The organism is Uliginosibacterium flavum, assembly GCF_040566545.1.
GTDB lineage: Bacteria > Pseudomonadota > Gammaproteobacteria > Burkholderiales > Rhodocyclaceae > Uliginosibacterium > Uliginosibacterium flavum.
Genome location: NZ_JBEWZI010000011.1, coordinates 1 through 56762, shown reverse-complemented (window position 1 = coordinate 56762; position 56762 = coordinate 1). Strand labels below are relative to the sequence as shown.

The window sequence follows — 56762 nt, the reverse complement described above, 5'->3', positions numbered from 1 at the left end:
TACTTCCGCCGAGTCCAGATGTCGGTCTGCTTGCCATCCTTGTTGCTGTACTCGTCGCGAATCTTGTCTGCGTCGATCAGCGTCAACCGGCTTTGCGTGCGCCACTGGGTCGAGGGCATCAGGAAGCTGGCAGAAAGAATCTGGCCATCCCATTTCACGCTACTGATATCAAACCACTCATCGCCCTGCGCGTCGCGTGCGTACAGGCAGATCTGCTTGCCCTTGCCCACGATCGTGTAGCGCACCTTCCATTCGGCGATTTCCCAATTGCCGATAAAACGATTATTGAATTTTTTGGTCGGCGTAAAACAAGTCGGTGCCGGCGCCGCCATGCCCGGCCCGGCCTGCACAGCCAGCACCGCCAAAGCAGCCAGAATCATCTTGCGAATCATGCGTTTCCCCTCGGTCGAAACGGGATCAACTCACCCGGACGGGGCGATATTACCGCGGAATTCCGCCATCCTGCGCTGCACAGAACAGCGCCAGCCACACGGTGCGCGGCGCTGTGTAGGCCACGCGATGGCGGCAGCCAGCCGGGATCAGCAACGAATCGCCCGGCGTCAGTTCCAAGCGCGTGCCGTCGCCATATTCCAGCGCCGCGGCGCCGGCCAGCAGCAGCACCCATTCATCCTCAGCCTGCACGTACCAGAAGCCCGGCGGGCTGACCTGGCCGTCCGACACGATGCGCTCCAAACGCACGCCGGGCCGACTCAGCAGGGTCTGAAAGTGTTCATTCACGGCCGCCTCAGGAAGGGGGTGCTGGAGATTCAAGATGGGAGCTGGTTTCATGGCAGAGTGGCTGTAGAGTAAGACTGGGAGCGGCTTTCAAGCATGATCAATCACAGCCGCCGATATCCTGGCAGCCAGCGGAGACCTCGACCGAGACCTCTTCCAGCGCACACTTGCCTGCCTTGCTGTCACAGCGCAGCGCAAAAACCGTGTCGAACTTGCGCACCCAATCGCCGACATCACAGTGGTGTTCCTTGCCATCATCGAAGCCTTCCTCACGATGGGTCGTGAAGCGCAGGGTTTCCGGGCCTTCCTGGTCCGGCTCGCCCGTACTCACGATTCCGTCAGCCAGGTGCGTACGGAAGATCGGACGCGCGGCACGCAGGTCATAAACTTCCAGCTCGCCGCTTGGCACCAGCCCTAAACAATCATTACGTGCCGGCAGCGACAGGCGCAAGGCCGGATTGCCGAAAGCATGAACTGGCCCGGGCAGATCAGCCAGCGGCTGCAGGGTCGCCTTGTCCAGAATGATGCTGCGGTAGCTATCCACCCCGCCATCGATGCCGTAACGCGCGGTATGCGCCTGCTCCACCCGCATGATCTGCAGCACGAAATACGGACCTGTCGTGTCCAGCGTCAGTGTCTCGTGCTCCTCGGCAGCATCGGCGTAATCGGCCCCGTCGATCAGCACCGGCGGATGCAGCGCATCCTGGCGCACCTGAAAAGCAGCGACCAATTCCAGCAGACGCGCTTCGGCAACCGGCTGAGGCAGACCTGCGAGGGCGGCGATGAAGCTGTCAGCATCCGCGAGCGCCTCGGGCGGCAACTCAGCCTGCGCCGCGACTGCCTGCGACTGATCGAGAACGCCTCGCCAATACCAGCCCGCCGCACCCGAAAGCCCGATCAGGCACAAGGCGATAGCCATCAGAAGCGCGCGTTTCGAGCGACTCACCAGCGCATCCCCGCCATCGCGCACATTGCCGAGCCGTAGAACATCAGCGCGCCAAAACCCAGCGCGAAGGGCAGACTGGCCAGACTGCCGAACAACCAGTTGCGACGAAAACCGGCCTGCTGCCGCTCCACCCGGCGCAAAGCTGGCAGTGGCAGAAGAGCCACGCTCAGAGGAACCAGCAGCACGCCCCACATCAGCCAGTCCGGCGCCCGGCAATGCGCCAGCAGCGCCGCCAACCCGATCAGCGTGAACACACCCACCAGCTGAAGCAGGACGAAGCGCAGGCGCGGCCATGGGCACTTCACGCTCAGCCACAGCGCGTACAGCGGCCAGGTGATCGCCCCGGACATAAGCGCCAGATTGTTCTGCGCCAAGGGCGTGACTCTGACCAGGTCATACACCAGGGGTGGGATGATCAGCACCGCGAGAAAGATCACCAGATGCTTCAGCACCCGGACGGCAAGCCGAAAGCCTCGCCGGGCGTGGCTTTCCGGCATGGCAGGCTGGAGATCCTTGCTGGGTGAGGGGTTCATTGATGGATGGAGGGAGAGTGTTTGTGGATGCGGCTATGCGAGACGTTTACTCAGAGACACTGCCTTGAAACTCTGCTTGTAACCCACCGCCTCATAAAAGCCGCGTGCGGGAGCGGTTTCACCCGTATGCAGATACACGCTGCTGAAGCCCTGCTCTTGCAAGCGGCGTTCAAACTCACTCATCAATACCTTGCCCAAACCACTGCGCTGCCGATCACCCGCCACGCAGAATTCCTGAATATGGAAGATCCATGACTTGACCCAGCGCTCGCCCCAACCCAACACCAGCGCAGCTGGTTCGCCGTCGATCAGCAACCCCAGTCCGTCGAAAGTGGGAAAACGAGCGAATGACTGGAGGCGCTCCAGCGCCACACCTTCCGTCCAGCCATCATTCCACGGCGGGGCGTTAAAAACGGAGACATACAGCGGTACGAAGCGCGCGATGTTGTCTGCAGTGAGTGGAATGAACTCGGAACTCATTTCAGCCTTTCATGCCGACGTTTGCCCCGGCCCAAACGATTAATCTCAAGCCAATCGCCCTGCATCAGCGCTTCCTTCTTCTTGCGACTCCAACCTTTGATCTGCAATTCAGCAGATAGCGCCTCTTCGCGAGTGACGCACTCCTGTGACCAGCACAACTCGACCGGCAAACGCTTGGAGGTATAGCCACCACATACACCTGTGTGATGCTGACCGATGCGCAGCTCCAGATTGTCGGTGTGGCCGGTGTAGTAGCTATCGTCGCCACATTTCAGGATGTAAACCCAGAACACCAAACCTCCCATGCAACGCACAAGATTTTTGCAGAACGCCCACCCCCAACACCGTTCGTGCTGAGCGTAAGAAGCGCAGCGGATGGAGTCGAAGCACAGTTTCAGGGGGCACGCTAACCTTCGACTTCGCTTTGCTACGCTCAGGGCGAACGGGCTTTATCGAGCGATCACAAGCACTCAGGCACTCAGCTTCGCAATCAAGCCATCCAGCTGATCCAGACTGGCAAACTCGATCGTCAGCGCACCCGCGCCCTTCTTGTTGGCCTTGATCGCCACCACCGCACCGAGCTTGTCCGCCAGTTCGTCCTGCAAGCGGGTCACGTCGCGGTCGGCGGCGGGTTTAGCCTTGAGGCTGGCTTCCTTGGGCTTGAGCTGGCTGCTGACGAGCTTTTCGGTGTCGCGCACCGACAGACGTTTGGCGACAACCTGGTTGGCGGCGAGGATCTGATCGGCGGGCTGCAGCGCGAGCAGGCTGCGGGCGTGGCCCATTTCGATGTCACCGGCCATCAGCAGTTCCTGCACCGCGGCGGGCAGATGCAGCAAGCGCAGCAGGTTGGACGTAGCCGGGCGCGAGCGGCCGACAGCGTCCGCCGCCTGCTGGTGAGTCATGCCGAATTCGTCGATCAGGCGCTGGATGCCGGTGGCTTCTTCGAGCGGGTTGAGGTCTTCGCGCTGGATGTTTTCGATCAGCGACATGGCCAGCGCGGCTTCATCCGGAATCTCGCGGATGATGACCGGCACTTCGGTCAGTTCGGCGATCTGCGCAGCACGCCAGCGGCGCTCACCAGCGATGATTTCGTGACGACCACCGGCGATGGGGCGCACGGTGATCGGCTGCATCATGCCCTGAGCGCGGATCGAGGCGGCCAGCTCTTCCAGAGAGCCGGCATCCATGCGCGTGCGCGGCTGGTACTTGCCGGGCTGCAGGTCTTCGACGCGCAAGGTGGTGAGGTTGCCTGTGTCGGAGGGCAGCGCGTCGCCGCCCAACAGGGCTTCGAGACCGCGACCGAGGCCTTTCATCTTGGGTTTCATGGGATCAGTCCGGTTAAATTGTCTTGATCCGCTCGATCATCTCGGCGGCGAATTGCAGATAGGCTTGCGAGCCTTTGGCGGCTTTGTCGAAGACCACGCCGGGCAGACCATGGCTGGGCGCTTCGGCCAGACGCACGTTGCGCGGGATGATGGCCTTGAAGACCTTGTCACCGAAGTGCGCCTCAAGTTGGGCCGAAACCTGCAGCGACAGGGTGCTGCGCGGGTCGAACATGACGCGCAGCAGGCCGATGATCTTCAGATCGCGGTTGAGCTTGGCATGCACCTGCTTGATGGTATTCACGAGGTCGGAAAGGCCTTCCAGCGCGTAGTACTCGCACTGCATCGGGATGATCACGCCGTGGGCACCACAGAGGCCATTCAGGGTCAGCATGGAAAGGCTGGGCGGGCAGTCGATGAGGATGAAGTCGTACTCGCCATCCACGGGCGCCAGCGCGTCCTTGAGGCGCTTCTCGCGATTGTCGATCTGCACGAGATCGATCTCGGCACCGGCCAGTTCGCGGTTGGCCGCGAGCACGTCGTAGCCACCCGCTTCGGAGCGCGCACGCGCCTCGGCGACGCTGATCTGGCCAATCAATACCTGATACACCGTCGCTGGCACCGCGCGCTTGTCGACGCCGGAACCCATGGTGGCATTGCCCTGCGGGTCGAGATCGACCAGCAGCACACGCTGGCCGTGCGCGGCGAGCGCGGCGGACAGATTGACGGTGGTGGTGGTCTTGCCAACGCCACCCTTCTGGTTTGCAACGGCAAAGATGCGGGCCATGGGTCAGTTCCGGGAAATGAACAAAAGGTGTCGTTCTGCGGCCACGCCGGGCACTTCAAGGCGGCGCGATTCACGCAGCGTGATGCCAGCGGGCAAGGCGTCAATTTCGTCTTGAGGATACACGCCCTTCATGGCAATCCATTGACCGCCGGGGGCCAGCAGATGCTCGGTAAGCGTGACGAAATCGTAGAGACTGGCGAAGGCGCGCGAACTGACCGCGGGATACAGCACGGCCGGTTTGAGATTCTCGACGCGGGTGTTGTGTACGCTCAGATTAGTGAGGCCCAGCTCAGCCTTGGCCTGGGTCAGGAAGCTGGTTTTCTTGCCCACGGTTTCGACCAGCGCGACTTCGCAATCCGGCCGGCAGATAGCCAGCGGGATGCCGGGCAGGCCGCCACCGCTGCCGATATCGGCGACGCGCGTGACCTGCGCCAGATGCGGCAGGATCGCCAGCGAATCGAGCAGATGCAGATCGATCATCGAGGCCTCATCGCGAATCGCGGTGAGGTTATAGACCTTGTTCCACTTCATCAGCAGCGCGCCATAGGCGAGCAGGCGCTGCTGGGTAATATCGTCAAGATCTAGGCCCAGCGCGGCGATGCCGGCAGCCAGACGTTGCGCGGCGCTCATAGAATCGCCCCTTTGGCAGCCCGCGCCATCAGTTCGCGTTTCTTCAGATACACGGTCAGCAAGGTGATCGTGGCCGGCGTGATGCCCTGAATCCGCGAGGCTTGACCGAGGGTTTGCGGGGTTTGCTGGGTAAGCTTTTGCTGCGCCTCTTTGGACAGGCCACTGACCTGTGCGTAGTCCAGATCGGCGGGCAAGACGGTATTTTCCTGTTTCGAGGCACGCTGAACCTCATCGAGCTGACGCTCGATGTAGCCCTGATACTTGGCGGAGATCTCGATCTGCTCCAGCACCTGAGGATCGGTTTCGGGGTCTGGCGGCGCGGTCGACAGACTCATCAGCGCCGCATAGCTCATACCGGGACGACGCAAGAGATCGAAGAAACGGTATTCGCGTTCCAGTTCCTGACCGAAGATGGCCTGCGCCTCGCCGGCAGCCAGCTTGTGCGGCACCGCCCAGCTTGAATGCAGACGGGCGCTTTCGCGCTCGATCGCCTCGCGCTTGTTGCAAAAGGCCGCCCAGCGCTGATCGTCGATCAGGCCCAAAGCCCTGCCCTGCTCGGTCAGGCGTAGATCCGCATTGTCTTCACGCAAGCTCAGGCGGTACTCGGCACGCGAGGTAAACATCCGATACGGTTCGGCAACGCCCTGCGTGATCAGGTCATCAACCAGCACGCCTAAATAAGCCTCGTCACGGCGCGGACACCAGGCTTCCTTGCCTTGCACCTGCAAGGCCGCGTTAACACCCGCCAGCAGGCCCTGAGCGGCCGCCTCTTCGTAGCCCGTGGTGCCATTGATCTGGCCGGCAAAGAACAAGCCGCCGATGCTCTTGGTTTCAAAACTGTTCTTGAGGTTACGCGGGTCGAAATAATCGTATTCGATGGCGTAGCCGGGGCGCAGGATGTGCGCCTTTTCCAGGCCTTCAATGCTTTGCACCACGGCCAGCTGCACATCGAAGGGCAAGGACGTGGAGATTCCGTTCGGATAGATCTCGTGCGTCGTCAGGCCTTCCGGCTCAAGGAAAATGTTGTGACCATCCTTGTCGGCGAAGCGGTGCACCTTGTCCTCGATGGACGGGCAATAACGCGGCCCAACGCCTTCGATCACGCCTGCGTACATGGGCGAGCGATCCAGATTGGCCAGAATGATTTCGTGCGTACGCGGATTGGTGCGTGTCACCCAGCACGGCAGCTGACGCGGATGCTGAGCCGCATTGCCCATAAAGGAGAACACCGGGCGGGGGGTATCGCTGTGCTGCTCCTGCATGACTGAGAAATTGATGGTCTTGCCATCCAGGCGCGGCGGCGTCCCGGTTTTCAAGCGGCCGACCGGCAAGGCCAGTTCACGCAAACGGTGCGACAAGGAAATCGCGGGCGGATCGCCGGCCCGCCCACCCGAATAACTCTGCATGCCAACGTGAATTAACCCGTTGAGGAAAGTACCGGCGGTCAGCACCACCGTGGGCGCCTCGAAACGCAGACCAATCTGCGTCACGACACCGGTAACCCGATCACCCACGACGGTGATGTCATCCACAGCCTGCTGAAACAGCGTCAGATTCGGCTGATTTTCCAGACGTCGCCGGATCGCAGCTTTGTACAGAACACGGTCTGCCTGAGCGCGCGTGGCACGAACCGCCGGGCCTTTTGACGCATTCAGGGTACGGAACTGGATGCCGGCCTCGTCCGTCGCAGACGCCATGGCGCCACCCAAGGCATCTACTTCCCTGACCAGATGGCCCTTGCCAATTCCACCAATCGACGGATTGCAGCTCATCTGGCCCAGCGTCTCGATGTTGTGACTTAGCAATAAAGTCTTGCAGCCTGCGCGCGCAGCCGCCAATGCGGCCTCAGTACCGGCATGGCCACCACCAACAACAATCACATCGAAGCGTTCAGGATGCAGCATCAGGAATAAACATGGATAAATGGGCTCGCAATGATACGCCGGGCACGGCATGCGGCCTAGTGGATAGGTCTGTGGAAAAGCTGTGAATCAAACTGTATAAGTGGTCGTACAGGCCAGATGTTCCACGTGGAACATCCACTAGAGAGAAAACAAATCCCAACTCAGTTTCAGGATCAGCACAGATACCACGAACAACAGAAGTTGGCGCACGAACGCATTGCCGTGACGAACCGCCAGCCGCGCCCCGACTTGTGCGCCCATCACATTGGCACATGCCATCGCCAAACCAACCTTCCACAAAACGCCATCGTGGAGAAGAAAGAATCCCAAAGCGGCAAAATTTGTCGCCAGATTGACCAGCTTGGCACTAGCTGAGGCGCGCAGCATATCCATACCAAAAATCCGGACAAAAGCAAAAATCAGAAAGCTACCGGTGCCCGGCCCGAAAAATCCATCATAGAAACCCAAACCAAAACCAATCGCGCAGGCAATCAAGCGCGGCCAACGAATATCACCTTTAGAAACAGAGTCGGTACCAAAATTCGGTTTGAACCAGGTATACGCCGCAACACTCAGTAGCAGAACCAAAACCATCGGTTTGAGCACTTGGGTGGATAAGAACGAAACCGCTGCGGCACCCATCGCTGCGCCAAGCAGTGCTGCTGCGCTGGCATGCAGGACAATCCGGAGCGGGATAGAGACAGTTCGCGAATACTGCACAACGGCACTGGCCGTACCAGCAATGCTCGACAATTTATTGGTGCCAAACAGGACGGGAATTGAAACCGACGGAAAGACTGCCAGCAACAAAGGCAGTTGGATCAGGCCGCCGCCGCCGACAACCGCATCAATCAATCCGGCGAGAAAGGCTCCGCCAATGAGGAGTAGCCATTCCACAATCAGTTAATGTTCCACGTGAAACATTTCATTGCGGCGAGCCTGAGCCTTTCTCGGTCCACAAGGCCTTGGCCAGCGCCTTCCAGATTTCACTACCATGAACATGCTCGCCCAGCTCGGCTCCCTCTTCCATGGTGCGCAGCATCAGGGCCGTGAGCCCAAAGAGCTTCTGCTTCGCACGGCCCTCAATATCTTCTGGTTCAAGATGCTGCGTTGAATCACTACCTTGATACGCCAGAGCTTCGCGCGCGATGGCACGCATCTGGGATTCATCCGTCCAGTCCACACCCAAGGCAACCAGCATGCGTGCGACTTCGGTAGAAATCAGCAATGCCTCACCTCGTTGATTCTCAAGCTCAGACATACAGATCTCCTACTTGCCAATACAAAAGCGGGAAAAAATCACGCCCAGCAAATCATCCGCACCGAACTCGCCGGTAATCAGATTCACAGCCTCCTGCGCAAGACGTAATTCTTCGGCTAGAAGATCCAGTTGCGCGGCAAATTGCAGAGCCAAGGCCATGTGTTCGTCAGCCTCACGCAAAGCGACGAGATGCCGTTCGCGTGCCAGAAACACGTCTTCATCGTGAGATTCCCAACCCGCGATTCCCAATAAAGCCGTGCGCAGAAGATCGACTCCGATGCCTGTTTGCGCGGACAGCCACACACCAAAACCACCTGTAAGTTCTTCCCGCCTAGGCAGTTCACCCTGTAAATCTATTTTATTGAAGACCCAGATCACGGGTACGCCAACGGGCAAACGCGCATCAATTTCGTGATCCGCCGCAGTGATGCCTGTCGCTGCATCGACCATGCGCACGACAACATCTGCTTTTTCGATCTCACCCCAGGTGCGCGCAATACCCAGTCGCTCCACCAGATCATCGGTTTCGCGCAGACCTGCCGTGTCGATAATGTGCAATGGAATGCCTTCGATCTGGATGGCTTCCTTGAGCACATCCCGGGTGGTGCCCGCCACCTCGGTCACGATGGCCCGATCTTCACCTGAGAGCTGATTCAGCAAACTGGATTTACCCACATTCGGCTGTCCCGCCAACACCACCTGCAATCCACGCCGCAGCAGACTCCCCTGCTTGGCGCGTCGCAAAATCTGTTGCAGATCCGTGCGCAAAGCCTCCAGCCGAGGAATCGCACGTGCTGCCTGCAAGAAGTCGATTTCTTCCTCGGGGAAATCCAGTGTGGCTTCAACCAGCATACGCAGATCCACCAGCCGATCACGCCAGGCGTGAATCTGTTCTGAAAACCGGCCGGACAAGGAGCGCAAAGCTGAACGCGCTGCGGCACTGGTAGAGGCGTCAATCAGATCGGCAACACCTTCGGCCTGAGCCAGATCGAGCCGATCGTTGAGAAAAGCCCGCCGCGTAAATTCGCCAGGCTCCGCCAGCCGCGCCCCCAATTCCAGGCAACGCGCCAGCAACATCTGCATAACAACGGGTCCGCCATGGCCTTGCAACTCGATGACGTCTTCGCCGGTGTAGGAATGCGGAGCAGGAAAATACAGGAGCAGACCCTGATCAATGGGTAGCTGCTGTTCATCGAGAAAATCTGCCAGAGAGGCGAGGCGAGGCTTGGGAGGACGTCCGGTGATAAGTTCAGCAAAGCTCGCGAGATTCTGGCCGGACACCCGAATCACACCAATCCCGCCGCGACCGGGAGCGGTCGCGACGGCGGCAATTACATCACTTTGCAGGCTTGGCTTCACCACTCTCGATCATCCGGGTGATTTTCCATTGCTGCGCAATCGATAACACATTATTCAGAACCCAGTACAGCACCAGACCCGACGGGAACCACAGGAACATGAAGGTAAACATGATCGGCATCACCATCATTACCTTGGCCTGGATCGGATCAGCCGGCGCGGGATTCAGCTTGGTCTGAATCAGCATGGTGATACCCATGATGATCGGCAAAACGAAGTAAGGATCCTTGGCAGACAAGTCTACGATCCAGCCCAGCCACGGCGCCTGACGCATTTCGACCACGCTCTGCAACACATAATAGAGCGCCATGAAGACCGGCATCTGCACCAGAATCGGCAGGCAACCCCCCATGGGATTGACCTTCTCGGTCTTGTACATCTCCATCATGGCCTGGTTGAGCTTCATCTTGTCGTCTTTATAACGCTCCTGAAGCTGCTTCATGCGCGGCATCAGCACCTTCATCTTGGCCATCGACTTATAGCTGGCAGCCGACAAAGGGAAGAAGGCCAGTTTGATCAGAAGCGTGACAAGCAGGATCGACCAGCCCCAGTTACCCACCACGCCATGAATCGTGGACAGGAACCAGAACAAGGGCACCGCAATGATCGTAACCCAACCGTAATCCACCACCAGATTGAAGCCTGGTGCCAATGCTTCAAGCTTCTTCTGTTCCTGTGGGCCGACATACAAGCGGGTTTCGCTGACTGCTTTTTGACCAGCTGCGACGCTCAGCGGCAGGATAACGCCTGCCCCATAAACACCTTCCGCAATTTTCTGGGTAAAGAAGTTGCGCTCTTCACCGGACTTGGGCAAATAGGCGCTCACGAAATAGTGCTGCACCATCGCGACCCAACCATCCTTGGCTTTGTCTACATGCTTGGCTTCGTTTTTCTCGATCTTCTTGAAGTCGATTTTCTCAAACTTACCCTGTTCGGTATAAATCGCAGGGCCCGTAAAGGCGTTCGTCCCACCAAACATCCCACCATCACTACCTTCGGTAGGCTTGTTGTCACGAACAAACTTGAAATAAGACGTCGTGTTCAAAGCACTTGAACCCGCGTTATTCACCTCGAAGCTCACATCAATTACGTACGAATCGCGGTGAAAAGTCAGCACTTTACTAACCGAGACTCCATTCACAGCAGGTGCATTCATGCGCAAGACAAAAACATCCTTGCCTTCCGGAATGACGTATTCACCCGCCTTGAGATCAAAAACCGTGTCCTGATCAGGCAACCCGCCCGTCAAACCACTTTTTGCTACATAGAAGTGTTCACCCTCTTCCTGTAGCACCACGAAATTCTTGGCGGGCTCTTCGCTTTCCTTGCTTGACGAAAAGATAGAACGCAACAAACTCAACCAACTACGATGATCGGCACTCTTCTTATGTTGAGTGAGTTCAACCCGGATGATGTCGCCACCTTGCGCTGAAACTGTCGCAATCATGGTGTCAGTCTTGATGACCGCCTTTGCAGCCGCCGCATAAATCGATGCAGATTTGGCTGCAGTCACATCCCCGGCAGCTACGCTCGCAACGGGCGCAGAACCGGAAGTCATCGGCACTGGAGCCTCACGACCCGATTGAGCTTCCGAAGATTGTGTCGCAACAGCTACTTGTTTAGGGGCGTTATAAACCGTCCACTTTTCCCAAAGCATGATTACCGCAAAGGCAAACACGACCATTAGAAGAAGACGCTTGAAATCCATCTGCATGATGAGAGCTCGAAAAAAGAAGGGGGTGAACTTCAGGGAACCGGATCGTGACCACCGTCGCACCAAGGGTGGCAACGCAGTACACGCCAACTGGCTAGTCTAAAGCCTTTCAACAAGCCATGCTTGTGAAGGGCTTCGATTGCATAGGCCGAACAACTTGGAAAAAAACGACAGCGACTGCCAAGCCATGGACTGATGGCATAACGGTAAGCGTGCAAAAGCCAGACCAACAAGGTTTTCATCGTGGCAAACGGCGCAATACGTGCTGCATGTCACTGCGCAAATCAGCGCGACTGGCCGGTTTGGGAGAGGAGTGAAGACGCAAGATCAGATCATGGCAGGGCAGTGTTGCTCGTTGGTGACGAAACAACTCCCGGGCCATACGTTTGATGAAATTGCGTTGCACGGCTTGGCGTGCCAACTTTTTGGCGATCACGACCCCAAGACGAGCCGTTGAATCGCCAGAAGGGCGATAGTGCAGGACAAAGAAACGTCCCTTTACCGCCTTCCTGAAAGCAAAAACGGATGAGTATTCATCCGTTTTGCGCAAGCGATACGCAGGTCGAAATGACCGCGAGGTGTCAGGCGAATCTACTTTGTCCGGCGCGGAAAGCACCGCAAAAGAACCCGCTACAACCGCGTTCAGACGGCCAAGCGATGGCGGCCTTTGGCACGGCGCGCGTTAATCACCCTGCGACCACCTTTGGTAGCCATGCGAACCAGAAAGCCGTGGGTACGCTTGCGACGAACTACGGAAGGTTGATACGTGCGTTTCATGATCTTATCCTAGAGCAACTGATGCGAAGAACTCGCGATTAGATCCGATTTAAACTTTCTTGTCAATAAAAACCGAGGCTTAAAGCTTCTCCAGCCTGTGGATAAATAGCTGCTGAAAAGGTAGAATCCAGCCAACAGACTGACTCCTTCCAAGCTCGACACGAGACGGATAGGTCAAAAACCCCAGACACCACCGATCCGTAAGCTCTATACAACAGAGCTCACGGCGATAGCTTGTTAACCCGGCATAGGCTTTCGCCTTTGCAGCAACAACGATTAAGCACAACGTGAGTTACGCCTTCTGGACTGCATGCTTGGCCCGACTGGAAAGTGAACTGCCATCACAGCAGTTCAACACCTGGATACGTGCGCTCGAAGTTAGCGAAGCCGTCAGTGGTGAAGGTATAAAAATCCTGGCGCCTAACCGCTTTGTCCTGCAATGGGTGCGCGAACGCTATCAACGTCGCCTCGAAGAGCTTGCGGAAGAATTCTTCGGCATGGTTACCCCACTGAGTCTGGAATTGGGCACGCCATCCAAGAAGCCGGCTACCGGCCTTGCAACACGCAATGCCACCCCCACTCAAGCGCAGGCAGTAGCACCAGTACAAGCGGTAAGTCAGCCTGAATCCGTTACGACCAATAACAACAAGTCCAGTTACGAAAAAACCCGGCTTAACCCGGCGCTGACTTTTGACACGCTTGTTACAGGCCGCGCCAATGATCTCGCTCGGGCAGCAGCCATCTCGGTTGCCAACAATCCAGGCTCATCCTATAACCCGCTCTTTGTATACGGCGGCGTTGGCCTCGGCAAAACCCACCTGATTCACGCGATTGGTAATGAAGTCCTGCGCCACAACCCAAAAATGGTTGTGCGCTACATCCATGTTGAAGACTACTTCGCTGATGTACTGCGTGCTTACCAACAGAAAAGTTTCGACCAGTTCCAGCGCTACTACCGCTCGCTGGATCTTCTACTGATCGACGACATCCAGTTTCTGGGCGTCGGGAACAAGGAACGAACGCGTGACGAGTTCTTTCACGCCTTCAATGCCCTTACCGAAGCCAAAAAGCAGATCGTGATCACCTGTGATACTTATCCAAAGGATATTCAGGGTCTCGAGGATCGACTGATCTCCCGCTTTGACTGGGGGCTTACCGTACAGATCGAACCACCTGAGCTTGAGATGCGCATGGCCATCCTCAAGAAGAAAGCAGAGTTCGACAATGTGCCCTTGCCTGACGACGTTACCTTTCTGATTGCCAAGAACTTGCGCTCCAACGTACGCGAGCTCGAAGGTGCGCTCAAGAAGGTAGTCGCCTATGCACGCTTCCATGGCCGCGAAGTCACCCTGGAAGTAGCCCGTGATGCCTTGCGTGACCTGCTGGCTGCCCATAACCGCCAGATCACCTTTGAACTGATCCAGAAGACCGTCGCCGACTTCTACAAAATCAAGCTTGCCGAACTGCTGTCAAAGAAGCGCACCCGCAACATCGCCCGCCCACGTCAGGCAGCCATGTACCTGGCCAAGGAACTGACACCCTCGTCCTTGCCTGCTATCGGTGATGCTTTCGGTGGACGCGACCACACAACGGTGCTGCACGCTTGCCGAACGATCGCTGAATTGCGTCTGTCAGACCAGCAACTCAACCACGATCTGCACGTATTGACCCAGACATTGCGAGGCTGAAAACCTGAAAAAAGGCTGTGGATAAACCCGGTATCAAGGCTTGAGCAAATGTGAACAAGTCAGCTCAAGCCTCTGGAGTCCAAAACTACCCACAATTGCTCACAAACTTATCAGGGTGCTTTCCAACAGCTTCATCAACATGGATAAGTAACTGTTTTGTAACAAAAAAAACAACTTATCCACAGAAAAGTGCTTCCTATATTAATAGTATTAGTTATATATAAAAATACTTGTTAACAACAAAGACTCAAACCCGAAATCAGGACAAACCACAAAAATCAACCTGAAGAAGAAACAGGTCATTTGATCAAACGCAGCAAGAAACTTTGGAAAAAACAAAGACACTCAAGATCTTGTACCTGAAGACAGGAATGGCTCCTTTCTCCAAAAAATGTAGATAGACTGCCGAAATCTGGCACTTTGAATTACGAACAGATGTTCCGGGACATCTGCTCAAAACTTGCTCCATACGCTTTTGACTACCAAAGCAATATGAAGATAAGTAAATGAATTTTATATAAAATTTTAAAATATCAATCGTAGGGGGTTCGTCTAAATGCTTCTGTTAACAACAACACGCGATGCTTTGTTGGCACCTCTGCAGTCGGTTTCCGGCATTGTCGAGAAGCGCCACACACTACCGATCCTGTCCAATGTCCTGATCGAGAAGCATGGCGACGCATTGACACTGATCGCGACGGATATCGAAATCCAGATCACGACACATCAGATCGCCCAAGGTGGTGGAGAAGCGTCCATCACGATCGGTGCGCGCAAGCTGCAGGACATCCTGCGCGCCTTACCAGACGGTGAAGTCAGCCTGGTGCTGGACGACAAACGCGTCACCCTCAAGTCCGGCAAGAGCCGCTATGCGCTGCAGACATTGCCAGCAACAGACTATCCCCGCATGCAACTGAACAGCGGCGAGAGCCTGACGGTTCGTTTGCCGCAAAAGGATTTCCGTCGGCAATTGGCTCAGGTTGCCTATGCCATGGCCGCTCAGGACATCCGCTACTACCTTAACGGTCTACTGATGCAGGTGATGGGTAACGAACTGCGCATGGTGGCCACTGACGGCCATCGGCTGGCCTTGTCGTCGAATACGCTGGAAGAAGAGTTCGCCAAAACTGAAGTCATCCTGCCCCGCAAGACCGTGCTCGAATTGACGCGTCAGCTGGGTGATACCGAAGATCCGGTCGAAATCGTCATTACCGGCAATCAAGCTTGTTTCCGCTTTGGCCCGATTGAACTGATCACCAAACTGATTGACGGCAAATTCCCGGATTACGATCGGGTGATTCCTCAAGGTAACCCGAAGCTGATCACGCTTCACCGGGCCAGCTTCCTGTCAGCCCTGCAACGCGCTGCGATTCTGACCAATGAGAAATTCCGGGGTCTGCGTGTTGTGCTGGAACCGGGCAGCCTGAAGATCATCAGCTCCAATTCCGAACAGGAAGAAGCGCTGGAAGAACTGGAAATCAACTATGCCGGTGAAAACCTTGAACTGGGCTTCAACGTCACTTACCTGCTGGATGTTCTCAACAACGTCAGCACCGATACGATAGAGATCCACCTGAACGAACCCATGTCCTCGGCGTTGTTTACCTTGCCGGGCAATGAACAGTTCAAAGCCGTTGTAATGCCGATGCGGATCTAAGGCCTGTCTGGCCTTGGTCAGGGGCAGTAAAAACGCCATAAACAAATGTGATCCTGCCCGCATCAGCCAACCCGTATAACGCTTGATTCAATAAAGTCGACCTCCATGTCCGATCAGCAAAACCCGCAAGAGCCCACCTACGACGAAGACAGTATCCAGCAGCTGGAAGGTCTGGAGGCCGTACGTAAACGTCCCGGTATGTACATCGGCGACACTTCGGATGGCACAGGTCTGCATCACATGGTGTTCGAAGTCGTGGATAACGCGATTGACGAAGCCTTGGCCGGACATTGCGACGACATCGTCGTCACGATTCATACCGATAACGCCATTTCCGTAACCGACAACGGTCGTGGCATTCCGGTTGGCGTCAAACTCGACGACAAACACGAACCCAAGCGTTCAGCGGCCGAAATCGTCATGTGTGTGCTCCACGCTGGCGGCAAGTTCAATCAGAACAGCTACAAGGTCTCTGGTGGCCTCCACGGGGTAGGCGTGAGCTGTGTGAACGCCCTCTCCAAGGTTTTGCGTCTCACCGTACGTCGTGATGGCAAAAAACACTTCATCGAGTTCTGTCGCGGCAAGGCGGTTGATCGTCTGGTCGAAGTTCACAACGGCATCGAAATTTCGCCGCTAAAAGTTCTTGGAACGACAGAAAAGCGCGGTACGGAAGTGTATTTTCTGGCTGACGAAGAAATTTTCGGTACCGTCGAATGGCACTATGAAATAATCGCCAAACGCTTGCGCGAGTTGTCTTTTCTTAATAATGGCGTGCGTATCCGCCTGATCGATCAGCGCAACAACAAGGAAGAAGATTTCGCTTTCGCAGGTGGCGTGAAGGGTTTTGTTGATTACATCAATCGTGCCAAAACCACGCTTCACCCGAACGTTTTTTACGCCAGTGGTACTACCAAGGTCACTACGGGCCAAGTTCATGATGTTGAACTCACCGTTGAAGTCGCCATGCAATGGAACGACTCCTATCAGGAACAGGTGCTGTGTTTTACCAACAACATCCCGCAAGCGGATGGTGGCACTCACTTGACTGGTTTGCGTGCGGCCATGACGCGCGTGATCAACAAGTACATCGATGAAAACGAAATTGCCAAGAAAGCCAAGGTCGACATCAGTGGCGATGACATGCGCGAAGGTCTTGCCTGCGTCCTGTCCGTCAAGATGCCCGACCCGAAGTTTGCTTCGCAAACCAAGATGAAGCTGGTCTCGGGCGAAGCGCGACCGGCTGTTGAAGAAGTCGTCGCCGCCAAGCTTGCCGAGTTTCTGATGGAGCGTCCGATTGACGCCAAAACCATCTGCGGCAAGATCGTCGAAGCCTCACGCGCCCGTGAAGCCGCCCGTAAGGCACGTGAAATGACGCGTCGCAAAGGTCTGCTTGATGGCGTTGGCCTGCCCGGCAAGCTCGCCGATTGTCAGGAAAAAGATCCCGCCTTGTGCGAAATCTACATCGTCGAGGGTGACTCCGCCGGTGGTTCTGCCAAGCAGGGCCGTGATCGTAAATTCCAGGCCATCCTGCCGCTGCGCGGCAAGGTGCTTAACGTTGAACGCGCCCGTTTCGACAAACTCATCAGCTCCGAGCAAATCGTCACCCTGATCACTGCACTCGGTACCGGCATCGGCAAGGACGACTACAAGCCCGAGAAACTGCGCTACCACCGCATCATCATCATGACCGATGCGGACGTCGACGGCGCCCACATCCGCACCCTGCTCCTTACCTTCTTCTACCGCCAGATGCCCGAGCTGGTCGAAGGCGGCCACATCTACATCGCCCAGCCGCCGCTGTACAAGATCAAACACGGCCGCAACGAGATGTACATCAAGGACGACACCGAGCTTTCCGCTCACATTCTCAAGCTCTCGCTTGACGGAGCCGCGCTGATCCCGCGTGAAGGTGCCAGTCCGATTGAAGGCAGCGCGCTTGAAGAAATGGCACGTGGCTACCTGCTCGCCGAAACCGTCATCAATCGCCTCACCAGCTGGATTGACCCGGATGTTTTGCAAGCCGCCATGGCGCACGACATCGAATTCAAACTCGATGACGAAGCCAGTACTCAGGCGTCCGCCGCACGCTTGCAAGTCGTCGTGCCTGCTGCCATCGAAGTCAAAGCCTATTTCGACAGCATCACCGAGGCCTGGCAACTGGTTCTGGAGCGCAAACACCACGGCAACATCAAGCGCACCGTGATCGACCCAGAATTCCTGATCTCAGGCGATTACAGCGTGATCCGCCGTGCCAGCCAGCTCATCAGCGGTCTCATCGGTGAAGGCGCCAGCATGGGCCGTAACGACAAAACGACGCCGATCAAGAGTTTCTCCGAAGGCATCACCTGGATGCTCAACGAAGTCGAACGCAGCCTCTCCAAGCAGCGCTATAAAGGTCTGGGCGAAATGAATCCCGAGCAGCTGTGGGAAACCACCATGGACCCGGCCATCCGCCGCCTGCTCAAAGTGCAGATTGATGACGCCATTACGGCGGATGAAATCTTCACGACCTTGATGGGTGATCAGGTTGAACCACGTCGGGAATTCATCGAGCGCAATGCGCTGAATGCTCGCAACATTGACGTTTAAAGTTGTCGGATGTGTGCGCGTGTCCCGAAATGATGAGAAAAAATCCCGATTCGTGAGACTGGAAATTCCGAAATAGTGAGACGCACGTGGAAAATGAAAAGGCCCTGAGAAGGGCCTTTTCATTTTCTGCAGAAAATCCTGATCAATCACCCAATCGAGTCAATCTCCTTACGGTAGTGTTACTACCGCTTTTCGGCCTTAACGGTCATTCGACAAGCAGGCGAGTTCCGTCTGCAATGCGCTACTTTTCGGACGCCCAGATTCGATCATCACAGAACCCCGCGTTACGATCCGCCTATTCACACACCAGACGAGACCCTTGAATCTGAGCCAAGCCTATCAAAGGCCGGTCATTTTCAAGATGGCTTCCGGCAGGCGTTCGCCCTGAATCTCGATGCCGGCGAGCTGAGCCTGGATGCGTGCGAGATCGTCTGCATCCAGTTTCACGTTCATTGCCCTCAGATTTTCTTCAAGCCGGTGCAGCTTGGTGGTGCCCGGGATCGGAACAATCCATGGCTTCTGCGCGAGTAGCCAGGCCAGGGCAATCTGGGCGGGCGTGGCGCCCTTGCTGGCAGCGATGGTCTTCAGCAGTTCCACCAGCGCCAGATTCTGCGCACGAGCTTCGGGCGTGAAGCGCGGCACGATGTTGCGGAAGTCACCCGCCTCGAACAGGGTGCTGGCGTCAATTTTGCCGGTCAGGAAGCCGGCGCCAAGCGGGGTGAAAGGTACGAAGCCGATACCCAGTTCTTCGAGCGTCGCCAGCAGATCCAGCTCCGGGCCACGCCAGAACATCGAGTATTCGCTCTGCACAGCAGCCACTGGCAGCACTGCGTGAGCGCGACGGATCGTTTGCACGCCCGCTTCCGACAGGCCGAAATGGCGCACCTTGCCTTCGGTGACCAGATCCTTGACGGTGCCGGCCACATCCTCGATTGGCACATTCGGATCGACGCGGTGCTGATACAGCAGGTCGATGTAGTCGGTACGCAGGCGCTTGAGGCTGGCTTCTACCGCAGCCTTGATGTGCGCCGGCCGGCTGTTGGTGCCCGGACCGCGTTGGCCCGTGAGCGGATCAATGTCGAAGCCGAATTTGGTGGCGATGACGACCTGTTCGCGGATCGGTGCCAGCGCCTCGCCGAGCAACTCTTCGTTGGCGAAGGGGCCGTAGGCCTCGGCGCTGTCGAAGAGGGTCACGCCGCGTTCATGCGCGGCGCGCAGCAGACGGATCATGTCTTGCCGGTCTGCCTGAGGGCCGTAGACGGCACCAGTCATGCTCATGCAGCCCAAACCGATGGCGGAAACTTCAAGACCGCTATTACCGAGTGCGCGTTTCTGCATACTCTGCTCCTTGCTGAAAATTCGAAGTACCGGCTCAGCTGGCGTATTGCTCGGCGCTGACCTGTTCCATCCAGTCGGAATTCTTTCCATCCAGCGATTCCTGGATCGCGATGTGCGACATCGCGGTATCCGGCGCAGCGCCATGCCAGTGCTTCACGCCCACCGGAATGGTGACGACATCACCGGGACGGATTTCCTGTACCGGCCCACCCCAGTGCTGAACGCGGCCACAACCGGAGGTCACCACCAGGGTCTGCCCGAGCGGATGAACATGCCAGGCGGTACGGGCTCCGGGCAGGAAAGTCACCAGCCCGCCCGATACGGCAGCCGGTGCCGGAGCGGTAAAGAGCATTTCGACATTGACCGTACCGGTAAACCACTCGGCAGGACCGGCAAAGATCTTGTGACTGCCAGCGCGGGCAACGCTCACGGCACCGGAAGTTTCTGTATTCGCATTCATGGAAAATCCTTTCAGCACAGGGGTGCGGAGTCAGGTTTGTGAGGACATCGTGCTGCTGAGCACGGCAGGCCGACGCCTGAACAGGTAACGCGCCGACACCAGCAGGGCTGCGAACACCAACAGCGCAGCGGCCAGCAGGGTAATACCCGTATGGTGTGCCATGCCGAAAGCATCAAACACCGGCGCATGGCCACCTGCATACACCACCACCAGCACGGCCAGCCCAAGCGAGGCGCCCAGCTGGTGGGCCACATTGACAAGGCCGGAGGCGGCACCCGCGCTGCGGCCTTCCACCCCTGACACACCCGCCACAGTGAGCGGCGCCAGCACCCAGCCCTGACCGAAGCCGAGCAGGATCATGGGTAGCACCACGCCACCGGGATACGACATCTGCGCCGCCGTCAGGCCCAGCCACAGCAGGCCAACCACACACAGGCTCAGCCCCGCAAGCAGCACACGACGCTGGCCGAAGCGCTGGGTAATACGCGGCACGCTGACGGAAGAGATGAACTGCGGCAAGGTCACCGGGACAAAAGCAAGCCCCGCCTGCATGGGAGAAAAACCCAGCGAGCCCTGCAGGTACTGCGCGGTGAAGAACCAGAAGCCCACCATGCCGGCGAGAAACAGCAGGCGCGCCACATAGGCGCCGTTGCGCTGCGCATCGCCGAGCAGGTCCAGCGGCAGCAGGGGTTGACTGGCGTGTTGCTCGATCCACAGGAAGGCGCCGAGCATCAGAATGCCGGCAAGGATGGCGCCCTGCGTCAGCGACGAGGCCCAGCCGGCCTCCGCCGCCTCGACGATGCCGAACACCAGCGCGAACATGCCCAGCGTGGCTGTCAGCGCTCCAGCTAGGTCGAACCGCCCGGTATGACGTGGCGTTTCACCGATGTAACGCAGGCTGCCGACAATCAGCACGACACCTATCGGCAGATTGATGAAGAAGCCGGCGCGCCAGGAAATGAGGTCTGCCAGCAGGCCTCCGAGCACCAGCCCCAGGGTCGCGCCGATGCCAGCTGCCGCGGCGTACCAGGCGAGTGCGCGGTTACGCGCCTGGCCTTCCTCGAAATATGTTGCGATCAGGGTCAGTGTGGAAGGCGCCAGCACTGCTGCACCAAAACCCTGCACAGCACGGAAAGTGATCATCCAAGTGGGAGTCGTCGCGGCCCCGATCGCCAGCGAAGCAAACGTGAATATCGAAAGCCCCACGATGAACATGCGGCGCCGGCCGAGGACGTCGCCAGCGCGCGCACCGAGCAGCAGGAAACCGCCGAAAGCCAGCGTGTAGGCATTCTGGATCCACGACAGACTGGCCGGCGTGAAGGCCAGCTCGGCGCGGATCTTCGGCAGGCCCGTGAGCACGATGGAGATGTCGACGACCAGCATCAGATAGCTCGCCATGATGATGGCGAGGATGATGCCGCGATGAGGATGGGGGTTTGTATTGTTCATTGTGTACTCACGCCGAGGCTGCTGCGCCGATGCAACGCCGGATCGAGCGCGAGCTTCACGATCAGATCCGAGAGACTGTTGAGCGATACCTCATGCCCGCGGAAGGCTTCGCTCTTCTGGGTGAGCTGGTAGGTCACGGCCTTGTCGCGCGTGAACCAGCCCGGGCGAAGGATCGTGTACTCGAGATCCGAGGCCTCGATCAGTGCAGCGGAATCACGATAAGGATCGAGCACGCTGCGGTACCTCTCGCCCGGCACTTCGCCGTAGATGCCCATCGAGCTGATGAACACCAGACGCTTGAGGCCGACGGCGTGCATCGCGTCGATGATCGTGCGCGCTTGCTGCGCCATGTCTCCGGCAAGATTGGCATACACCACATCCTGCCCCTGCATGGCTGCCTCGAGCGCGTTGCGATTGAGCACATCGCCTTCGATGATGCGCACGCGTGCCGGGTCAGGGTTGGTGATGCGTTTCGCACGGCGCAAGTAGAGGGTCAGCGTCACTTCCTGCTGTTCGAGCAGGAAGGGAATCGTGTTGCGCGCAAGCTGGCCGTTTGCGCCGAGGATCAGGATACGGGTCATGGCAATTCTTTCAGTCGTCCAGGCCGGATCAATCGGGCGTCGCCAGGGTGCCGGTCTTCATCGCTGCGATGACGCCGCCATCAATCAGCAGATCACTGCCGGTCACGAAAGCTGAATCCGGCCCGAGTAGGAAAGACGCGGCGATGGCGATTTCGTCGGGAGGTGCCATGCGTTTGGCCGGGGAGGCTTCGATCATGGCGCGATACATGCCGCCGATTTCCGAATTGAGTTCGTGCAGTGCCAGCGGCGTGACGACAATGCCGGGACTGATCGAGTTGACGCGCGCCCCGCGAGCGCCCCAGCTGATCGCAGAAGCCTGTACGTGCAGATGGTTGGCGCGCTTGGCGATCATGTAGGCGACCACCGTGTTCGGTATGGCATCCGCTTGCAGGAAAGGCAGCGCCAGCAGCTCCTCGGTCGGCGTGTGAAGCAATGCCTGATCCTGCTCCGGTGGGAGTGCGGGCATCATGTGGCCGGCCATGCTGGAGATGATCAGGCCGGCACCGCCCGGGGCGATAACCTTGCCGAACTCATCGAACACCACGGCCGCGCCGTAGAGATCGACCTTCAGCACGCCTTCAATCGGCGCCATGTTGGGCGAGAGGCCGGCGGTGTTAACCACCTGCATCACGCTGCCGAGCTCAGCCGCCCTGGCGGCCAGCGCCTTGACCGAGTCACGCGAAGTGACGTCGACCGCTTGAGTCTCGACTGCATAGCCAGCGTCGCGCATGGACAGTGCGGCGCTGGCAAGCGTTGCCTCATTGAAGTCTGCCAGCAGCACAGTGCGGCCAAAACCTTGTCTGCGCGCGATGGCAATACCGATACCGCCTGCGCCGATGATGACGATTACGTCCTTGCTCATGGGTTTGCTCCTGAATTGAGGGTTGTCGCGTGTCTTACAGCGCGTTCTTGAGGATGGTGGTGACCACGTCGCGGGTGTAGATCTCGGCGATGCCGAACCACTTGGCGTTGCCCAGCACGTTGTCGATGGTGGCCGGCAGGTCGGCCTCAGTGATGCCCAGTTGCGACAGGTGCGTCGGCGTGCCGATCTTGTCGAACCACTTCTCCAGCGCAGCAATGCCTTGCTCGGCGGTTTCCAGACCGAAGATTTCCTGTGCAAAACGCTTGAACTGCTCGGGGTTGCGGCTGTGATACCACTTCATCCAGGCCGGCATGATCACCGATAGGCCCGCGCCATGTGGCACGTTGAAGAGCGCTGAGAGCGAGTGCTCAATCATGTGGTTCGGGTAACTAAAACCTGCCGTGCCAGCGTAAGTCAGGCCATTGAGTGCCTGCGTGGAGGCCCATGCGAACTCGGCACGCGCGCCGTAGTTGGCCGGGTCGGCCAGCAGGGTCTCGGTGGTCTCGATCACCGTCTTGATGATTGCTTCGACCAGACGCGACTGGAAGCGCGGCTGCACCTTGGCTGTGAAGTAACCCTCGATCGAGTGGGCGATGATGTCGGAAGCCGAATACACGAGATAGTCACGAGACACGGTCTGCATCAGCGCCGGATTGACGATCGACACCTTGGGGAAAGTGTGCGGCGAGCCAATCGCAAACTTTTCCTTGGTCTCTTCGTTGGTTACCACGGCGCCGTTGTTCATCTCGCTGCCGGTGGCGGCGAGTGTCAGCACGCTGAAGATCGGCAGCGCAGCATTGATCGTGGCGGCGCGGGTAAAGAGCTCCCACACATCGCCGTTATGCAGCACGCCGGCCGCGATGGCCTTTGAGCTGTCCAGCACCGAGCCGCCCCCCACAGCAAGGACGGCCTCGACCTGATGCGTGCGGGCCACGGCGATGGCTTCGCGCACCGTGGAAATCACCGGATTGCTGACGATGCCGCCGAACTCGACGAAGGAGATGCCTTGCGCGGCGAGACTCTTCGTCACTGCGTCAAACAGGCCGTCGCGCTTGATACGCTCGCTGCCGTAGGTCAGCAGCACCTTCTTGATGCCGTGCGCAGCCAGATGCTGACCGATCTGCTGTTCCTTGTCGGTACCGAAATCGATAGTGGTCGGGTTGTGGAAGATGAAGTTGTCCATGTGTCTCTCCTTGGGATTGAGGGCTGATTTGATGGACTGAACTTTAGAACTCATACAAACATCACACTAGACAGATATAACTTGAATGATTTACAACTAAATGATGTAAATAAACCGGGTGCTGTCATGTCGATCAACGAGCTGCGCTCCATCACCACCTTCATCCGCACCGCCGAGCTGGGCAGCCTGAGTCGTGCCGCCGAGGCTCAGCAGATCTCGCCGCAGGCGGCCAGTAAGGCTCTGGGCCAGCTTGAGCAGCATCTGGGGGTACGCCTGTTTCACCGCACCACGCGCAGCATGGCGCTCACCGAAGAAGGCCAGCGCTTTCTGGAGGCAGCGCAGCCCTCCCTGCTGGGCCTGCAGCAGGCGCTGCTGGCGGTGCGTCAAACCCGCGAGGACTTCGCCGGGCCACTGCGCATCGTCGGGCCGCGCTCGGTACTGCAGCCCGTGATCAGCCCGGTGCTGCAGGAATACTGCCGGCTGTATCCCGAGGTGCAACCTGACGTGCAGCTCGACGACCGCATCGGCAACTGGGTCGAGGATCGCGTCGACGTAGGCTTCCGCATCGGCTCTTCACCGCAGGAGGGGCTGATTGCCCGCAGGCTGTTTCCGCTGCAACTGGTGATCTGCGCGGCCCCCAGCTATCTGCGCAAGTACGGCGTGCCGCAGAATCGCCATGATCTGAACCAGCATCGCTGCAGCGTCTTCCGCCACCCCGGCAACGGACGTCTGGTGCCCTGGCACCTGAAGATCGACGAGAGCACACTGGAGTGGCCGGTGTCGCCCGCCTTCAGCACCAATGACGATTTGCTGGAGCTGCACGCAGTACTGGCCGGCGAAGTGATCGGCCAGCTTGCCGCCCCCACGGCCGCGCCTCACATCCGCGCCGGGCGGCTGGTGCCACTGCTGGTCGAGCATGTGGCCGATGGCTACAGCCTGTTCATCTACTACGGCAGCCGCGCCTTGCCGGCGCGCGTGCGACGCTTTATCGATCTGGCGGTAGATCGACTGACGGACAGCCATGATTTTGTATTGAGTGCAGAGGAACTCAGTAGCGGAGGATTTTCCTAAGCAGACGGGCCGATAAGCTTCTCAGCTTTAGTCGCCTCATCGTCGGTCTGAGCGGTCGTTCAGCCCTCCTTGTTTAAGCGGCAAAAGTGGCGAGCAAAGCCACTTGCGTGGTCTCCACAAAATCCGGGGCGATTCAGTTTGTTGCTCTGTCACTCTCAAAGTCCTTTCGTGATTTGTCATTGCAGCTAGAGGAAGCCAAAAAGCAGGGCGGAATTAATTCGGCCCTCATTGCTCTTGATGAGCTTTCATAACTGAAACTCTACCAATCACGCACCAAAGCAAAACGCCCGGCTTTCCGATTCGCCGGGCGTTTTAATTGGCTAGGTAGTTAAGTATGTAGTTCCCTTATTTTGAACCAGATGGAATACATGGCCGGCAGGAACACGAGGGTCAGGATCGTCCCGGCAAACGTGCCGCCAATCAGCGTATAGGCAAGCGTTCCCCAGAACACCGAATGCGTCAGCGGGATGAAGGCGAGGATCGCAGCCAGTGCGGTCAGGATCACCGGACGCGCGCGCTGCACGGTCGCCTCGACCAGTGCGCGGAAGGGATCCAGCCCGGCCTGTTCATTCTCATGAATCTGCCCGATCAGGATCAACGTATTGCGCATCAGGATGCCCGACAGCGCGATCAGACCCACCAGCGCATTGATGCCGAAGGGCTGCTGGAAGAGGATCAGCGTCGGTACCACACCGATGAGCCCCAGCGGACTGGTGAGGAAAACCATCACCATGCCCGCCATCGAGCGCACCTGCAGGATGATGATGAGCAGCGTAATCGCCAGCATGATAGGAAAGAGCGGCAGCATCGCCACAGTCGCCTTGCCGGACTCCTCAATGGATCCCGCCTCCACGATGTGATAACCACTCGGGAGCTTGTCGATGACGGGCTGCAGTTGCCGGGTGATTGCCGTCGACACGTCAGGCGGCTGCAAGCCTTCGCCAATGTCCCCCCGCACGGTGATCGTCGGTACGCGGTCGCGTCGGCGCATGATCGGCTCTTCCATGCGCACTTCGACTTTGCCAATCTGTGACAGCGGAATGCGCTGCCCCTGCGCGCCTGCCAAGGTGAAATCACCAATTTTGGCCGGGTCGAGCCGCTTGTTGCCTGCCGAGCGCGCGACAACCTGCACCGTACGAATGTCCTCACGTACGGCAGTCACAGGAACACCGTTGAGCAGGAATTGCAGTTGCTGCGCCACCAAGCTGGAAGTCAGCCCAAGCGCTTGCAAGCGGTCTTGCTGCAAAGTGAAGTGCAGCGTGGGGACACGCACGCCCCAATCCGTGTTGACCGTGAGCATCAACGGACTGGCATCCATGACCTGCTGCACCTCAGCGGCCACCTTGCGCAACACTTCCGGATCAGGGCCAGTGACCCGATAAGCCACAGGGAAAGGCGTGTACGGACCGAAGATGAGTTGGGTGACACGTACGCGCGCCTCCGGGGCCAGGCCTTCGGCGATGGCCTCGCGCAAGCGGTGTTTGAGCGACTCTCGCTCATTCTGGTTATCTGTCCGCACCACGATTTTGGCAAACGACGGATCCGGGAGCTCCGGCCCCATCGCCAGGTAGAACCGTGGCGCACCCTGGCCGACGTAGGCTGTGACTGTCTTCGCTTCCTCTTGCTTGGCCAGCCAAGCCTCCACCTTCGCCGACGCAGCGCTAGTCTGGGTAATCGATGTGCCATAAGGCATCTGGACCTCGACCAGCACTTCTGGCCGGTCAGAAATCGGGAAAAACTGCTTCTTGACCACCGCCATGCCGAGCACCGACAACACGAAAAGGCCGATCACCGTTCCAGCGACGATCCACTTCCGGGCGATGACGCGCCCCAGTAGTTGGCGGAAGCGGTTATAGCGAGGTGTGTTGTAGATAGCCTCGTGACCACCTTCGACCTTCTTGAAATCGGGCAGCAACTTGACCCCAAGGTAGGGTGTAAAAACCACAGCGACCACCCATGAGGCAATGAGCGCGATGCCGACGATCCAGAACATGTTGCTGGTGTATTCGCCTGCCGAAGAGCGTGCAAAGCCATTCGGCATGAAACCGACCGCCGTGACCAGCGTGCCTGACAGCATGGGCGCCGCAGTGTGGCTCCAGGCATAGGCCGAGGCCGCAATGCGGTCATAGCCTTCTTCCATTTTCACCACCATCATTTCGATGGCGATGATGGCGTCATCCACCAGCAGGCCGAGCGCCAGGATCAATGAGCCCAGCGTAATACGGTCGAAATTCTTGCCGCTCGCTAGCATCACCGCAAAGACGACGGCCAGCGTCAGCGGCACTGCGGCAGCAACCACGACCCCGACGCGCCAGCCCATGCTGACGAAGCACACCAACATCACCACGAGCAGGGCGACGAAGAACTTGATCATGAACTCATCCACCGCCGAGCTGATGTTGACGGCCTGATCGGTGACCTTGGCCAAGCTCATGCCCAGCGGCTGCAAGGCATTGATCGCTTTCACCTCGCCGTCCAAGGTCTTGCCCAGATTTAGCCCGTTCCAGCCGTCACGCATGACAACGCCCAGCAGCAACGCAGGTTCACCTCCGTTACGGATCAAGAACGTTGCTGGATCTTCATAGCCACGCTTGACGGTGGCAATGTCCGAGAGCTTGAGCGTGCGCCCCTGCGCCACCACAGGTGTGTTGCGGATTTTCTCCAGCTCATCAAAGGCGCCGTCCAGACGAATGAACACCTCCGGCCCCTTGGTCTCGACGGAGCCTGCCGGTGTCAAGGCATTCTGACTGCCCAGCGCCGCGAAAACCTCCTGCGGGCTGACGCCCAAGGTTGCCAGACGCTCGTGGGAAAACTCCACAAAGATGCGTTCCGACTGTTCGCCAACGATGTTGACCTTCTTCACGCCGGGCACATGTAGCAGGCGCTGGCGCTGCGTTTCCGCCTCGCGAACGAGCTCGCGCTGCGGCACGCCCTTGGCCTTGAGTGCGTACAAGGCAAAGGTCACATCGGAATACTCGTCGTTAACAAACGGTCCCATCACGCCGGGCGGCAGGTTGCGGATTTCGTCGCCGACCTTTTTGCGGGCTTGATAGAACTCGTCCTGCACTTGCGACGGTGGGGTGCTGTCGAGCAAAGTCAGCGTGGTGAATGCCAGTCCAGGCCGGGTGTAAGTCTCGCTACGGTCGTACCAGCGCAGCTCCTGCATGCGCTTTTCGATTTTCTCGGCGACTTGGTCCTGCATTTCCTGCGCGGTTGCGCCGGGCCAGGCGGTGATGATCGTCATCACCTTGATCGTGAATGAAGGGTCCTCCGCCCGCCCCAGCTTGAAGAAGGACAGGACCCCGCCCAGCGAGATCAGGAGGATCAGGAACAAGGTGATGGCGCGTTCGCGTACCGCGAGCGCCGACAGGTTGAATCGCCCTTCGCTCATGGACGCGCCCCTTGAGTCGCTGCGGCAGCGGCAAGACCGGTGATGCGGACCTGTTCGCCTTCACGCAGCAGGTGCGCGCCGAGCGCGACAATGCGCTCGCCCTGCTTGAGCCGGCCCGCGACATAGGCACTGGCGTCATCAACGCGCTGGACTGCTACTGGCCGCCAAGAGACTTTCGCTGGCTCGCCCTGGATGACCCACACCCCCGGCCCCTTGCCAGGGTCGAACAGGGCACCGATGGGTACGTGCAGCCCACCATGAACTGAAGTAGCCCCTTCCGTAATCTCGAGCACGACCGTGCTACCCAGGGGAGCATTCGATAACTCGCCCTCCAGCACATAACGCGCCTCGAAGGTGCGCGTGAGTCGGTCTGCCGAGTTGGAGAGCTGGCGCAGTTTTGCGGGAACAACTGTGCCTTCCTTGCCGAACAAAGTGGCCTGCGCCGCCGAACCGATCAACGGGCGCAGCGTTTCCGGCAACTGAATTACGGCCTCACGCCGGCCGGCATGCGCCAACCGCAACACAACCTGCCCGGCACTGACGACCTGCCCGGGCTCGGCCAGGGTTTCCATGACCACACCGTTGCCATCAGCCAGCAGTTCGGTATAGCGGCTTGCATTGCGGGCCACGTCAGCTTGGGCCTCTGCGGCGCTGAGTTGAGCGCGGGCGGCATCAGCGGCGGCCTTGACCTGATCGTAACTTGATTCAGAGATAGCACCGGTGCCGCGCAGATCGCGGTAGCGGGCCTCTTCTTCCGCCGTCTGCTGGGCACGTGCCCGCGCGGCAGCTACCGCCTCCAGCTGGGCATGGGCCGCCAGCTTCAGATCGATCGGATCGATACGCATTAGCGGCTGGCCGCGTTTGACGCTTTGCCCGGCATCCACCAGGCGCTCCAGTACCTTACCCGAGACCCGGAACCCCAAGTCGCTCTGCACCCGGGCCGCTACGGTGCCCGTGAACGAACGTGAAGCCGAATCTGCTTCCTCTACGACGGCAGCGCGCACCAAGGGCAGCCCGGAGCGCGGATCGGCCGGAGCCTTTTCGCCGCAAGCGATAAGCGCCAGGGGCATGGCGCAGATGAATAAAGGAGTGGCGAGCCGGAGCATGAAAGTCCCTTGGGTGAAATGATCGGGACCTTCATCATCATTCTTGTGACTAAATTAGTCAATAGTCACTGTTGATTTTGCATTATTTCACGGAGACAGACTGCGCAGCACCAGACTTGAAAGCTGACCCGGAGCGTCTTCGGTGTAGTCCAGGCTGTGTTGCAGGATCAGAGGATGCAAGAAAGGGCGCAGCACGAGATAGATCGCCATCACGGTTTCATCCAGAGGCGTCTTGCGCTCAAAGTCCCCACTCTGCCGCCCCTCCTCCAGAATGCCTCGCAGCATGATCCGGACGCGCTCTTCATAGGCAAGCGTGGACAGCCAGCGCTCTGTCGCGGCAGAAGTCGCAATTTCATACAGCTTGCGGTCTTGGGAAAACAGCTGCAGGCTCAGCTCGACAACGGCCTTGAACATGCGCCGCAGCTTCTCTGGGGGCCGATCGGCCTGATCGATAGCCGCCTTGACTTCGGTTTCGATCTTGCTCAGGCAGTTGGCACAAATCATCTCGCCTATCGCCTGCTTCGACTCGAAAAACTTATAGATGTACGCCTTCGAAAAGCCGATGGCCTTCGCAAGATCGGAAACGGTCGTCTTCTCATAGCCATAGCGGCTGAAGTGTTCGGTGGCAGCGAGCACGATCTGGTCGCGCACCTCGTGGTCCGCCGGGCCCCGCACCAGGGCAGCAGGAGAGCTTGTTTTCATCATGGGAGGTAGCTTACGCCAGCGGGAAAGACTAGACAATGAGTGACCAATTGGTATTATGGTCACTCATTTGACGCCAGAAAGAAAACCATGCCGCCCAAACCCACGCTCATCGCCCTCCTGCTTGCCGGCCTGTCGACCGGCTGTGCAGTTGGCCCCGACTACGCAAGACCTGACGCCCCGTTGCCCGAACGCTTCCAGGGGCAGGCTGCTGCGGATCAGCGAATGGCGAACTCCAGCGCCGAACTCGCCACCTGGTGGGCGGGATTCAGCGATCTGCAGCTGACACGCTTCGTGACGCTCGCACTGGAGCAAAACCTCGATCTTGCCCAGGCCTCGGCACGTGTGACACAAGCGCGTGCCGGGCTGGGTGCAGCCAATGCCGCATTGCTGCCCTCCGGCACATTGAGCGGCCAGGCTGCCCGGGCTTACCAGTCGGTCGAAACCCCGCTGGGGCAAGTCCTGAACTCGGCGCCGGGTTTCGACCGCTTCGGCACTGCTTATGAGGCGAATCTTGGCGCGACTTGGGAGCTGGACGTGTTCGGTGGCTTGCGCCGGGGCCGCGAAGCCGTGCTGGCCGAGTACCAAGCCTCGGAAGCCGGTGCAGTGGCTACTCGGCTGACCGTGGCAGCACAGACTGCCGACATCTACATCAGCATTCGTGGCCTTCAGGCTCGCCTGGAAGTCGCTCGCCGGCAGGTACAGACACAGCAGGAACTGCTCGCCACCATCAAGCTGCTGTATGGCAAGGGCTTGGCGCCCGAGCTTCAGGTCAGGCAGGCCGAAGGCGGACTAGCACAGGTTCGTGCTTCGATTCCGTCGCTTGAGGCGGGGCTGGATGTGGCTATGAATGCACTGGATGTCATGCTGGGCACGGCGCCGGGCACGCATCGCGTCGAGTTGAGCAAAATCGCTGACATCCCGGCTGCCCCGCAGGTCAACGCGAGTGGATCACCGGGGGATTTGCTGCGGCGCCGGCCCGACCTGATTTTGGCCGAGCGTCGCCTGGCTGCGTCGAATGCACGTATTGGCGTCGCTATCGCCGAGTACTACCCCAAGCTCTCTCTGAGCGGGCTGGTCGGCAGTGCGACATCTGTATCGAGCGGCAATCTGTTCACCAGCGGCGCCAACCAGGCGGCCGGCGTGCTGGGACTGCGCTGGCGTCTGTTCGACTTCGGCCGCATCAACGCGCAGATCGAGTTAGTGAAGGGACAGGAAGCTGAGATGTTGGCTGCGTATAAACAGGCGGCTCTGAAGGCGACGGAGGACGTGGAAAACGCCTTGTCAGCGCTGGTCAAGCGTGAAGCGCAGGCAGCCGAACTCGCCCAAGGCGTGGACGCGCTAAGCCGCGCGCGCGGCGCCTCGTTTGCGGCCTACCAGAAGGGAGTCGTCAGCCTGATCGAAGTCCTACTGGCCGACGAAAACCTGTTGCGTGTTTCCGATGCACGCGTGCAGGCCCAAACCGAATCGGCCCGCGCAGCGGTCGCAGCCTTCAAGGCACTCGGCGGCGGTTGGCAGCCCCGAGAACTGACAAGCATCGCTATCCAGTAATGGGATTGACGCCCGGAGCAAACGTAGTTCAACGGAGTCACCACGGCGTCCGCCAGCATTTGCTGCACTCATTTTCCAGGCTGGCCAGCCATAGGAGCTAGAAGACCTGGAAGCACAGGATGCTCAGGCTAGCTGCCTGAGCAGGGTCCGCTATGCGAAAGATAGGTGTCGCGGCGAAGGAGATTTCCCCGTTTCAGCCAGGCAACACGCTAATCCCTGATTTCCGGCTGGTTGAATTGGCTGGGGATGATGACGCCCGGTATGTATTTCTGCCCCCATTGCGCCATCTCTTGCAATACAGGCCCCAGTTCGGCGCCTTTGCGAGTGATGAAGTACTCCGCCCGCGGGGGGTTGTTTTGGTAGAACTCTTTTTTGACCAGGCCGGCCGCCTCTAGGCGCTTCAATCGATCCGCCAGAATGTTGGTGGGAATCGACTCGGGTGAAGACTGAAATTCGCCATAACGGCGCTTGCCAGACAGCAGCAGATCGCGCACCACAAGCAAGGTCCATTTATCGCCCACGATGTCCAGCACATTGGCGATGGGGCATGTTGATCGATAGCCCACAAGACACGATGGAGACGGATTGATTTTCTTCATGCTCAAAATTTTAAGTCTGTGACTTGCAATTTACAAGTCTTAGTCATAGTATGTGACTTGCAGTTCGCAAGTTACTTAGTCTCGCCATGCGTGAGACTCATTCGCCAAGCGCAAAAGCAACGCTATCGATCTGCATGAAAACCACAACGCAAATCCAAAACCAATCAGCACTGGAGCCATGACATGAGTGACCCTGCTACCAACCCCGACTCCCTATCCCGCCGACAAGCACTCGTCGCGGGCGTCGCAATGGCTGCAGCCCTTTCCCTGCCCTCGCGCGCAAATGCGCAGAGCGGGCACACGACGGATATCAGTTCGGCGGGAGCATCAACGCGCTTCGTCGAGGTCGGCGGCCGCAAGCTGGCCTACCGTTCCGTTGGAACCGGCAAACCCATCGTGCTGTGCAACCGCTTTCGGGGGGTGCTGGGCCTGTGGGACCCCGCTTTCATTGACGCCCTCGCAGCGCAAGGCTTTCAAGTGGTGACCTTCGACTATTCAGGGCTGGGCCTGTCCACCGGGGAGAGAAGCTATAACCCGGCTGCCATGGTGAAAGACGCAAAAGACCTCGTCGATTCGCTCGGGCTGAAAGATGTCGTGATCGCGGGCTGGTCCATCGGCGGCATCGTTGCGCAGATCTATCTGGCGATGTTCGGCCAGGACGTCAGTCATGCCGTGCTGCTGGCGACGACGCCGCCCGGCAAGCTCGTCAAGCAGGCTGAACAACTGTTCTACGACGCCGCTGCCGTACCCGGCATCGCTCTGGATAACTTCACCACGATATTCTTCGAGCCCGCAGACGAAGGCAGTCGTGCTGCCTCGAAGCGATCCTTCGACCGGATCATGGCGCAGAAGATTGCCCGCAGCCCCGATGTGCCGGCCGACTGGGCGATCAGCCAGATCGGAACCACGCCGCGCAATCCCGTCTTTCCGTCGGACGAAATGCTCGGCTTCTTGAAGACCACGAAGACCCCCATCCTGCATCTGGGGGCTGACCACGACATCATTTTCCCGATCGAAAACTGGTACGCCCTTAACGGGCAGTTGCCGACCGTGAGCATGATTACCTACCCCAGAGCAGGCCACGGACCGCATCACCAATACCCGGAAGCCGCGGCAGCCCAGATTGCGGCATTCATCAAGGGCACACGCAAGGCCTGAACGGCCTCTCTCATCCACCCACTACTTATCGACGACCCACAGAGGACCCATCATGAAACTCGAAGGCAATACCATTCTCGTAACCGGCGGCGGCTCCGGCATCGGCCGCGGCCTCGCGGAAGCATTCCACCAACGCGGTAACAAGGTCATCATCGCCGGGCGCCGCAAGGCGCTGCTCGACGAAGTCGTGGCCGCTAACCCCGGCATGGAGGCTATTGAGCTGGATGTCGCCGACTCGGCCAGCATCCAGACGGCGGCGCAAATCCTGATCGACCGTTACCCCACCCTCAACGTGCTGGTCAACAATGCCGGTATCATGCCCTTCGACAATGCGGCGGGGCAGATTGACGAAGCGACCTCACGCCGCCTGGTCGAAACCAACTTGCTCGGGCCGATCCTGCTGACTTCCGCATTGATCGAACATCTGAAGCGCCAGCCGCGCGCCACGATCATCTACAACACCTCCATTCTGGCCTACGTCCCCCTGGCGCCCAGTGCGGTCTATTCCGCCACCAAAGCTGCCCTGCATTCCTACGCCTTGTCCCAGCGCTTCATGCTGCAAGACACGAACGTGACCGTGCAGGAAATCGCCCCGCCCTGGGTGGATACAGAGCTCCTGGGTAAGAAGAGTGGAGATCCGCGCGCCATGCCGCTTGACGCGTTCATCGCCGAAACCATGGCAGGTCTGGCGACAGACACGCCCGAGATCGTGGTCGAGGCGGTCAGTGCACTGCGCGCCAATCCGGGCCCTGGCGAACATGCATTCGTCAACGCATTCAATGCGCAGATGATTGCGAATCCGCCCCCGATGTAATTGGCCAAGCAATGGGAGCCGCCATGTCGTATTCAAAAGTTGTGCTTGTCACCGGCGTGTCATCGGGTATCGGGCGCGCCACCGCAGAGAGATTTGCCAGCCAGGGTTGCCGAGTGTTCGGCACCATGCGCAATCTGGCAGGAGCGAAGGCTATTCCAGGAGTGACGCTCCTCGAGATGGACGTCCGCGACGAAGTCTCGATTGCGCGTGGAATCGAAACCCTCATCGTCCAGGCCAACCGGATCGACGTGCTGGTCAATAGCGCCGGGGTTACCCTGCTCGGCGCTACAGAAGAAACATCCCTCACCGAAGCTCAGACGCTGCTGGACACCAACCTCCTCGGTGTCCTGCGCATGATCAGGGCGGTGCTGCCTTACATGCGGGGGCAACGCTCCGGCCGCATCGTCAATGTCAGTTCGGTTCTGGGATTTCTGCCGGCTCCCTACATGGCTCTCTATGCAGCTTCCAAGCATGCTGTGGAAGGCCTGTCCGAGAGCCTGGATCACGAGGTGCGCCAGTTCGGCATCCGTGTGGCGCTGGTCCAGCCCTCCTTCACCAGAACCAATCTGGATCTGAACGCGCCTTGGACGACGAACAGAGTCGATGACTACAACGAAACCTTCGGGCGGGTGGCTGAAGCGGTAGCACACAACCTCCAGAAAGCGCCCCTCCCTGATGGCGTTGCCGACACGATTGTCGAGGCCGCGCTAGGCAAGTGGAAAATGCGGCACACGCCCAAAGGCGAGGCCTCCCTTCTGGCCAAACTGCGCCGCTTCATGCCTGCGGGGCCAGTCGACAAAAGCCTCAGGAAAAGCTTTGGGCTCGTCTAGCCAAACCCTCCTGCCAGCCCCAGGACTCATCAAAAACCCGATATCAAGGCATGTGCACATGGCCGGAAAAATTACATGAGCACTTTGAACAGCAAAGCCAGTACCTCACCAAACTCCATGAAACAGGAGCTTCCAGGCTTGCCCCCAAAAACCGCCTCGCCATGGCCGGTGTTCTGGGTTGCCAGTACAGCAGTGTTCCTCGTTTCCATGGACGGCACCATGCTGTTCGCAGCTTTCAGCGCCTTGCGAGCAGGTTATCCACTCGCTACAGCGGCGGATCTTTCGTGGGTGCTGAACGCCTACACGGTGATCTATGCTGCGATGCTGATCCCCTCTGGCGGGCTTTCAGACCGACATGGACGCAAGAAAGTATTTCTCGCTGGCGTCGCGCTCTTTGTGGCGTCTTCCGTAGCGTGTGGCCTGGCCGTCAGCGTGGAATGGCTGGTCGCAGCAAGGGCGCTGCAGGCAATGGGCGCAGCGTTGCTCACGCCAGCCTCGCTCTCGCTCGTACTGGCGGCGTTTCCGACACACAAACGAGCGGTCGCGGTCAGTCTCTGGAGTGCGGTCGGTGGTCTGGCTGCAGCGGTGGGGCCCAGTCTGGGCGCACTCGTGGTCGCATCGCTCGGCTGGCAGTGGGCGTTCTACCTGAATGCCCCCTTGGGCTTGTTTGCAATGTGGCGAGGCGCAAGGCTGCTGACCGAAGCAAAAAAGCCGAGCGAAGGGCGTCCCCTGGACCTGATCGGAATGGGCTTGCTGATCATCGGCATTGGCGCCTTGGCGCTAGCCATCGTGCAGACGGAGTCGCCCGAGTGGTCACGCCATGAGCTGCGGGGTATTGCTGGCTTGGGCATAACGGCCATCGTCGGATTTGTTCTCTGGGCCAGGACTGCTGCAGCACCGCTGGTGGACCTGGGCCTGTTTCGAAGTAGGACCTATCGCTACGTCAATCTCGCCAGCCTCAGCTTCGGCATCGCGTTCTCGATGATGTTCTTCGCTTTTTTCTTTTACATGAAGTCAATCTGGGACTATTCACTCCCGCTGGCTGGCCTGGCGATCACGCCTGGGCCGCTGTTGGTGACACCGGTAGCCGCACTCTCGGGGCGGCTCGCAAGCCGATATGGCCATCGACCACTGCTGGTCGCAGGATGCGCAGTCTACGCAGCGAGCGGCTTATGGTTTTTCATGGTCCCTGGCCCGGAGCCAGCCTACCTGACGCAATGGCTTCCAGGAGCCCTGCTTAGCGGGATGGGAGTAGGTATGGTCCTGCCATCGTTGTCGGGTGCAGCAGTCAGCCATCTACCCGCAGAACACTACGCGGTGGGCAGCGCAATCAATCAGGCAATACGACAAGTCGGGTCTGTCATTGGCGTAGCCCTCACAGTCATGCTGCTGGGGAGTGCTGTCTTGAAACGCGCTGACTTCAATGCCGTCTATTTATGCCATATGAGTCTTGCATTGCTGACAGCGGCGCTTTGTCTCCCGGTGAGAACGCGGCCGGACATTGCTGCAGCCAAGCTATAAGTAACCTCTAGGCCCAATAGCATTTCATCACCGAGAAGACCATGGAAAATGGAAACAACTCAGCAGCATGGACACGCCAGCAGTCGGAAGCAATACAACGCATGCGGGACGGTGGTGGCTCTCCAGGCCTGACGCGTGCAGACCAGATCGCTGACAAGAGTGGGCGAGCCATTCTTGAAGCCATGATGTCCGGCGAACTGCCATACCCACCCATGAACGACACCATGAACATGGTGTTGCTGGAGGTGGATGATGGCCGCGCAGTCTTCCAGGGCATCCCGCAACTGGAACACTACAATCCTCTGGGCACGGTGCACGGCGGCTGGTTCGCCACCCTGCTGGACTCCGCACTTGGGTGCGCAGTCCAGAGCAGACTTCCCGCCGGGCGCTCTTATACAACGGTTGAACTCAGCCTCAACATCGTTCGCCCTGCTCTGCAGAAAACAGGCCCACTGCGCGCCGTCGCGAAGGTGATTCACATGGGAGGACAGCTAGCCACGGCAGAGGCGCGCATTGAGGATGAAAACGGACAGTTGTACGCACACGCGACCACAAGCTGCTTCATCTTCAAACTACAAAGAAGCTGACAGGTAAGCCCTCTCCTTGTCGGGAGCACAGCAAAAGAAAGGGCGACGTTCCCTGTGCTGCCCTGTCACCAGCAGGGACGGTTCAGGCGGCTTTGTGCGTTACTGCAGTCGTTCAATCTGTAGGGATTGAACGACTGTTATGGCCGACGACCTGCCGGACTTTGCTTTAGGGGGCGAGCCCTGCTCCTCCGAACCTCAGTGCCTACTACTCGTCCTAAACGGACAGTGAAGCTGCATTCAATGAGTGACCGGTGAGCAGCGGGAGCACACGTCCGATTTGGAGCGTGGAGCTGTCGTCAAGAAGCCGAACGTTACCATTGAGAGGGGGAACTCAGTAGTTGAAGAGAGTTCACTAGCGGCCAGCGGCTGGCGTTAGCAAAGGCGTCGACGAGCAAACCACGACTCGCCTTGCGCCTCTCGTGAGAGCCACGTAGAGGTGTTGCGCAGTCATGCGCTCGGGCTCAAGAATGACCGCGACGTCAGCCTCCAGCCCTTTCAGAAGAAGCGTGCTTCCTACGGCGCGCCGGCCCAGCGGCCGACTCAGATGGCGGTTTCGCTCGCGTGCCTGTATCGCCGCGCCGATGAACCCTCCGTCGCCCCCTGCTGCTCGCAGTGCTGAGATACAGCAGTGCAACACTTCGGGTCGGTAGACACGCGCACCGCGTTGATCCGCGAGGGACTGGAGTAAGTCAATCGAGGTCGTGTAGCTGGGAGCCGCCATGAACGCCACTGCTGCGGTTTCTGCAGGCGTCGCGGGCGTGCGGGCTCGGCCGCCACGTATTGTTTCGACCCGCGTGAGTAAGTTGGCAGTCCCGACCCCGGTCATCAGTGAAGTCGCGAATTCGGCAAGCAGTCGCAGCGCGTTGGGACTCGCTAAGTCGAACTGGCGGGCGAAGTTCGCCAGGTCCTTCAGGTCAACCGCTTCGACAGAGGTGGCACCCGGCGTCTGCATGGTGAGTTGATTGCGACCATTCACATTCATGGAGTCGCCAATCACCAGAACGCGGCCGTCTCGGTTTGGCGCTTCGGTCCGGGCGGCCATGAGTCGCTGTTGCACTTCCATTCCGCGTGTCAGTTGAACCCACTGGACACCCTCTGGCGCGCTACGTAGATCCACAGGCTGACCGGCCTGCAATGATGCGCGGGCTTGAAGTAGCCAGGCACCCAGCGCGTCCATGCCTGCGAGTCTCCATCGCCAAGGGGTCTGTAGTGCGCCAATGGGCGGGAAGGCTACCTGAGCCTCAAGCTCCCAGTGGACCAGTGGGTCGCGAAAGCCGAATATCGCCTGCATCGGGTCACCAAGGATGCACGTGGGCAGCGCTTGCGCGATGGAGCAGACGATGCTGTGCTGTGCGGTATTGCAGTCCTGATACTCGTCAACCAGCAAGCGCGAATATGTCGAGGTTATGGGGTCATTGATGTGACCAGCCTGTAAGAGCCTTTGCACGGCACCTCGGATAGCAGGGTAGTCAGTGTTCGGGTTGTGCAGTTCGAGAATGCGCGCATCGAGGCCTGTGCGGAGCGGAAACTTTGTCGCTAACCGCATCGCCAAACCGTCGATGGTCGACAGTCTGTACGCAGAGCTCGGGACGCTGCCCCGCTGCAGCCTAGAGCGTAGTGCCGTGACTCCAGCGTTGGTATGCGTCAGCACCAAGACTGGCTTGCTATCGGTGTGCTGACTCAGTGCGTCCGCGATGAGCTGGGTCTTGCCACATCCGGCTGGGGCGGTAACTGAGCCTAGGCGCGCCTGAAAGATGTCGATTTCAGGCGGCGGCACTCGTCCACCCCCAGAGCTGATTCGTAACCTGGACGAAGCCCGGCTCTGCATTCGCTATGTGAGGGCCGACGACGTCCTTGGCGATTTCCTGGAAACCGCTCACTGACTTGAACCAGCCGTTCTTGTTGTTGCGAGCGGCAATTCCGAGCAAAGCTCTGCTCGCAGGTGTGTAGCCGCCATTCAGCCGTTCGGCCTCTATGGCATCTAAGGTGACCTGTCCGTTCGACTTCGACTTGATGTGCTCTGCCATTAGCTCGCGGCCTACCATCTCGTCCGCCTTATTCAGCAGCGCGTGCACCGCGTCATTGCTTGAATAGCGGAATAGCTCGTCCTCGAGCGCCAAGCCGGGCCGCCACGTAAGGTACTGGCCGCCAGCCGCAATGAATCTCTCGACGAGTCCGACGGTTAAAACAGGCTTGTCCGCATCGACGAAGACGAGGACACGATAGCCCAACTTCAGGAATGCCTCCCCTCGTGTGAAGCATTGGTCGGGGCTTCCTCCGCCGACGTCCACGTATGAGCCTCCGTGGGCCAGGAATGACGTCGCGCCACAGAAGACCCACCACTGGTCCATCCCGCGAGCGAATCCGACCTCGCTGGCGCCTTCGCAGACGATAACGGACTTGGACAGGAAGGCCTCGGCCGCCCTGCGCAATGTGCCCTGGATGGCGTCGTCCGTACCGGCGCATGTCGCTGTATGGATGCCCGAACGCTGGCGCACGACGAAAAGCTGGTTGCCAGCGAGCTCCCTGAGCGTCACCGGAGAATGGGTTGTCATAAAGACCTGCAGCGGTTGGGTCGCGTCCTTCGCACCGAGTGAGTCGAGCAGACGCATGAGCCGGTGCGGCTCAAGTCCGTATTCGACTTCATCTACAAGAGCAACGGTGGCGGCGGCCGCTGCGGCCCTTTGCAACCCCGCGACAAGGAGCCGCCCCGAACCAGTGCCCAACGACCGCAAAGGAATGCCGGTCTCGCTGTGGAGGGCGATAGCACCATCGCCAATCGACACCGAGTGAGCATCAAGTAGCGCCTGAGCGCTCGCACCGACGGCTACACCCAGGCCGATAGCTGTCTGGGTTACCACTTGTAGGGTTTGAGCAAATTGAGGGCCGGCCTGCGCGCCGAAGGTGGCCCGGGCGGCGCGTGCCGCTCCAGCGAGTTCCGCGCCAAGGTTCGCGCGCTCTTCTGTGAGCCGGTTCAACACTGAGCCCTTGGCCCAGGAAAGGTTTGTGTTTGCGTAGGTGCCGATTCGGGCTGGTGCTACGAGGCTGCGGTCCTTCCAGGTCAGCGACCGGTCCAGTTGTTGGTGGGCGGCTCGGTCGGAATAGAGCGTCCAACTCGGCTCAAGGTCGCCCTTGACCTCGAGCTTCAGCGTCAAAACCGTTTCTAGACCTGCGCGCGGCTCGTCTTCAAGCAGCCCCGTGCCGAGGTCAAATCCGCGAAGAAAGTCTCCGTAGGTGTCGATGTTCTTCAGCTCGTCGGGTAGTACGCCGAGCGTGGCCGCAATCACGATGGTCCGGGTGACGTCCAGGCTGAAGAAGTCCGTGTCGCCGAAAGGTGCGCTCCTCCGCGCTCCAAGGCACAGGTCGATGGCATCGAGGATGGTCGACTTGCCACTATCTCCTGGGCCAATAAGGCAGTTCACTCCGTTGGACGGTGTCCAATCGAGCGTCTGTATTGAGCGAAAATTGCGAATTTCAAGGCGGCGGATGCGAGTCATGATTTCTCTTTGTTGGTCTGGTAAATTTCCCAACGCGACGGGAAGCTGCCCAAGGGATGCACGGGTACTCGTCAGGCATGCCCAAGCGTCAGCTCTCGCATGCAAACCGATCATCGAGAGTCTAGATGCAGACTGACCGCATGTAGCCGGAAGCGGGTATTCTAGCCTGTTGGCATCATCGACCGTTCAGGCCGAAGATCTGTTGTCCTTCGCTGCCCTAGCTAGGCCAAGGTTCCGTTTATCCGCATTTCAATGCGAATCCCGGCGGCTGTTGCCATGTTCACCAACGAATCAAGCCCGAACAAGTTGATTTTGCTGTGTAACAGGTCGGAGATACGCGGCTGAGTCACGCCGAATAGTTTGGCTGACCTAAAAAAATAAAAATATTTTTCATAAATTACTCTCTCCTTGGGAGCGGCAGGTATTTCAATACATGCGGACTTTTCGTTGAAGTATTTCCGACGTCGGAAGTAATTTAATTGTAGTAGAATCAAAGACTTAAAGTTGACTCGTTGAAGTTTTATCGCTAACTTTGTGATGTTCTCAGAACCATTTCAAAGTGCGACAAGTGACAAGCCCATTTTCTGTTTTTTTCAAAACGATCCGTTTGCGGAGCCGACTTAGACAGTCCGAGCTCGCGACGATCCTCCACTACGAGCAGGCGTACGTCTCCGCGATCGAGTTGGGCGTCAAGCCGCCCAGCGACGAGTTCATGCGCAAGCTCGCTCTTGGCTTGAATTTCACGGATGAGGATGTGGCGGGAATGCACCAGGCGGCAGAGCAATCGCAGCGTCGCTATGTCTTGCCACGCGATGTGCCGACGGAGACCTATCTGCTGTGCCACCAGATGTGGAAGAAAATTGACCGGCTCTATCCCGCTCAAATACGAGCGATCAGCGAAATGCTGAATATGGATGAACAAATCGCGCGTGAGCCGAACGTGCCGACACGGCTGCGCCGTCGCGTGAAGGAGGCTGCCAAAAAGTAAAAAAGGGACAAAACCTTGCGGCTTGCCCCTCTTTCAGCCAGATGAACTGGCGGTACTGCCTTCGTGGAGATTGCAGTATCCGCAACGGCTGTTTGCAGGTCAAGCCTCTCGTACTAAATCCACACTGGTTCGTCGAATGGCCTTCGGTTTTCCAACCGACGGTAGGGCGTTCGTACGCCTTCGAAACGGATGTTCCAGCGGTTTGCTGATCTTGTTCAGCAGCCTCGGACCGGTGTTACCTACGAAAACAGCGTTGAGGATATTGATAGTGCTAGACACCAAACCATCCAACGTTCCTGGCATAGGGACGTTCAAATCAGTATTGCCGTTTCACTCCACTCGTAATCCTGTGCGGCCCAGCGGCCGTGGATTCCGAGGGAAATTCTCGTCGCGCAAGATGGGGCGAATGGTCCGTTGCGAAAGCCTGCTTGAAATGGCGGCCGTGGAGCTTGCCGAGTTTTCAAGAGGCGTCGTCGCCATCGACGAACAGCCGGTCAACATCACCTACCAGCTTGACGGTAAGTCCCGCCGTTACACCCCTGATTTTCGATTCAAGTGGGAAAACGGCGAGCAGTGGTATGTGGAAGTCAAACCGCTGGAGCTGCTCAACGAACCCGCCAACATTGCGCGCTTCGCAGCTATCGCCCGCTTCTTTGAAGCGCAAGGCGCAGCCTTCGTCGTCCTGACGGAACGCCAGCTAAAGCTCCCTGTTCGTAACAAACAGATCAAATATCTTCTGCGGTACATGCCTCGCGTTCCTACTGCAGTTCCTGTTCAGATTCTGCAGCAATGGTGTCCAGGGCATTCGTTCAGTTTTCTGGAGGCCGAACGAATGCTAGGTGGCAGCTCGCAGCTCCTTGGGTTGTTGGCACAGCGAACCCTCGTTTGCGACCTAGATAAACCGAGGTCACCAGATACCGTAGTCCGCTTGTTCTGCGAGGGGGATGATCATGCACTTTTCGCTTAGGCCGGATAGCATTCTTCGCCTAGATGGGGGCTACTACAGGGTGATTGAAACCACGGTAGCCAAAGCCATGCTCAGATCAGCAAAGCAAGGAGACCTTCGTGAGTTCTTACTGGAGGATCTGCTGGCAAGCTACGAAGCGGGCCGATTGATTTTCACGGACTTGCTGAATTTCCCTGACGAAGATGTCGAGGCTTTGCAACCTAAGTGCGAGCGAAGCCTGGCAGATTTTCCAGAGAAGCTTCGCAACAAAGCGATCCTTAAGTGGAAATACCTCTCGGCGATTTGCCCGCAGGGGATAAATCCTTTCTCCAGAAACGAGCTGAAAGAAGCTCTCAAAGGTGTCGCCCGGAATTATGGGCCGACAGAAGTTCCTCCGGCCATCGCAACTTTCTATCGCTGGTTACGTGTATGGAATTCGTCCAGATGTGACGTGCGTGCGTTGGTTGACCGCTCTGACCTTAAGGGGCGTAAACCCAAAAATTATCCCGCGCGTTTGGTCGAGTTGATTAACGAAGCGATACAGAAGGTTTACCTGACGCCACAGCGCGAAACGAAGAAGGAGGTTCACGATTGGCTGCTCGCGCAAATCAACCGCGAAAACATCAAACGTCCGCCCAATGAAGCATTGCCTCGGGTCACTATGAAAGTGGTGAACCGAGTACTCGGACAGTACGACCGCTATGTTGTACTCAAAAAGCGATATGGCGCACGCGTCGCGCAACAGATGCTATCCCTTTTTGGTCAGGGACCGCGTTGTGAGCGACCCCTGCAACGAGTGGAAGTCGACAACACTCCGCTCGACATTCTGGTGATTGACGACATCACTCGTCTTGTCTTGGGCAGGCCGTGGATCACGGTGATGATCGACCATTACTCACGGATGGTTGTGGGTTTCCATATCAGCTTTCGCAGGCCAAGCGTGGAGTCCGTGTTGCGCTGCTTGCGGCATGCCCTGTTGCCCAAGACTTATGTGCGCGGTCGTTTTCCTGCAGTCCAGGGCGAATGGCCTTGCTACGGCCTGATTGAACTTCTTGTCTGTGATAACGGGCTGGAGTTTCACGCAAAGGACTTGGAAGCGGCTTGTGCGGACATTGGCACTCATCTCATTTTCTGCGAGCCGCGTGCGCCCTTTCTCAAGGGTGTCATCGAGCGTTTCCTGAAGACTCTCAACTACGGGCTTCTCCACTCGATGCCCGGGACAACGTTTGCCAAATATGACAAACGCCTTGACTATGCATCAGTCGCGAAGGCCGTACTGACCTTCTCGGAACTGCAGGATGTAATACATCGCTGGATCATCGACATCTACGGTGGATCGTTTCATCACGGAATTGACAATTGCCCACTGCAGCTATGGAGTCAAGGCGTTACCGCACATCCACCTATGCTTGCCCCCAATGCAAACGAGCTCAACATCTATTTAGGTACGGTGGAGACACGGCAGCTCGACAAGGATGGAATTCAGATATCGAATCTGAACTACGTGTCGGATGCGTTAAGGGCGATACGCGGAGACCACAAGTCGGTGAAAGTTACGGTCCGTTCCAATCCAGATGACCTTGGGGTCGTGCACGTACTTGATCCTGTGCGAAAGGAATACGTCGAGGCACGGTGCTCACACTATGAGTATGCAAACGGGCTTTCCATAGAGCAGCACCAGCTTATTGGAAAGAAGGCGCGGGCCGACTATGCGCAGCTGCCGTATTACGACGCGATGTTGGCCGCAAAGCTTGCCTTGCGCGAGTTCACCGATTCGCTTCTTGAGGGGCGACGGTCAAAAGGCAAAAAGAAAGATCAGCAAAAAGACGTCGCTGTGCTTCAGCAACATGCAGAGAATCCCAAGTCGAAAGCGAGGCGTTTTGATATTCCAAGCGTGGTGAAATCTGACGATACGCACTCGCTACCAGACCAGATGGAAAAGTGGTTTGAAGATTTCGAAGCACCTGCCTTCCTCATAGAACGTCTAGGCAAGGCGCCGGCAAATCTTACGAATCACCAACACGCATAGGGATCCATACCATGACAAATGTTGCACATAACGAGTCACCTGCTTCCGGACCACGACCTCTTCGCGTGACTGATTTTCCGAAAGATCTGTTTGATCTTTCCACTACAGAATTATTGACGCCAATCTCCCAGGCGGTGACATTTCGGCGCCAGCTTATCCATTACCCCGGTTTCGTTGGCGCAATACAGGCTGTGGAACGCTGCCATGCAATGGGGCGACACAAGCTCGAAGAACCGGACTGCTTGCTCGTGACGGGGGTGTCGGGGTGTGGCAAGTCCACTCTCCGCAAGACCTACGCAGACCGTCATCCGCGCGTTGAGCTTGAGGATCGAACGGTCATTCCGGTGTTGCACTTGGAGTTGCCATCGCAACCGACGATCAAGAATGTAGCTGAGCGGATTTTGATGGCAATGGAAGACCCGTTTGCCGCCCGTGGATCGGCGGAGAGCAAGACGGCTCGCATTATCAAATTGCTCGCGGAGTGCCGCGTTGAGCTCGTGATCCTTGATGAGTTCCAACACTTCGTGGATCGTGGCCGTGGTGTGGTGGACTACAAAATCGCCGATTGGCTCAAGCAGATCATTAACGCTGCGCGGGTTCCCTTCGTCCTAATGGGTCTTCCTCGCTGCGAACGCATTCTGGAAGCAAATGAGCAGTTGCGACGAAGGTTCTCCGCGCGATTTGAGCTCAAGCCCTTCTCTGTTAGGACCAAAGAGTCCGCACGCGAGTTCAAGCGCATCCTCAGTACTCTGAACGAAGAGCTGCCGTTTCCGGACCGCTCGGTTATCGCTGGCGCGGACGTGGTGTCGATGATGTTCTACGCCACCAATGGGCTCATTGACTACCTCATCAAGCTCGTGAGCAAAGGGATTGAAATTGCCGCAAATGAGGAGCGGAATCAGATTGATTTGAATGTCTTGGCGCGCGCATTTTCCCTGGCGATCTTCCAGCAGTGTTCCGACGAGACAAACCCCTTCCATCCGGACTTCATCCGTCGCGTGCTTAATCATCAGGGAGAGCCATTTCATGGTTACGCCTGACAGTGAAGGTGTTGGCCGATTGCTGGTACACCCGAAGCCATTGCGCGGAGAGAGCCTACATGGGTTCGTTCTGCGAGTAGCCGACGCTAACGGCATACAGGACGAGCTGTCCTGGGGTTGGCGAGCAAGTATTTGTGGCCGCGCATTGTCTGCTGAGAAGGCACTGCAAAACGTGAGCTCCTTGACGGGAGTCAGAGTAGATGAACTGCAAGGACTGGCCCATCTGTTTCTGACCAGTCACGGCACTGACACTTGCGAGTGGATGGGTCATAACCTGCGTCGGTCAGTTTTTCGAATTCATCCGTCGATTTGCCCACAATGCCTTGAGGACAACCCGGCCACTCGTGGCATCTGGGATCTGCGTTTGATCACGGCTTGCACTCGCCATCGCAGCTGGCTCGTTGATACCTGTTCTTCTTGTCTGGCCCCCTTGAGTTGGCGCAGAAAGGGTGTCTTCACTTGCAGTTGTGGAGCAGATCTCACAAGGGAGCAGCGCAACACTCCTGTTCCTGACGAGATCCTTGCCGTGACGTCGTTTGTAGAGCAGCAAATCATGCGCGATCTGCCTGAAGCTCAATCAGAGATCAGGCTTCCCGCTTGGCTGAGGGACGTTGAAATGGGGGTGGTCCTGCATTTTTTGAACAGTGGAATCAGAAAGCTTGCCGCGACGTTCGAGTTACCCCTTGAGTGGAAAGGGATCGGATCAAAAAGATTGGCAGGGGACATACACGTTGCCAGCATTGCATCCCGATTCCTAAGCGCTTGGCCGTCTGGTCTCTATGCAATCATGCGAGGGGATGCGAAGGTCGATCGACGCACCAAGCGAATGCGCTGGAATTGCCTGGCCGAGGCCTTCATAGGATTTGCGGATATCCACAGGGCGATTGTACGTGGGGGCTGGTCACTTAACAGAATCATGGAGGATGGCTCACATTATTTCCAGACCACCGATATGACGCCAGCTGAAAAGCGAGCAAATGTTTTTCTGGTGCAACATACCTTGTATCTCTCATATCGGTTGGAGCTCGCAGGTCGAAGCATTGGGATGCCATCATGATGCTTCTCGTGCGGCCACTTCCCATCGCAGGGGAAAGTGCACAAGGTTATGTTTGCCGTATTACCGAATCAAATGCGGCAGACTATTCGCGGTGGCTGCTATCTGTACGCACCGGAGACGTCGTACCCATAAGGCGGTTGCATCCTATTGAAGGATTGGTCGGGCGAAACGGAATATGCGAGAGTTTGCGAGGCCCGATATCACATCTAAATCAGCTAAACGCACCGGATCCTGGAGGCTTGCATGGCAGATACTGGAACATGCAACGACCACGATTTTGTCCGCTGTGCTTGCAACATTCGGCGCATTGGCGCGGCGCTTGGGACCTTGTCTTTGTCACCGCGTGCGCCGCGCATGGCGCAAGTTTGATTGACGAGTGTTTCAAGTGTGGACGGCCGCTAAGCTGGAACCGGAAGCAAGTAGTTGCGTGTTCGTGCGGCGCAGATCTCCGCCTATCAAAGCTTGTGAAGGCCGATCGCCATTCCTTGCAGCTAGCAACAGCTTTGGTCGGCCGACTAGACAGGAGCGAGGGGCACACCGTTGAAGGGTTTGAGCATCTCGACGCTATCTCAATCGAGCAGCTACTCCGACTTATTTGGTTCTTGGGCGGATACGGGATGCAGTCGACTTCGAAGGCTCAGAAGATTGCCGGGCTGGCATCGATGAATGTGGCGATCCGAGTAACTGGCGAAGCAGCCCATGCGCTAAGTGAGTGGCCCAATAATTTTCATTGTTTGCTACGCAGGATCATGGCGGAACGAGCTTTACTTGGCTCAGGAAACAGTTTGGCATTGTGTTTTGGGCGCTTCTATCAAACGTTGTACAACGCTTTTCCTGAGCCGGAGTTCAATTTTCTACGTCAGTCGTTCGAGGCCTACGTTTCGGATCACTGGGAAGGTCAGCTCGCTGAGCGCAATCGCAGGCTATCAAAGCGGATGCGCGTTCAGCATGACTGGGTGCCAACTAAGAACGCCGCTCGCGCGTTGGCCGTGAGAGCTTCAATGGTTCGGGAATTTGTCGAACGCGGACTGCTTGTTGGACGTCTGCAGAAAACTGCTAAAGGCCGCGTCATGGGAGCTATCTCAAAATCCAGCCTTGAAAATCTCCTCAGCGACAAACTGCACTGGGTCACGCTCAAGACGGTCCGCACAAAATATGGAATCTCGCGGCGAACTGGGCATGCATTGATCGAGGAGGAGGTTCTGAAGCCGATCAGCGGGCCCAGTGTAGATGGTCGTCAGGTTTGGCTGTTCGACGACCGAGATCTGGAAAAGTTGGATCTGTCTCAGATCGGCAAATCTTGCTTGCGTAAATTATCTACAGGGAAAGTGAGTAGTCATGCGTGAAGAACTAGCGGCACAGCTAAGGGAAAAATATCCGGACATGTTTCCTCCCCGAGACGATACCGGATCCGGATTCTTGTTCGAGTGCGGTGATGGGTGGCACGATCTGATCGACGCGTTGTGCTGGACGATAGAGCAAGAAGTGAAAAATAGGGATGGGTCAGTTGCTCCCGTGCAGGCAATCCAGGTCAAAGAGAAGTTCGCAGGCTTGCGGTTCTACTACAGTGGCGGCAACTCATTTATCGAAGGCGCGGTGCGCATGGCAAATGTGACCTCGTACTGCATATGCGATCAATGCGGAAACTCTGGAAGCCACATGAAAGACACGAAAGACATCGAGATGACTCGGTGTGAGGTTCATGCCCCCAAGAAAAGGAAATATACGAGATGACGGCAATACATGCCTTCCCTCTGATTTTTCGGGCTATGTCTGTTCAACGGTTTGCGAGCAGCCGAGAGCTCATATGTTGATATTTCTCGACACCGAATTCACAGACTTCATCAATTGCGACCTGATTAGTATTGGCATGGTGTCGGAGGACGGAAGGCATGAGTTCTACGCAGAGCGTAGCGATTATGTGAGTGACTGGCAGAGTGACTTCGTGCGTGTTGCGGTCGTGCCTTTGTTGGGAGGACACGCCGGACGTAGTTTTGGTCGCCAAGAGCTAGGTGAGCAACTCAGGGCTTGGTTCTCAAGCTTGCCAAGGAGCGTGCAGATTGCTTGCGACTCTGTTCATGATCGCGACCTGCTGTGGGACGCATTTGACCAGGACCTTCCCGTCAACTTGAGCAGATCAATATTCGATCTACGCCCTTTGATTGATACGACGGTTTATCATAAAGCGGTCTGCTGCTATCACGATCAACCCGCGCAGCCTTGGCATCACTCGCTGCACGATGCACGTGCGCACAGAGCAGGTTGGTTGGCGTGGCAGGACGACAGGCGCCAAAAACGATTGAAAGGCTAAGAAGGCTTACGATAGCCCGGCGCGAACGCCGCACTCCCAACGCCATATAGCGCGAGCGGATCGCTTAGCCACAAGCGAAAAGCTTCGTCACTCAAACTGTGATCGGGGGAGCAGTCGACATGCCATTGCCGTAATACGTACCCGGCCATGGCGGCACGTAGATTCAGGCGCAACACGCTGTCCTGCATGCCGTAGTCCATTTCCGTGATCGAAGACTTTCTGTCTGGGTGCGGCACCAACGTCAGCTCCACGATGCGATTCCATTGAATGTCCGAAGCCGCCGTTTCGTGTCTTGCGATGGGGCCATCGCTCATGACCTCAGTTTTGCTCATTCGACTAAAGACGAAATCTCGGAAGTCCTGATTTTTTCTATCGAACGCGCGGATGTGCCAGCGGAGCCCGTCCGTAGCAATTGCAAATGGCACGACCTCGCGCTTGGAAGCCCCACTTGTGTGAGAGGCGTACTGCATCCTCACAGCTTTGCCCGAGTAAATAGCTCTCGTAACGGGAGCCAAAACATGGATCAAAGGGCGGTTGAGCGCCATTGGCACTTCGCACGAAATCATCGGGCCTGCGACGGGATTTACGCCATCGCCAAAGCCTTGAGATAGAGCCATCAAGACGCGTTCTTGGACGTGTTCAAAGGCTGGCTCGAAGCCGCTGCCGATGACATAGGTCTTCGAGACGTTGTCGAATTCGATGTTGGCCGGAAATAGGCTCTTATAGAGCGCGAAGTCGCGAGTCGCGGCGGCGGCTGCGATGCCAAACCTTGTCATCAGGTCCGCTCGTCGGACGTCTCCCAGAAAATAGAGCCGAAACTCAATGTAAGCCAGCCGTTCGCGCTGGGCTTGATTGAGGTTATCCATTGCAGACATATCAGAGCCAGACGTTGCTTGGGGGACGGGTGCGGATTCTGCCTTAATGCCAATTCATCGTCAAACCATATAGATCTGTTTACATCATCAAAATGATGATGTAACGTTCACGTAAAGCCACATCCGGTGGTTTTGCAAAGGAGAGTTCAAATGGCAAAAAACCCACCAAGTGGAGATGGTCATCGTGTTGGCGCAGTAAAGGATCGTAGCCAAACCCAGACGCCTGCAGGCAACTGGGTCAAGCGCGATACAGGCAATGGGCGCTTCATGGACGTTAAAACGGCGGACAAGACTCCATTCAAGGGCGTCCGAAAAGAAAAGTGAAACCGGTTCAGTAGAAGAACTGGAAGGGAGATTTACATGTCTTGCGGACGTACACATCAACTCATTGCTGGAGTCGCAATCGGCTCCGCTTGTGTGGTTATGGAAGCTGACCGGCCAGAGAAAACCTTGAAGCCGTTCGTTGGCGCTGTGCTGAGCGCCAGCTTGACGAAATTACCGGATGTGCTCGAGCCCGCAATTCATCCCAACCACCGCCAGTTTTTTCATAGCGTAGCTTTTGCCGGATTGCTTGGGCTTGTAGCCCACAAGATTTATCGGTGGGAGCCCAAAAACAAGGACGATGAAACCGTTCGGTTTGTCTTGTTGGTGGGCGCGGCGGCCTACGCTATCCACCTGTTGCTCGACGCAAGCACACCGAAGTGCCTGCCCCTGTTCGGGACGTTCTAAGTGAAGGAAACGTGATGCCAAATTCAAAGAATGTTCATGTTGTTAGGCGCGGCGACGGGTGGGGTACCTTGCGCGAGGGTGGTGAGCGTGCAAGCAGCGTGCATGACACTCAAGCTGAAGCGATCGAAGCCGGTCGTGATATGGCTCGCAATGGACATGGTGAGTTGCTCATTCATGGCCGCGACAATTTGATCCGTGCGCGGGATTCGTACGGAAACGATCCCTGCCCTCCAAAGGACGAAAAATGATCAAGATGAGCTTGAACGGACCGAGCAAACGAGACTTGGCCAAGCTAGTAAATGCGGCAGTCGAAAAACAAATTACGACTGCTGTGCAAAAGGTCGCACGAGCACACGGTGGCGTAAAAATCCGCTTCAAGCACAAAGCTGATGGAACGGTCGCTTCGGTGGAGTTCGAAGGTGCTGAAAAAGCGGTCGTGGCAGCACGTGCGGCAATAGCGGACTAGGGGGACGGCGATATGCTTGAAGAGTTTCTTGTTGTTTTTGCGCATTCACCGCGAACCCAGCGGGCGTTGTGGCTGGGTGTGCTGTCATTCGCTCTAGTGCTTTTCGGCGGTGATTATCTGGTAAGCAACTTTAGCGTGCCAGGAATGATGGCACCGCTTGTTGAAAGCATTCGCGAACCAATGCGTGGGTTCTGCATTGTGTTTGCCTTCATTGTGCTCGGACAATTTTTGATCGCCGCATTCAAGAGTTACATCAAAGATCGAAAGAGATTGTTTGACTACTAATTGGCCACGAATGCCATGTACCACGGAGAGGGCGCAGTGCTACTGGAACAAAGCGCTTCTCAGCTGTTAAGTCGTTTATGACTTAAAAACCATGCGCATCTGCGCTACTTCAAAGGCAGCATTGCCTTTTTCCGCACTACATAGGGGACTTCAAATGTCAGGCCATTACATCATTAAGAAATCTAGCTCTGTTCAGCCCTACTACTTTGTACTTCGCGCCGATAACAATCAGGTAATCCTGACAGGCGAAAATTATTCGACCAAGCAGGGAGCTCAAGGCGGTATCGCATCGAGTCAAGCCAACAGCCCGCTGGAAAGCCGTTACGAGCGCAAGAAGTCAGCGGCGGTTCAGCCGTATACTTTCGTGCTGAAGGCCGCAAATGGCGAGCCCATCGGACGGAGCGAAAACTACTCGACCGAAGCCAGCCGTGATGCCGGCATCTCATCAGTCAAGGCTAATGGGCCCACAAAGGACATCCGCGACGAAACCTGAGCCGTCAATCAACAACGGCAATGATCCTGAGGGAAGTGAGAGGCCGGTCGGTTAACACACCGACCGGTCGAGTTACTTCGGCATCATTCACACAAGTTGCTTAGCCCTGAGCACTTGTCATTGATTAAACCAGACATAGCCATGTTTTAAGCGCAAACCCTCCGAGCTGATATTTGGCGCGGTCGAAAGCTGAAATCTTCGTCGTTGCCAACTTCGGGCATGCCAACAGACACTTCTGTGAAGGTCGTTGGCATCTTGAAATTGCACTATGGTCGATTGTTGGCTGATGATAAGAACATTATGGATAGTGATGATCCAAAAGCGAACAAGTCTATGGATAGGACGGAACTCTATGAAGAGGTCTGGTCAGATCCAGTAACGGTAGTAGCAGCACGGTACGGCTTGTCAGACGTGGGCTTGGCCAAAATCTGCAAGAGGTGGCAGATCCCGTTGCCGAGCCGTGGGTATTGGGCAAAGGTCAAAGCAGGACGAGTTATGGCACGAGTAGCTCTGCCGCCATTATCGAAGCCGCCAGTCATTCCAGTCAGCATCAAGAAAATCAGCGACACCGAACAAGCGCAGAAAGCGATGAAGCGCAAAACTGCTTCGGAAATTCGGCGCAATGTATCGCAGGAAAATCCTGAACAAGAAAGCACTCAACGACATCCCTTGGTTCTTGCTGCAGCAAAGTGTCTTAGCAAAGCTAACCCTTCGCCGAAGGGTTTACTTTCGGCGCCTGAAGAAGTCCTGCACTTGGCGGTTACGCAGTCGAGTCTTGATCGTGCGCTCGACTTGGCACGTATTGCTTCGTGAGTTGGCTAAGCTCGGTGTTTCAGTGCGAATTGACGGCCGGCGTAAGGAAACAGCTCTTTGCCACAACGATACCGCTGTGATTCTGACAATCACTGAACATGTCGCCCGACAGCGGCATATAGAGACGCCTGCGGAGAAGAAGGCGCGGGATCGATACCACGAACGAAACCGCTTTGATTTCAGCCTGGCCTACCCTCAGATTCCACAATACGACTATCTACCTACTGGCAAGCTAACCATTGCGGCAGGGCGCTGGCCGTCCCGGACCTGGCGCGATACACCGAATACACCTCTCGAACAACGCATGCCAGAAGTAGTCGCAGGGATAATTACCCTTGCTGCTGATACCCGTGAGCACGAGGACGAGCTGGCGCGCGCGAAGGAGCTAAGGCGGCAAGCGCAGGATCGGTATGAGTTCCTTATACAACGGAGAAAAACCGAGGAACAGGCGACAGAGGCGCTTGACAGGGATGCGCTCAACTTTGAGCGTGCGAATCGGATACGTGCCTATCTGACGGCATTTCGAGAAAACGCCGAGCGGAGTGGCGGGCTTTCCGAAGACCAACTTGAATGGCTCAAGTGGGCAGCAGCCAAAGCGGATTGGATAGATCCGCTAATAGACGTCGCGGATATCATCTTGGATGCCCCAGAGCCAAAGAGGTCTGGCTACTGGTAAGCTTCCTTATTCCTGACCCTGTCCGATGGTTAGTTCAGCCTATCGGAAGGTATCATCCAGGTACGGCTGCGCGGCATTCTCACCATTTCGGGTGCAGATTCGGAGCGTTCTCACTAATTCGGCTTAAGTGATGAGACGGGATGGCCAGAATTGGTGAACAAGTCTTTGTTTTCGTTAGAGGCGGAATCTCATCAATTCGGCTCGCGCGCATGTGCGCGCATCCCGAAATGATGAGAAAAAATCCCGATTCGTGAGACTGGAAATTCCGAAATAGTGAGACGCACGTGGAAAATGAAAAGGCCCTGAGAAGGGTCTTTTCATTTTCTGCAGAAAATCCTTATCGATCACTCAATCGAGTCAATCTCCATACGGTAGTGTTACTACCGCTTTTCGGCCATATCGGCCACTCGCTTGAGCAGCGTTCAGGGGCCGCTCCAACCACTTACCGGACGTTGTGCTCTTTAGCCGTTCAACTGCTTACAACCCACACGAGCCAAATTTTAAAACAATCTGATCTGGTTCTTTTGTTGGGAACTGAATCTGTTTTGGTCTAGGGGCCATAGATTTAATGACGTAGTCCAAACCCGCACAGATTGCGTCATGTTGAACCTAGAGCAGCCCCTCAAGTTTCACCCCCGGTCTTCCTCCGGGAAGATTCACGCACGCTCAACAGCCGGCAGATACAACCGTATCCGCTGGATGATGTTTGCTCTCACCCAGCTGATTTTCTATGGCACATGCTGGTTAAATTGGGATGGGCGCCAAGCTGTGCGATTCAGTTTTGAAGAAGGAAAGTTCTACCTTTTTAATCTAGTGCTTTGGCCGCAGGATGGGCTCTACCTCGCAATGCTGCTTATTTTGTCGGCGCTTGCCCTCTTCGCTGTCACTGCGGTGTTGGGCCGGCTGTTTTGCGGATTTGCCTGCCCTCAGACGACCTACACTGCACTGTTCATGGCGATTGAGGAGTGGAGTGAAGGCAAGCGTTCTGCTCGCATCAAGCTCGATGATTCTGCCTGGAACACGAAAAAGCTCTTTCTACGTGGGCGCAAGCATGCGCTGTGGCTGCTTTTGGCACTCTGGACGGGCTTGAGCTTTGTTGGTTATTTCGTGCCGGTACGCACGGTAGTGCCCGAATTTTTAAACGGGACCGCTGGTACCTGGAGTGTTTTCTGGACCTTGTTCTACGCTGGATTTACTTATCTGATGGCGGGCTTTCTGCGCGAAAAGGTCTGTCAGCACATGTGCCCGTATTCCCGCTTTCAGGGCGTCATGTTCGACGCTAGTACCGTGACTGTGGGTTATGACCACTCGCGCGGTGACGCGCTCAGCCGATTGAGTTTGTTGTGTGGTCGCCCAATTCCCCTCAACCAGTAAGGGTCGTCGAAAAATCGAAGTTCCTGCTACCCATGTAAACGCCCGTTATGAAACCCTCTTCGGAGACTCAGAACAGAGCCTCACGACAAGATCAAAACGGGCGCTGACTACTTTAGGGTAAATTGGGCTTATACCGCGTTGACTGTTTCGAACGCCCACTCGAGCCAAGGGATAAAAGCCGCTAGATCTCTCGTTTCAACCGTGGCACCACACCAAATACGCAAGCCCGCAGGTGCATCCTTGTAGGAGCCAATATCGAAGGCCACGCCTTCTGTCTCCAGCAGGCGGATGATCTGCTTGACCTTCTCTGGTGTGGTTTTGAGGCTAAGACAGACCGAAGTATTCGAGCGGATCTCGGGTGTCCTGGCGAGAAACTCGATCCAGGGGGTACGCGTCACGAAGTCGGCAAGCACGGTTAAATTGGCTTCGGAGCGCCGAATCAACGCTGGCAAACCGCCAATTGAGTCCGCCCATGCCAAGGCATCAAGATAATCTTCATTCGCAAGCATTGAAGGTGTGTTGATGACGGTGCCTTCGAAGATTTCCTCCATCAGTTTGCCGCCCTTTGTCATCCGGAACACTTTGGGCAGCGGCCAGCTTGGTGTATGGGTTTCCAGGCGTTCAACCGCGCGCGGGGAAAGAATCAGCATGCCGTGCGCGCCTTCGCCACCCAACACTTTTTGCCAGGAAAAAGTCACGACATCCAGTTTGGGCCAGGGTAATTCCATGGCGAAAGCAGCACTGGTTGCATCACAGATGGTGAGCCCTGCGCGCTCGTCCGGTATCCAGTCTCCATTCGGGACCTTGACGCCTGAGGTCGTGCCGTTCCAGGTGAAGACGATGTCGTGCCGAGGATTCCATAGCGCCATATCCGGAAGTTCTCCGTAGGGGGCACTGATATGGCGTGCATCTGGCAGCTTGAGTTGTTTGAGCACATCTGTTGCCCAGCCCGCACCAAAAGACTCCCAGCTGAAAACATCTACTGGCTTAGGGCCGAGCGCGCTCCACAAGAACATTTCTATTGCCCCTGTATCCGAAGCCGGAACTATGCCGATGCGATAGTCTTGCGGCACACCAAGGATACGGCGTGTCTCGCTGATGGCTTTTCCCAGACGCGCTTTTCCGAGGCTACTTCGATGGGATCGCCCCAGAACTACTTGATCTAATCCTGCCAATGAATATCCCGGGCGTTTGGCGCAGGGGCCGGACGAGAAATTGGGAACAACGGGCTTGGCGCAAGGTTTGGTAAAAGTTGTCATATGTGATGCTTTCAATGGAGATGAACGTTAAAAATTTTCGCTGGTGACATTTGCGATGGCAGCGACGGTGTAGTTCATATTCTGTGGATTTAACCCGGCAATATTGATCCGTCCGTTCTGAATCAAATAAACGCCCCAATCCTGGCGTAACGCTTCAATCTGTAATGCAGACAAGCCCGTGAAGCCGAACATGCCTCGCTGTCTGCTCAGATGGCTGAAGTCTCTTGCCTCCTTGTACGCAAGGCGGCCGAGAGGCACTTGCTGGGTGCAACGCGCTCTGTCCACAGCGCGCGCCTGAGGTCGTTGCCTGAAGCGCTGGGGAGCGCTACTCCCCCAGAG

General features: G+C 57.3%; 60 protein-coding genes and 1 pseudogene (1 of these 61 running past the window's edge). 28 read left to right on the top strand and 33 right to left on the bottom strand.

Annotation, left to right across the window (positions count from 1 at the left end; all coding sequences use genetic code 11):
• The 17 genes from ABXR19_RS11505 to rpmH all read right to left on the bottom strand — a co-directional run.
• Positions 1–392: the 5' portion of a hypothetical protein gene (locus ABXR19_RS11505; RefSeq protein ID WP_354601276.1), read on the bottom strand. Its footprint begins 1 nt before the window's first position; the window shows 392 of its 393 coding nt (coding positions 1–392); its start codon is at positions 390–392; the stop codon is cut by the window's left edge — 2 of its three bases fall inside, at positions 1–2.
• Positions 393–441: 49 nt separating this feature from the next.
• Positions 442–738 carry a cupin domain-containing protein gene (locus tag ABXR19_RS11500; RefSeq protein ID WP_354601275.1) on the bottom strand — a complete coding sequence of 99 codons (297 nt, stop codon included), beginning with the start codon at positions 736–738 and terminating at the stop codon, positions 442–444.
• Between the two features lie 97 nt (positions 739–835).
• Entirely contained in the window at positions 836–1681 is an 846-nt protein-coding gene (locus ABXR19_RS11495; RefSeq protein WP_354601274.1) for a hypothetical protein, read from the bottom strand.
• Positions 1678–2178, bottom strand: a complete 501-nt coding sequence (locus ABXR19_RS11490; RefSeq protein WP_354601273.1) for a hypothetical protein — start codon at positions 2176–2178, stop codon at positions 1678–1680. The genes ABXR19_RS11495 and ABXR19_RS11490 overlap by 4 nt, the downstream gene beginning before the upstream one ends.
• Before the next feature lie 69 nt (positions 2179–2247).
• A complete protein-coding gene (locus ABXR19_RS11485; RefSeq protein ID WP_354601272.1) occupies positions 2248–2694 on the bottom strand; it encodes a GNAT family N-acetyltransferase in 447 nt (148 codons plus the stop codon).
• Positions 2691–2987: a GIY-YIG nuclease family protein gene (locus tag ABXR19_RS11480; RefSeq protein WP_354601271.1), complete on the bottom strand. Its 297-nt coding sequence runs from the start codon at positions 2985–2987 to the stop codon at positions 2691–2693. Before ABXR19_RS11480 ends, ABXR19_RS11485 begins: the two co-directional genes overlap by 4 nt.
• A 177-nt stretch (positions 2988–3164) precedes the next feature.
• Positions 3165–4019: a ParB/RepB/Spo0J family partition protein gene (locus tag ABXR19_RS11475; protein WP_354601270.1), complete on the bottom strand. Its 855-nt coding sequence runs from the start codon at positions 4017–4019 to the stop codon at positions 3165–3167.
• A gap of 13 nt (positions 4020–4032) precedes the next feature.
• The gene (locus ABXR19_RS11470) at positions 4033–4803 is read right to left on the bottom strand and encodes a ParA family protein (RefSeq protein WP_354601269.1); all 771 of its coding nucleotides are present in this window, start codon (positions 4801–4803) and stop codon (positions 4033–4035) included.
• A 3-nt stretch (positions 4804–4806) separates the two neighbouring features.
• Positions 4807–5433: a 16S rRNA (guanine(527)-N(7))-methyltransferase RsmG gene (rsmG, locus tag ABXR19_RS11465; RefSeq protein ID WP_354601268.1), complete on the bottom strand. Its 627-nt coding sequence runs from the start codon at positions 5431–5433 to the stop codon at positions 4807–4809.
• The gene (gene mnmG, locus ABXR19_RS11460; protein WP_354601267.1) at positions 5430–7337 is read right to left on the bottom strand and encodes a tRNA uridine-5-carboxymethylaminomethyl(34) synthesis enzyme MnmG; all 1908 of its coding nucleotides are present in this window, start codon (positions 7335–7337) and stop codon (positions 5430–5432) included. The genes rsmG and mnmG overlap by 4 nt, the downstream gene beginning before the upstream one ends.
• A gap of 138 nt (positions 7338–7475) precedes the next feature.
• Positions 7476–8234, bottom strand: a complete 759-nt coding sequence (locus ABXR19_RS11455) for a sulfite exporter TauE/SafE family protein (RefSeq protein ID WP_354601266.1) — start codon at positions 8232–8234, stop codon at positions 7476–7478.
• A gap of 28 nt (positions 8235–8262) precedes the next feature.
• Entirely contained in the window at positions 8263–8598 is a 336-nt protein-coding gene (locus ABXR19_RS11450) for a hypothetical protein (RefSeq protein WP_354601265.1), read from the bottom strand.
• Positions 8599–8607: 9 nt separating this feature from the next.
• A complete protein-coding gene (mnmE, locus tag ABXR19_RS11445; protein ID WP_354601264.1) occupies positions 8608–9960 on the bottom strand; it encodes a tRNA uridine-5-carboxymethylaminomethyl(34) synthesis GTPase MnmE in 1353 nt (450 codons plus the stop codon).
• Positions 9935–11671: a membrane protein insertase YidC gene (gene yidC, locus ABXR19_RS11440; RefSeq protein ID WP_435594322.1), complete on the bottom strand. Its 1737-nt coding sequence runs from the start codon at positions 11669–11671 to the stop codon at positions 9935–9937. The genes mnmE and yidC overlap by 26 nt, the downstream gene beginning before the upstream one ends.
• Positions 11672–11703: 32 nt before the next feature.
• Positions 11704–11913 (bottom strand): membrane protein insertion efficiency factor YidD, encoded by a 210-nt coding sequence (gene yidD / locus ABXR19_RS11435; RefSeq protein WP_354601263.1) that lies wholly within the window; start codon positions 11911–11913, stop codon positions 11704–11706.
• Positions 11910–12287: a ribonuclease P protein component gene (gene rnpA / locus ABXR19_RS11430; RefSeq protein ID WP_354601262.1), complete on the bottom strand. Its 378-nt coding sequence runs from the start codon at positions 12285–12287 to the stop codon at positions 11910–11912. The genes yidD and rnpA overlap by 4 nt, the downstream gene beginning before the upstream one ends.
• Before the next feature lie 26 nt (positions 12288–12313).
• Positions 12314–12448 carry a 50S ribosomal protein L34 gene (gene rpmH, locus ABXR19_RS11425; RefSeq protein ID WP_354601261.1) on the bottom strand — a complete coding sequence of 45 codons (135 nt, stop codon included), beginning with the start codon at positions 12446–12448 and terminating at the stop codon, positions 12314–12316.
• 287 nt (positions 12449–12735) lie between these two features.
• On the opposite strand from rpmH, the gene dnaA reads away from it, so the two are divergent.
• The 3 genes from dnaA to gyrB all read left to right on the top strand — a co-directional run bounded on the left by dnaA (position 12736) and on the right by gyrB (position 18382).
• Positions 12736–14136 (top strand): chromosomal replication initiator protein DnaA, encoded by a 1401-nt coding sequence (gene dnaA, locus ABXR19_RS11420; RefSeq protein ID WP_354601260.1) that lies wholly within the window; start codon positions 12736–12738, stop codon positions 14134–14136.
• 556 nt (positions 14137–14692) lie between these two features.
• Entirely contained in the window at positions 14693–15793 is a 1101-nt protein-coding gene (gene dnaN / locus ABXR19_RS11415) for a DNA polymerase III subunit beta (RefSeq protein WP_354601259.1), read from the top strand.
• A gap of 105 nt (positions 15794–15898) precedes the next feature.
• Positions 15899–18382: a DNA topoisomerase (ATP-hydrolyzing) subunit B gene (gyrB, locus tag ABXR19_RS11410; protein WP_354601258.1), complete on the top strand. Its 2484-nt coding sequence runs from the start codon at positions 15899–15901 to the stop codon at positions 18380–18382.
• A gap of 339 nt (positions 18383–18721) precedes the next feature.
• On the opposite strand, the gene ABXR19_RS11405 is transcribed toward gyrB, so the two are convergent.
• Genes ABXR19_RS11405 through ABXR19_RS11380 form a run of 6 tightly spaced genes read right to left on the bottom strand, consistent with a single transcriptional unit; the run spans position 18722 to position 24255 of the window.
• Entirely contained in the window at positions 18722–19720 is a 999-nt protein-coding gene (locus ABXR19_RS11405) for an aldo/keto reductase (protein WP_354601257.1), read from the bottom strand.
• A gap of 34 nt (positions 19721–19754) precedes the next feature.
• Entirely contained in the window at positions 19755–20180 is a 426-nt protein-coding gene (locus ABXR19_RS11400; protein WP_354601256.1) for a (R)-mandelonitrile lyase, read from the bottom strand.
• 30 nt (positions 20181–20210) lie between these two features.
• Positions 20211–21629 carry an MFS transporter gene (locus ABXR19_RS11395; protein ID WP_354601255.1) on the bottom strand — a complete coding sequence of 473 codons (1419 nt, stop codon included), beginning with the start codon at positions 21627–21629 and terminating at the stop codon, positions 20211–20213.
• Entirely contained in the window at positions 21626–22210 is a 585-nt protein-coding gene (locus ABXR19_RS11390; RefSeq protein WP_354601254.1) for an NAD(P)H-binding protein, read from the bottom strand. The genes ABXR19_RS11395 and ABXR19_RS11390 overlap by 4 nt, the downstream gene beginning before the upstream one ends.
• Before the next feature lie 28 nt (positions 22211–22238).
• Complete coding sequence (locus ABXR19_RS11385) at positions 22239–23072, bottom strand: SDR family oxidoreductase (protein WP_354601253.1); 834 nt, start codon at positions 23070–23072, stop codon at positions 22239–22241.
• Between the two features lie 34 nt (positions 23073–23106).
• Complete coding sequence (locus tag ABXR19_RS11380; protein WP_354601252.1) at positions 23107–24255, bottom strand: iron-containing alcohol dehydrogenase; 1149 nt, start codon at positions 24253–24255, stop codon at positions 23107–23109.
• A gap of 126 nt (positions 24256–24381) precedes the next feature.
• Here ABXR19_RS11380 and ABXR19_RS11375 point away from each other — a divergent pair, with 126 nt between their 5' ends.
• The gene (locus tag ABXR19_RS11375; RefSeq protein WP_354601251.1) at positions 24382–25326 is read left to right on the top strand and encodes a LysR family transcriptional regulator; all 945 of its coding nucleotides are present in this window, start codon (positions 24382–24384) and stop codon (positions 25324–25326) included.
• Positions 25327–25654: 328 nt separating this feature from the next.
• Here the strand turns inward: ABXR19_RS11375 and ABXR19_RS11370 are convergent, their stop codons facing one another.
• The 3 genes from ABXR19_RS11370 to ABXR19_RS11360 all read right to left on the bottom strand — a co-directional run bounded on the left by ABXR19_RS11370 (position 25655) and on the right by ABXR19_RS11360 (position 30591).
• A complete protein-coding gene (locus ABXR19_RS11370; protein WP_354601250.1) occupies positions 25655–28717 on the bottom strand; it encodes an efflux RND transporter permease subunit in 3063 nt (1020 codons plus the stop codon).
• Positions 28714–29787: an efflux RND transporter periplasmic adaptor subunit gene (locus tag ABXR19_RS11365; protein ID WP_354601249.1), complete on the bottom strand. Its 1074-nt coding sequence runs from the start codon at positions 29785–29787 to the stop codon at positions 28714–28716. Before ABXR19_RS11365 ends, ABXR19_RS11370 begins: the two co-directional genes overlap by 4 nt.
• 123 nt (positions 29788–29910) lie before the next feature.
• A complete protein-coding gene (locus ABXR19_RS11360; RefSeq protein WP_354601248.1) occupies positions 29911–30591 on the bottom strand; it encodes a TetR/AcrR family transcriptional regulator in 681 nt (226 codons plus the stop codon).
• A 24-nt stretch (positions 30592–30615) separates the two neighbouring features.
• Here ABXR19_RS11360 and ABXR19_RS11355 point away from each other — a divergent pair, with 24 nt between their 5' ends.
• Positions 30616–32076, top strand: coding sequence for an efflux transporter outer membrane subunit (locus ABXR19_RS11355; protein ID WP_354601247.1), 1461 nt, complete (start codon positions 30616–30618; stop codon positions 32074–32076).
• Positions 32077–32285: 209 nt separating this feature from the next.
• On the opposite strand, the gene ABXR19_RS11350 is transcribed toward ABXR19_RS11355, so the two are convergent.
• Positions 32286–32675 carry a winged helix-turn-helix transcriptional regulator gene (locus ABXR19_RS11350; protein ID WP_354601246.1) on the bottom strand — a complete coding sequence of 130 codons (390 nt, stop codon included), beginning with the start codon at positions 32673–32675 and terminating at the stop codon, positions 32286–32288.
• Between the two features lie 183 nt (positions 32676–32858).
• On the opposite strand from ABXR19_RS11350, the gene ABXR19_RS11345 reads away from it, so the two are divergent.
• The 5 genes from ABXR19_RS11345 (at position 32859) to ABXR19_RS11325 (ending at position 37585) form a co-directional block, all read left to right on the top strand.
• Positions 32859–33833, top strand: a complete 975-nt coding sequence (locus ABXR19_RS11345; RefSeq protein WP_354601245.1) for an alpha/beta fold hydrolase — start codon at positions 32859–32861, stop codon at positions 33831–33833.
• A gap of 52 nt (positions 33834–33885) precedes the next feature.
• A complete protein-coding gene (locus ABXR19_RS11340) occupies positions 33886–34647 on the top strand; it encodes an SDR family oxidoreductase (protein WP_354601244.1) in 762 nt (253 codons plus the stop codon).
• A 23-nt stretch (positions 34648–34670) separates the two neighbouring features.
• Positions 34671–35477 (top strand): oxidoreductase, encoded by an 807-nt coding sequence (locus ABXR19_RS11335; RefSeq protein WP_354601243.1) that lies wholly within the window; start codon positions 34671–34673, stop codon positions 35475–35477.
• Between the two features lie 75 nt (positions 35478–35552).
• Positions 35553–36998, top strand: coding sequence for an MFS transporter (locus ABXR19_RS11330; protein WP_354601242.1), 1446 nt, complete (start codon positions 35553–35555; stop codon positions 36996–36998).
• 41 nt (positions 36999–37039) lie between these two features.
• Positions 37040–37585, top strand: coding sequence for a PaaI family thioesterase (locus ABXR19_RS11325; protein ID WP_354601241.1), 546 nt, complete (start codon positions 37040–37042; stop codon positions 37583–37585).
• Positions 37586–37937: 352 nt separating this feature from the next.
• On the opposite strand, the gene ABXR19_RS11320 is transcribed toward ABXR19_RS11325, so the two are convergent.
• The 3 genes from ABXR19_RS11320 to ABXR19_RS11310 all read right to left on the bottom strand — a co-directional run bounded on the left by ABXR19_RS11320 (position 37938) and on the right by ABXR19_RS11310 (position 41576).
• Positions 37938–39413 (bottom strand): UvrD-helicase domain-containing protein, encoded by a 1476-nt coding sequence (locus ABXR19_RS11320; protein ID WP_354601240.1) that lies wholly within the window; start codon positions 39411–39413, stop codon positions 37938–37940.
• Positions 39349–41082, bottom strand: coding sequence for an ATP-dependent nuclease (locus ABXR19_RS11315; protein WP_354601239.1), 1734 nt, complete (start codon positions 41080–41082; stop codon positions 39349–39351). Before ABXR19_RS11315 ends, ABXR19_RS11320 begins: the two co-directional genes overlap by 65 nt.
• Before the next feature lie 221 nt (positions 41083–41303).
• Positions 41304–41576: an XRE family transcriptional regulator gene (locus ABXR19_RS11310; RefSeq protein ID WP_354601238.1), complete on the bottom strand. Its 273-nt coding sequence runs from the start codon at positions 41574–41576 to the stop codon at positions 41304–41306.
• 74 nt (positions 41577–41650) lie between these two features.
• Between ABXR19_RS11310 and ABXR19_RS11305 the strand changes: the two genes are divergently transcribed.
• The 9 genes and pseudogenes from ABXR19_RS11305 to ABXR19_RS11265 all read left to right on the top strand — a co-directional run bounded on the left by ABXR19_RS11305 (position 41651) and on the right by ABXR19_RS11265 (position 49453).
• Positions 41651–42070, top strand: coding sequence for a helix-turn-helix transcriptional regulator (locus tag ABXR19_RS11305; RefSeq protein WP_354601237.1), 420 nt, complete (start codon positions 41651–41653; stop codon positions 42068–42070).
• A gap of 406 nt (positions 42071–42476) precedes the next feature.
• The gene (locus ABXR19_RS11300; protein WP_354601236.1) at positions 42477–43037 is read left to right on the top strand and encodes a TnsA endonuclease N-terminal domain-containing protein; all 561 of its coding nucleotides are present in this window, start codon (positions 42477–42479) and stop codon (positions 43035–43037) included.
• On the top strand, positions 43021–45045 hold the full coding sequence (locus tag ABXR19_RS11295; protein WP_354601235.1) for a TnsB C-terminal domain-containing protein: 2025 nt from the start codon (positions 43021–43023) through the stop codon (positions 45043–45045). Before ABXR19_RS11300 ends, ABXR19_RS11295 begins: the two co-directional genes overlap by 17 nt.
• A 65-nt stretch (positions 45046–45110) precedes the next feature.
• The gene (locus ABXR19_RS11290; RefSeq protein WP_354601234.1) at positions 45111–46085 is read left to right on the top strand and encodes a TniB family NTP-binding protein; all 975 of its coding nucleotides are present in this window, start codon (positions 45111–45113) and stop codon (positions 46083–46085) included.
• Positions 46072–47142 carry a TniQ family protein gene (locus tag ABXR19_RS11285; RefSeq protein WP_354601233.1) on the top strand — a complete coding sequence of 357 codons (1071 nt, stop codon included), beginning with the start codon at positions 46072–46074 and terminating at the stop codon, positions 47140–47142. The genes ABXR19_RS11290 and ABXR19_RS11285 overlap by 14 nt, the downstream gene beginning before the upstream one ends.
• Positions 47139–47498: pseudogene (locus tag ABXR19_RS11280) on the top strand (TniQ family protein); the annotation flags it as partial. The gene ABXR19_RS11285 and the pseudogene ABXR19_RS11280, both read left to right, overlap by 4 nt.
• A 108-nt stretch (positions 47499–47606) precedes the next feature.
• Positions 47607–48488 (top strand): hypothetical protein, encoded by an 882-nt coding sequence (locus ABXR19_RS11275; RefSeq protein ID WP_354601372.1) that lies wholly within the window; start codon positions 47607–47609, stop codon positions 48486–48488.
• On the top strand, positions 48481–48876 hold the full coding sequence (locus ABXR19_RS11270; RefSeq protein ID WP_354601232.1) for a hypothetical protein: 396 nt from the start codon (positions 48481–48483) through the stop codon (positions 48874–48876). Before ABXR19_RS11275 ends, ABXR19_RS11270 begins: the two co-directional genes overlap by 8 nt.
• Before the next feature lie 73 nt (positions 48877–48949).
• The gene (locus ABXR19_RS11265; RefSeq protein ID WP_354601231.1) at positions 48950–49453 is read left to right on the top strand and encodes a hypothetical protein; all 504 of its coding nucleotides are present in this window, start codon (positions 48950–48952) and stop codon (positions 49451–49453) included.
• On the opposite strand, the gene ABXR19_RS11260 is transcribed toward ABXR19_RS11265, so the two are convergent.
• A complete protein-coding gene (locus tag ABXR19_RS11260) occupies positions 49450–50319 on the bottom strand; it encodes a BrxR family transcriptional regulator (RefSeq protein WP_354601230.1) in 870 nt (289 codons plus the stop codon). The genes ABXR19_RS11265 and ABXR19_RS11260 overlap by 4 nt on opposite strands.
• A 159-nt stretch (positions 50320–50478) precedes the next feature.
• On the opposite strand from ABXR19_RS11260, the gene ABXR19_RS11255 reads away from it, so the two are divergent.
• The 9 genes from ABXR19_RS11255 to ABXR19_RS11215 all read left to right on the top strand — a co-directional run bounded on the left by ABXR19_RS11255 (position 50479) and on the right by ABXR19_RS11215 (position 55164).
• Positions 50479–50652 carry a hypothetical protein gene (locus ABXR19_RS11255; protein WP_354601229.1) on the top strand — a complete coding sequence of 58 codons (174 nt, stop codon included), beginning with the start codon at positions 50479–50481 and terminating at the stop codon, positions 50650–50652.
• A 126-nt stretch (positions 50653–50778) separates the two neighbouring features.
• On the top strand, positions 50779–51057 hold the full coding sequence (locus ABXR19_RS11250) for a metal-dependent hydrolase (protein WP_354601228.1): 279 nt from the start codon (positions 50779–50781) through the stop codon (positions 51055–51057).
• 14 nt (positions 51058–51071) lie between these two features.
• Complete coding sequence (locus tag ABXR19_RS11245) at positions 51072–51305, top strand: DUF2188 domain-containing protein (protein WP_354601227.1); 234 nt, start codon at positions 51072–51074, stop codon at positions 51303–51305.
• Positions 51302–51523, top strand: a complete 222-nt coding sequence (locus ABXR19_RS11240) for a hypothetical protein (protein ID WP_354601226.1) — start codon at positions 51302–51304, stop codon at positions 51521–51523. The genes ABXR19_RS11245 and ABXR19_RS11240 overlap by 4 nt, the downstream gene beginning before the upstream one ends.
• A 12-nt stretch (positions 51524–51535) precedes the next feature.
• A complete protein-coding gene (locus ABXR19_RS11235) occupies positions 51536–51808 on the top strand; it encodes a hypothetical protein (RefSeq protein ID WP_354601225.1) in 273 nt (90 codons plus the stop codon).
• Positions 51809–51962: 154 nt separating this feature from the next.
• Positions 51963–52301, top strand: coding sequence for a YegP family protein (locus ABXR19_RS11230; protein ID WP_354601224.1), 339 nt, complete (start codon positions 51963–51965; stop codon positions 52299–52301).
• Between the two features lie 255 nt (positions 52302–52556).
• Positions 52557–53114, top strand: a complete 558-nt coding sequence (locus ABXR19_RS11225; RefSeq protein ID WP_354601223.1) for a hypothetical protein — start codon at positions 52557–52559, stop codon at positions 53112–53114.
• On the top strand, positions 53077–53790 hold the full coding sequence (locus ABXR19_RS11220) for a Bcl-2-binding component 3 (protein WP_354601222.1): 714 nt from the start codon (positions 53077–53079) through the stop codon (positions 53788–53790). Before ABXR19_RS11225 ends, ABXR19_RS11220 begins: the two co-directional genes overlap by 38 nt.
• A 600-nt stretch (positions 53791–54390) precedes the next feature.
• Positions 54391–55164 carry a 4Fe-4S binding protein gene (locus ABXR19_RS11215; protein WP_354601221.1) on the top strand — a complete coding sequence of 258 codons (774 nt, stop codon included), beginning with the start codon at positions 54391–54393 and terminating at the stop codon, positions 55162–55164.
• 128 nt (positions 55165–55292) lie between these two features.
• Here the strand turns inward: ABXR19_RS11215 and ABXR19_RS11210 are convergent, their stop codons facing one another.
• A complete protein-coding gene (locus ABXR19_RS11210; RefSeq protein ID WP_354601220.1) occupies positions 55293–56423 on the bottom strand; it encodes a phosphoserine transaminase in 1131 nt (376 codons plus the stop codon).
• Between the two features lie 27 nt (positions 56424–56450).
• The coding region (locus ABXR19_RS11205) for an aminotransferase class I/II-fold pyridoxal phosphate-dependent enzyme (RefSeq protein ID WP_354601219.1) at positions 56451–56762 on the bottom strand (312 nt) is incomplete at its 5' end.

Coding starts and splice junctions, on each gene's coding strand:
- ABXR19_RS11490 (WP_354601273.1), bottom strand. CDS start 2,178: ATGCCGGAAAGCCACGCCCGGCGAGGCTTTCGGCTTGCCGTCCGGGTG.
- ABXR19_RS11485 (WP_354601272.1), bottom strand. CDS start 2,694: ATGAGTTCCGAGTTCATTCCACTCACTGCAGACAACATCGCGCGCTTC.
- ABXR19_RS11475 (WP_354601270.1), bottom strand. CDS start 4,019: ATGAAACCCAAGATGAAAGGCCTCGGTCGCGGTCTCGAAGCCCTGTTG.
- ABXR19_RS11470 (WP_354601269.1), bottom strand. CDS start 4,803: ATGGCCCGCATCTTTGCCGTTGCAAACCAGAAGGGTGGCGTTGGCAAG.
- rsmG (WP_354601268.1), bottom strand. CDS start 5,433: ATGAGCGCCGCGCAACGTCTGGCTGCCGGCATCGCCGCGCTGGGCCTA.
- mnmG (WP_354601267.1), bottom strand. CDS start 7,337: ATGCTGCATCCTGAACGCTTCGATGTGATTGTTGTTGGTGGTGGCCAT.
- ABXR19_RS11450 (WP_354601265.1), bottom strand. CDS start 8,598: ATGTCTGAGCTTGAGAATCAACGAGGTGAGGCATTGCTGATTTCTACC.
- yidC (WP_435594322.1), bottom strand. CDS start 11,671: ATGCAGATGGATTTCAAGCGTCTTCTTCTAATGGTCGTGTTTGCCTTT.
- yidD (WP_354601263.1), bottom strand. CDS start 11,913: ATGAAAACCTTGTTGGTCTGGCTTTTGCACGCTTACCGTTATGCCATC.
- rpmH (WP_354601261.1), bottom strand. CDS start 12,448: ATGAAACGCACGTATCAACCTTCCGTAGTTCGTCGCAAGCGTACCCAC.
- dnaN (WP_354601259.1), top strand. CDS start 14,693: ATGCTTCTGTTAACAACAACACGCGATGCTTTGTTGGCACCTCTGCAG.
- gyrB (WP_354601258.1), top strand. CDS start 15,899: ATGTCCGATCAGCAAAACCCGCAAGAGCCCACCTACGACGAAGACAGT.
- ABXR19_RS11405 (WP_354601257.1), bottom strand. CDS start 19,720: ATGCAGAAACGCGCACTCGGTAATAGCGGTCTTGAAGTTTCCGCCATC.
- ABXR19_RS11400 (WP_354601256.1), bottom strand. CDS start 20,180: ATGAATGCGAATACAGAAACTTCCGGTGCCGTGAGCGTTGCCCGCGCT.
- ABXR19_RS11395 (WP_354601255.1), bottom strand. CDS start 21,629: ATGAACAATACAAACCCCCATCCTCATCGCGGCATCATCCTCGCCATC.
- ABXR19_RS11390 (WP_354601254.1), bottom strand. CDS start 22,210: ATGACCCGTATCCTGATCCTCGGCGCAAACGGCCAGCTTGCGCGCAAC.
- ABXR19_RS11385 (WP_354601253.1), bottom strand. CDS start 23,072: ATGAGCAAGGACGTAATCGTCATCATCGGCGCAGGCGGTATCGGTATT.
- ABXR19_RS11380 (WP_354601252.1), bottom strand. CDS start 24,255: ATGGACAACTTCATCTTCCACAACCCGACCACTATCGATTTCGGTACC.
- ABXR19_RS11375 (WP_354601251.1), top strand. CDS start 24,382: ATGTCGATCAACGAGCTGCGCTCCATCACCACCTTCATCCGCACCGCC.
- ABXR19_RS11370 (WP_354601250.1), bottom strand. CDS start 28,717: ATGAGCGAAGGGCGATTCAACCTGTCGGCGCTCGCGGTACGCGAACGC.
- ABXR19_RS11365 (WP_354601249.1), bottom strand. CDS start 29,787: ATGCCCCTGGCGCTTATCGCTTGCGGCGAAAAGGCTCCGGCCGATCCG.
- ABXR19_RS11355 (WP_354601247.1), top strand. CDS start 30,616: ATGCCGCCCAAACCCACGCTCATCGCCCTCCTGCTTGCCGGCCTGTCG.
- ABXR19_RS11350 (WP_354601246.1), bottom strand. CDS start 32,675: ATGAAGAAAATCAATCCGTCTCCATCGTGTCTTGTGGGCTATCGATCA.
- ABXR19_RS11345 (WP_354601245.1), top strand. CDS start 32,859: ATGAGTGACCCTGCTACCAACCCCGACTCCCTATCCCGCCGACAAGCA.
- ABXR19_RS11340 (WP_354601244.1), top strand. CDS start 33,886: ATGAAACTCGAAGGCAATACCATTCTCGTAACCGGCGGCGGCTCCGGC.
- ABXR19_RS11335 (WP_354601243.1), top strand. CDS start 34,671: ATGTCGTATTCAAAAGTTGTGCTTGTCACCGGCGTGTCATCGGGTATC.
- ABXR19_RS11330 (WP_354601242.1), top strand. CDS start 35,553: ATGAGCACTTTGAACAGCAAAGCCAGTACCTCACCAAACTCCATGAAA.
- ABXR19_RS11325 (WP_354601241.1), top strand. CDS start 37,040: ATGGAAAATGGAAACAACTCAGCAGCATGGACACGCCAGCAGTCGGAA.
- ABXR19_RS11320 (WP_354601240.1), bottom strand. CDS start 39,413: ATGCAGAGCCGGGCTTCGTCCAGGTTACGAATCAGCTCTGGGGGTGGA.
- ABXR19_RS11315 (WP_354601239.1), bottom strand. CDS start 41,082: ATGACTCGCATCCGCCGCCTTGAAATTCGCAATTTTCGCTCAATACAG.
- ABXR19_RS11300 (WP_354601236.1), top strand. CDS start 42,477: ATGGTCCGTTGCGAAAGCCTGCTTGAAATGGCGGCCGTGGAGCTTGCC.
- ABXR19_RS11295 (WP_354601235.1), top strand. CDS start 43,021: ATGCACTTTTCGCTTAGGCCGGATAGCATTCTTCGCCTAGATGGGGGC.
- ABXR19_RS11285 (WP_354601233.1), top strand. CDS start 46,072: ATGGTTACGCCTGACAGTGAAGGTGTTGGCCGATTGCTGGTACACCCG.
- ABXR19_RS11270 (WP_354601232.1), top strand. CDS start 48,481: ATGCGTGAAGAACTAGCGGCACAGCTAAGGGAAAAATATCCGGACATG.
- ABXR19_RS11265 (WP_354601231.1), top strand. CDS start 48,950: ATGTTGATATTTCTCGACACCGAATTCACAGACTTCATCAATTGCGAC.
- ABXR19_RS11260 (WP_354601230.1), bottom strand. CDS start 50,319: ATGGATAACCTCAATCAAGCCCAGCGCGAACGGCTGGCTTACATTGAG.
- ABXR19_RS11255 (WP_354601229.1), top strand. CDS start 50,479: ATGGCAAAAAACCCACCAAGTGGAGATGGTCATCGTGTTGGCGCAGTA.
- ABXR19_RS11245 (WP_354601227.1), top strand. CDS start 51,072: ATGCCAAATTCAAAGAATGTTCATGTTGTTAGGCGCGGCGACGGGTGG.
- ABXR19_RS11240 (WP_354601226.1), top strand. CDS start 51,302: ATGATCAAGATGAGCTTGAACGGACCGAGCAAACGAGACTTGGCCAAG.
- ABXR19_RS11235 (WP_354601225.1), top strand. CDS start 51,536: ATGCTTGAAGAGTTTCTTGTTGTTTTTGCGCATTCACCGCGAACCCAG.
- ABXR19_RS11230 (WP_354601224.1), top strand. CDS start 51,963: ATGTCAGGCCATTACATCATTAAGAAATCTAGCTCTGTTCAGCCCTAC.
- ABXR19_RS11215 (WP_354601221.1), top strand. CDS start 54,391: ATGTTGAACCTAGAGCAGCCCCTCAAGTTTCACCCCCGGTCTTCCTCC.
- ABXR19_RS11210 (WP_354601220.1), bottom strand. CDS start 56,423: ATGACAACTTTTACCAAACCTTGCGCCAAGCCCGTTGTTCCCAATTTC.